This window comes from Micropepsis pineolensis (genome assembly GCF_055392125.1).
In genome coordinates, this window is the sequence record NZ_AP042408.1 from 2,474,813 (window position 1) to 2,531,840 (window position 57,028).

A 57,028-nucleotide genomic window follows, 5' to 3' on the forward strand; every position below is an offset into this window, starting at 1 on the left:
TGGAATGCAAGTCCCTCCAATCCGCTCGGAATTATTCCGAAATTGCTGAGATGCTCTCGGAGTACCAAGGCCAAACAACAACCCACGGGAAGCGCGATAAACTGAAACGCCATCTGGATCGTGTAAACTTGCTTTTGCAAAACCAAACCGAGCTTGCGCGCTACATCAAGAAGGATGACGTCGAAATTGTTTCATGCTTGTGCTGCAACGGAACTGTGCCGATGCAGTACTCCAAGATCAAAGCTTTAGAAATGACTTGGGTCGGCTCAGTCGAAGAGTTGATCAAAAACGGCAACAGTTGACCAATGTTAGGGTCTGGTCTCATAACCAGAAGCAGACGGTAGTCACGAGCTGAACGGCAGCGAGGAAGTTTCTGGCCAGCTTGCAGTATCTGGTGGCAATGCGGCGAAAGTCCTTAGGCCTGCAAAACGTACGTTCTATGGCGTTTCTGTCGCGATAGAGCAGCGGAGAGAAGCGGGGCTCTCATCGCCGGCCCGCTTTGGCGGAATGTTCCGAAAATGCTTTATGTGGACACGGCCTTCCGCAAAGGACCACAAGCAGCCGCACAAAAGCCCGGCCATTTCTGACCGGGCTTTGTGTTTGTGGAGGCGAGGATCTGACAGTTACCGCTGCATCTCGCAGGTGATGCGGCGGACGGCATTGGCGAACCAGCGTTCCTCAATCTCAATGCCGATGAACATACGGCCGGCACGTAGCGCGGCCACGCCGGTGGTGCCACTGCCCATGTAGGGATCAAGGATCACCTGCCCCGGCTTGCTGGCATACTCGATCAGCTGACGCATGACCTCGACCGGCTTCTGGGTCGGATGACAGTGCGGATCCTTGCTTTCCGGCCCACGCAGTGAGCCACTCCACAGATAGCGGATCATGCGGGCCGGCTTTGCCAGGGATGACCAGGCGAGCTCACAGTCGCTGAAGTTCATCGGCCGCATACCAGGGCGCTTATCCCAGACCAGCCAGCCCCGGCTGTCCGGTAATTTACTGGCAAAGTTATTCGCACCGAACAGAACGGTGGGCACTTTTGCCTCCAGCATATGCTGCGGATCGAAAGGCTTGTCGTCGCCGACGATGCCCTTCACATCCCGCCACAGACTGCTGTTGGTACTGGCTGGCTTGTAATTGATTCCATAGGGCGGATCCGAAACGATCACATCGAAGCGGCCCTGCAGTCCCTTCATCACCTTCTGCGTATCACCCAAAATCAGCAGAGTATCGCCGATTTTCTTCACCCGGCGTGCGCCGGCAATGGTTACTCTTGCACTCATACAGCCTCTTGCGTACCCCTGCGCCGCCCGTGCGCGGGTGGCGGGCCGGCATCACCGACCGGGGGTGTTTTCGGGGCGAGGTCGCACTCGCCGGGTTCGGGCGTTACAGCGCCCAATCCCCCGCCATTGACGCATGGCGGGCAGCGTTTCAGGTGGTGACGGGCTTTGGTGTTGCTTCCTCCTGCCCTGTCAGATCCGGCATTGGTCCTGGCTCACTCACGTGCTGGCGGGTGCTGCCCGCTGTACGGCGAGCGCAGCATAGGCGGCACGGAAGTCGCGTGGCGGGCTGCTGCGCTGGCCCTGACGGTCCGGAGCCGGAACAGGTGGCAGAGCCGGGCTCTGCAGCTGTGTCGCGGGTGCCTGTGGCCCGTTGAGCGACAGCTTAGCCCGACGCAGACGGCAGGTGTCCGTCTCCCGCAGCCGGTCGCAGATCGCCAGCAGCTCCGCGATGGTCGGAAAGAACTTCGCCGTGCGCCGGTGCTCAGACACCGCCTCGGACAGATGGCTGACCGAAAAGCCCTTCAGATCAAACTCCGCCTGCAGGAAGAACTGATCCCAGCTGTCCGCACCGGCCCGCGTGCCACGCTGCACCGGCATGTGGCTTAAAACCCGCAGCAGCGCCGTGCAGACACCCCGTGGCGCCGGGGTAAGCCGGGCTTCCAGATTGCCTACCACGGCCGTCAGATCCGCCCGCTCGGCCTCCGTCGGCGGCACAAATACCCGCCGTGAGGTGTTGGTCGCCCGGTCATGCTCATACCGGAAACTCGACCTCCCCTCCGCCGTACATCCGGGCAATGAGGCGACGTGCGGCGATATCCGCCGGATGTTGGTTTGCGGATCCGTCAGGGGTACCACGGTTGTCATATTTGCCCTCCATCAGTTGCGTGAATGCGCCTTGCTGCAGAAAAAAATCGAGATCGGGTGTCCAGCTGGCGTGCGCCTTGTCACGGCCGGTATCGCCCCGCAGGAAGGGCGAGGCCCGGGCCCGGTCCATCGCCTGCTGCCAGCCCGACAGGCCACCGGCATCGCGCAATCTGGCCTTCAGCATGACCCGGCGCCGGGGTGTCATGAGCTGCGCCACCGGCCAGCCCACCGCGGTGGCAACAGCGTTGTAGGCATTCACAGCCTCGTCCAGATCGCTGACAGGCGTGATCGAAGCCTGGGCTCTGTCCGGGACCATGGCTTTGGCCTGGACCAGGGCTGCATCTGGCTGTGACGGAACCTGGCTGGCTCCTGGCGGTGTTGTTGGTGACGGGTATGGTTCGGGCTCTGATGCGGGAAAATGCTCAGAAAAATCTCCGGGGGATAGTGCGGGTGCGACGTCCGCCTGTGGCGGCGCGCACACATCCGAACGAAGTGAGGATGTATCTTCTATAAATTCATCTTCAACTTCATCTTTACCTTCACCTTCATCTTGTAACTTCATCTTAAAGGGCATTTTGCCTGTGACATCCTGTGACGTCACAGTGACATCGGGGTTTGTCACCGTGACATCCGCCTTTGTCACCGTGACATCGGGCATTGTCACCGTGACAGGCCCCTGCCCGCCAGATCCCGGGCCAACTTCATCGCGTAAGCTCCGGGCCAGATAGGGCTCGATATCCGTCAGATAGGGAACAACGGCCGGATCCTCCTGCGACAGCCAGCCGACGAAGCTTAAGGGCGGAGGCGCAGGCTTCTTTTCTGTCTCGGCACGGTGGCGGGCCTGCCGGTTGCGGGACTCTTCCCGGCCGAACTTGTAGCCGATACGCCGGGCCAGAGCCTCCAGCGCCTTCTCGGCTACAGTGGGATGGTAGAGCCGCCCGTCTGCGCACAGCACCCAGCCATGCAGGACTTCCGCCCGGACATCCTCCCAGTCACGCGGATGGCAGCCTGCGGCATCGGCCAGCACATCATCGTCATTCTCGATCGAAGCGGCCGGGCGCTCATGGAAGGCCCGCATCCAGAGGTTCAGCATGTAGAAGCCGAGTTCGGGGCGGCGCTTGGCCTTCAGCCAGGCTTTCGACTTACGCAAGCGTTCGATATCCAGCATCATGCCCGGCAGATCGGACAGATCGAGGCTGGCCGGCACCAGGGGCCGGGGTAGCGCATCATTCATAGGATCTGGCATAGGATCTGGCCTTTTGTCATACCGCAGACGGTGCCGGCTGCCAGCCGGGCGGACGCCAGCCGGGACGCCGGCGCAGATACCAGCACATCCTCAGACATGGGTACCTGCCGGCACGCTGTCCCGGCAGGACGGAGGCAATGCGGGGTACTGGCATCATCGGACAAATGTCCGGGAGGAACGGATTGTATACGTGACATGGGTCACAGCCTTTCCGGCAGCCGACAGTCAGAGGCTGTCACTGGATCAGGGGAAGAAACACAAACGGCAAAAGGTTCCGGGGCAACTGGCACCTGCGGTGCGGGACCAGCCGGAGCCCTCGGTACAGGCCACGGCACAGGAGGCGACCGGGACGGATGCCATGGCCTATCCGGCCATCTGTGCGACAGCGCCTGCGGCGCGCGCAGATCCGAACGCAGGGAGGATGTGGCTACCCCGCCTGCAGCATCCGTCAGCGGAGGCATTCCCCCACTGGTGGGTAAGGGGTTCTCCACCGGTTCCCCACCAGTTCGGTACGGGCTCACCACCGGGACGGAACGCACCATGCCTGAACCGGTGATACTTCCGTACCAGACCGGAAACAGACCGTGGCAGGTCATCATCTCCGGTCGCGGACACTTGCGGTAATCCCGGATGACAGCAAACACCCTGGCAGAATGTCCGTGTAACAACAGATGATCCGCGCGTGACACGGGGTGATTTGCGTGTGACAGAGCCGGTTTTACCTGTGACACTGGCACAAACGCCTGAGACACAGCCCGGTTTTGCTGTGACATGCCGGAATGTTCGTGTGACATCGGCAGGCATTGCTGTGACACAGACCTTTGCGGGTGTGACACTGGCCCTTTGAGCTGTGATAGCTGCGGCCCCAGCCCAGGCGACAACGCCGCGGAGGCAGATGCGTCACCAGATGCGCCAGCAGGTATGCCGGCGGACGCTGCGGAGCCTGTCAGATCAGCTGATTGGCCGCTTCCAGCGCCTGCGCCAGCAGGTCCTCTACCGCCCACAGGGTGTTCTCCATATCCCGTGGCGGTAACAGATAGCGATGGGCGGTGTCGTCGTAAGTCGACCGGATGGCCGAGACCGTGCCTGAGATCTGCGACAGACGCGCCATCAGCTGGTCGATCGGCTGCACAGCAATGGGCTGTGGTGCCGGAACAGATGCGGACATGGGCTTCTCCGGTAAATTCGCTAAAACAGGGCACCGGCGGGTTACAGGCGCTGCAGATATCCCGGCGCATGGTGCATCACCCGGCTTTCTGCGCAGCGGCACGCGGAATATGCCGCCAAGCCTCGCCCCAGATACAGCTGAGCCTCTGGCTGCGACACAGCGTGCCAGCGCCACAGGACCAAACCGGATATGAACGGATCCCCTCATCAGACATTACGCCCTGCCCGGCGCCACAAGGCGCCTCAGCATCAGGTCAGGCAGTGGGCTGCAAAGATTACGAGGTACCCGCAACGCCAGCACAAGGCGCAGATGCCGCTGACGGGCCAGTTCGCGGGCCGTTGTCCATGCAGGGGCCCACGCCGGGCCGGACGGGAGACCAGTCACTGGCACAAAGCCATGCATCAGGCCGCGGCGCATCGGTGCCGGGGTGCGGAGCTTATCTGCCATGACGGCCTCCTGCGGTGATGGTGCCACCCTGCGCCCGCAGGCGGTTGCGCAAAGAGGTAACATCCCGGTGCAGATCATCGACCACCGGCAGTAAGGCGGTCTGCTCGGCCTCATCAATCCGGCCATCTTCCAGTGCCGCCATCAGCAGCTCAACCAGATGCGTCACATCCCGGTTGGCAATAACCGTGTATTCGCTGATCGACTTATCCGCAGCACCCGCAGCCGGCACAAACGAACCGCCCGCCAGTGTGGCCAGATCCTCGGCAAAGGCTGTCACACGCTGGTACTGCGTCATCCGACGCGCCTGATCCAGGGACAGGTCACTGCGCTCGACCAGCGGATCGGTATAGCCATAGACCACCGATAAGGATCGCTGCAGGAAGTCTGCCACGGCCTTGGCACCACCGCCCTGCCCGACCGCCGCGGCAACCACCGTCTTGGTGTCGCCATACACACGCGGCTTCATCGGCTCAAACGCCATAACCGAACCGGATGGTTCCGGCTGAAACCGCCGCGAAGGGCGGCTAGCTTTACTTCCGGACATCACAAGGGCCTCCATACGATAAGCTAAAACAACAAAAGGATGCCTCCGGCGGTACGGCGTGCGGGCCATACCGCCGGAGGGTCTGGCTCACAGCGTGAGGGGGAACGCGTGAGCCAAAGGCAAACTTAAGAAACAGGGATCAGACCCGGTCATGCGGACAGACCTCCACAGGCTGGACCGACAGCGAGAAACTGCTGATCCGCAAAGCCGCCAGCCCACGGTGCCAGTGCGCTGCAGCAAGGTGGCAGCGTTGAGCACAGCGCAGGCAGGCAAAAGCCCAGCGGCAAAACAGATGGGTGCGGGGGAAAATGCGCCGGTGGATACCAAAACACAGCGTAGCGGCAGCGATACAGATGCCCTTACCAACAGAGGCAGACCACGCCCGCAGGCGGAGGCTCTGCCGCATCTGCCAGACGATCAGGCAGCGTAGCGGCTCAGTCCGCACCGACACCTCACGCACGAGCATCATCGCCCACGGGCCATACGCCTCGTCAGATAACTGCACCCCTGCCCGATCCTCACGGCTCATGCGGGGGCTCCTGACTGGTCTGAGGATTGGGAGTTAGAAGTTGCTAATGGTGCCGCAAGCGACATCCAAACATGCCATGGCTTTCCAGAAATCATCTCAAGCCTTTTTGCGATAGCCATCGTTACATGTCTGCGACCAGAACAAAGGTCTGAAGCATGCCCCTTGGAGCAATTAAGACGGATTGCAAACTCACCAACCTTCAATCCAAGGCTTGAGCGGAGCTTCGCGATTTCGTTTGGGGCGTTGTTATTACTCATAGCCAAACAGTTCGCACAGTGCGAACACTTGTGCAAGGGAAAAGTTCGCTATGTGCGTAACGACCATTAACAGCGCATCGCTTATTGTTCGCAACATGCGAAACGACACAAACACTCAGCAAATTCCTCGTCGCAATTGGTTTGCGAAGGAATGGATTGCGCATAAGGGATTAAAACAGTCAGATATCGTTGCCAGAACGCCATTTAATAAGGGGCAAGTTAGTGAGTATGTGAATGGAAAACGGCGATGGAACCAAGACGTACTAGAAGAATTTTCTAAAGCTATCGGCGTTGATTGGGACGCACTTTTAAGACATCCATCAAATTCAAATAATGAAATATTAGAAATACTATCTAAATTGACTGACAACCAAAAGAAGCAAGCGATTATTATTATAAAAACACTTTCAAACGAAAACGGAAAATAGATTATACATTAAAAATGACACATAATGATACACAATATATTTAATTACGTACATTTTGAGATTCATTACTTATACTTATTTTGTATGCACTACAAAATCACAGGTTTATCACTAGAAGAAAACCACAAGATAGAACTCCACTAGCAATTGTTTGATTCTGCTTAGCAGACTTACAGTTCTGCAATGGTTCGCATAATGCGAATATATTTGACACGAATGTTCGCACTATGCGAACATAATTCTCATGAACTGTTCAATTTACAGGTAATGGGAAATCAAAATGGTCCATACCGCCACCTATCACACCCCAACGCTGACAGGGGAATACGCAAGGCAGACTGCGGCCCCTCACGATGTCTCCCACCTCAGTCATGAGGTGGCAGCATGAAGCCCGTCAAATTCACACGAGATCCCGTTACAGCCGAACTGATCCGCAAATGCGTAGCGCGTGCGGTACGCCTTTATAAGGCCGGGGGCAGAACCTGCGATAAACTCTCCCTTGAGATGGATCTGTCTGCCGCCAACGCAAATGGCTGCCCGATCGATTTCGGCAAACTGCTGGCATTCGATGATTTCAGCTTCCTGCATGACATCACAGGTATTCAGCACCATGTCAGCCGTATTTCGGGCCGCATAACCGGCTGCTTTGTGCCGCGTTCAGCCCGGAGCGCACGGGCATGACAGGTATTACCGCACGCGATGTGATGGACGCTTTAGGGCTTCTGGTTCTGTTTGTTTCCGCATGGTTCATGGCGGAGGCACTGGAGATACTTGCCGCGGCGGTGACAAAATGAACGCACCGATCACCCTGCATGTTGAAGCCAGCGATAACCACTTCTCCGCATATCTTGAATGCGCCGGGAATACACGTGTCCTGACCGAGGAAGATTTTCAAATCCTCACCGACCGGCTGGCCGACACCGCATTGCCACCAAGACCCATTCTGCAAAGTTTTATGGCACCAAACAAAGCGGGAGCGCACACATGAGACGATACCGCCCCACACTGCTCACACCATTAGGCCGCGCAGTGATAGCCACAGCATTGAGCGCAGCAGTTACGCTCTACGCCACTGGCATAATTATCACGCGCATAGCGATGCCACCGCACGACACCACACAAACCGTTATCAGCGAGGCGGACCATGACTAACCGCGTTGCACGATTTACCAAAACAGATATTCGCAGAGCCATGGCAGCCATACAGGATGCGAAAGGAACGTGGGCGATCGAAATTGATCTCGATGGCAAAATCCGCCTTGTACCATCAATGCCTATAATGCCGGAAAGCGTGCAGTCCGTTCCGCCTATTTCATCACGCAGGATCATGCTCTAGTTATGGATATGCCCCGCCCGCGCCCTATTCACCTGCACCGCTATATCACCAGACACGGCAAAACAGTTTGGTATGTTCGTTCCAGCCAGCCTCCGCGCAAGAAGATCCGCATCTGGAACGCATACGGCACACCGGAATTCGAACAGGAATATCTGGCTGCACTGGCAGGTGAGAAAACACCGAAAAATAAAGCGCGATACAAATCGACAGGCAGCTTAGAATGGCTTTACGACCGATATCGCGAAACGACATCATGGCTGGATCTGGCACCAGCTACGCGGCGGCAGCGGGAAAACATCCTCGGCAACATTATGAAAGCCGCGGGGCACGAGCCATTTGCCCAAATCACGAAACTGGACATTGAAGATGGCAAGAACCGGCGCCGGGAAACACCATCACAGGCACGCAACTTTCTTGATGCAATGCGAGGCATGTTCATCTGGGCAGTATCCGCAGGCATAACAGATAAAGATCCAACAGCAGGCGTTACCTACCCCACACGCAAGAAGACCGAAGGGTTTAAGGCGTGGACACGGGAAGACGTCGCCCAATATGAAGCCTACTGGCCGGAAGGCACCCGACAGCGTGTCTGGCTACACGTACTGCTCTACACGGGCGTCCGAAGAGGCGACGCGGTAACGCTGGGGCGTCAGCACATTCGGGATGGCATGCTGGTGTTTATCACCGAAAAGGGACGCGACAAGCGCCGTATAGAATGCGCGCGGCCGATCGAGCCTGAACTGGCAGAGACCCTGCAAAAAGGACCGATCAGCGACCTTGCGTTTATTTGTGGCGAGCGCGGAGAACCGCTGGTCAAGGAAAGCTTCGGCAACATGTTCAAGGCTGCTTGCGTCGCCGCAGGCATCAAAGACAAATCAGCCCATGGCCTGCGCAAGCTGTCGGCCTCGATCTGGGCTGAACGCGGCGCGACGGTCAACGAACTCATGGCACTATTCGGCTGGCTGACGCCGCAGATGGCTGCACTTTATACAGAGAAGGCAAATCGCAAGCGTCTTGCAGCGGGTGCAGCTGCGCGTCTCACAGGAACAGATGCGCGATACTCTATGGCCCCACCCGTTCAAAACGTGGGGCCAGAACGAAAATAAATTCAATATTTTCAAGGGTTTATTTTTAGTTTGGTGCGGTCGAGAAGATTCGAACTTCCACGAGTTGCCCCACTAGCACCTCAAGCTAGCGCGTCTACCATTCCGCCACGACCGCAAATCTGCATGGGGTGGCGCGATGTAGCACATGCTCTACGCCTTTGTGAAGGCAGGAAAACGATCTTGGTGTCAGATATTTTCAAAAAAATGCCGCAGCGAGGGCTTAGCCCTTCATTTTACAAGCACTTGTTATTGATAGGTTTTCAACAATTCACTGATTGAGACCGATATTTTCTCGCCCTGAAGCACGATTTCTCCGGTCGCAACCGGTTTATCGTTGGCCAAAATCAGCACCGGATCGTCCTGATGGGAATCAAGTTCGATCACCGCACCGCGGCCCATGCGCAACAACTGATGCATGGGAATGACGGATTTGCCCAGCACCACCGAGATTTCAACTTTGACATTGGTAAGATTGGTTGCCATGCCGCATACTTCTTTCGTGGTAGAATGATCCTTATGCCAGACATGCTTTATGGCGCGTTAACACCGGACACGACAATGCTTAAAACCCACGAAACAGCACCGGAATGGAAAATCAGCCTCGGTGCAACTGATTACCCGCAGGCTGTAGCCACGATGGAGGCCCGCGTGGCGGCCATCCGCGCACAAACGGCACCGGAGCTGGTCTGGCTGGTCGAGCATCCACCGATCTACACCGCCGGCACCAGCGCCAAGCCAGGCGATCTGATCGATTCTCGTTTTCCGGTCTATCAAACCGGTCGGGGCGGACAATATACCTATCACGGCCCGGGGCAGCGCGTGGCCTACGTTATGCTTGATCTGCACCGGCGCGGTGGTGGCCGGCCGGATGTCCGCGCCTTTGTCCATGATCTGGAGGAGTGGTTGATTCGCGCACTGGCTCTGCTGGACGTGGTTGGCGAGCGCCGCGAAGGGCGGGTCGGCATCTGGGTTGCCCACGATGGGCGCGAAGACAAGATTGCCGCCATTGGTGTGCGCATCCGCCACTGGGTCAGCTTTCACGGCGTCAGCCTCAACGTCGCCCCGCATCTGGAGGATTTTTCCGGCATTGTCCCCTGTGGCATTGCCGATCATGGCGTCACCAGTCTGGCGGCACTGGGTCGGCCGACAAGCCTTGCCGATGCCGATGAAGCGCTGGCCGAAGCTTTTGCCACGGTGTTCGGTCCGGTCGATTTCGCACCGATCAGTATGTCGGACGGCGCGTAAACCCCGGGCTTTGCGGCGGGCTGGCGCGGCGCAGATTGAGATGGTCAACACGCGCAGGTGCCGGGGCTTCATGCACACATGTATAAACAAACGTGTCCACCCTGGTGGTGGGGCCGTAAACCAGAATCTCGACCGAACCATCGAACCGGTTGCAAACCCAGCCATTCAACTCCATACGCTGGGCCAGATCGGCGACGAAGGCCCGGAAACCGACACCCTGAACCCGCCCCTCTAGCTTCAATTGAACGCAGTCCATCTTTTCGGCATTTACAGGCTCTTCATTGTCCATAACGTATCTCCGGATATGGTTACCGTCCCTACGCATCGAAGCCCGCTATCTTATATAGTATCACATGAACACTGAAACTGCCGCCAGGATCGCCCTGCCCGCCCGCTTAAGCAGGGCCTTGTTTCGGACCCATATCGAGACCGGCATTTGGGTCGGCTTATCCATGGCCTTCGTCGGCCTCAGCGTCGGCATTGTGTTCGGCCGGTTTCCTGCAGTGCTGGCCTGTTCCGGGGCTTTAAGTGCCAGTGTGGTTGATCACCCCGGCCCGCTCAAGACCAAGTCGATCCTTTTCTTCATGGTCATTGTCAGTTCCAGCCTGCTCAACGCGCTGACGCTTTTGACCGCCCACACCCCTTTTGTCATGGCGGCGGTAATTGCGGTCATCAGCTTTGTCATCGGGCTGATCTCGGCCTATGGCCGGCGCGGCATTGCGCTGGGCGTCGGCCTGGTGCTGGCACTTTTGTGCGGCATGATGGTGCCGTTAAAAGGCCCCTTGTGGCAGCACATGCTGACCTTTGCCGGTGGCGGCGTTGCCTATGCCTGCTTTTCCCTTGCCGTCGGGGCCTGGCTGGAAGACCGCAACCGCCGCATGCTGCTGGCCGAGGCATTGCGCTCCTTTGCGGGCTACCTTACCGCCAAGGCCAGCATCTATCACCCCAACGTTCCGATCTATCCGGCGCTGCAAAAGCTGCTGGAGGCCCATTCCAGCCTGATCGAGCAATTGCAGACGACCCGCGACATGGTCTTTGTCGGCGCCCGCAGCAAACGGCGCATGCGCTGGATGGCGGCGATGATCACGCTGCTGGATGCCTTTCACACGGTTTTATCAAGCGACGCCGATATCGAAACCTTACGTCAGTCGATCAAACCGGCGATCATGCACCGCCTGAGGATTCTGGCCACCGGCATGGCCGATGATTGCCAAAAACTGGCCCTTGCGCTGGTGATGCCCGGCGCCGCGATTACTTTTTCAGGCCATGAAGCCGAATTTCAATTGCTCTATGAAGAAATCGGCCTTTTGGAAAACGCTGTGACCGTCGGGGAAGAACCCGCAGCCACCTCGGCTGTACGTTCCACCGTGCACAAACTGGAACGGGCGGTTTCCTATATGAAGCGGCTGACACTGGCCATTACAGCGCAAGCCGATGCCGAAACCCTTCTGCCCAAGGTCGATCTCAGCACCTTCATCTCCAAAGACACCATCAGCCCGCGTCGGTTGCTGGCGCAGTTCACCTTCTCGTCACCGGTGATGCGCTATGCCATCCGCTTCACGCTGGCCATGACCTGTGCATACGGCGCCACACTGTGGGTTTCCACCGTGGCCCATGCGGGCTGGGTGCTGCTGACCACCGCACTGATCCTGCGCGCCAGTTACAGCGTCACTAAAAAACGCCGCAATGACCGCATTATCGGCACGGTGATCGGCTGCGTGGTTGCCGCCATTCTGGTGCGATTACTGCCACCGGCATGGCTGTTTCTGCCCACCTTCGTCACCGTGGGCACGGCCCATGCCTTTGCCCCGGTCTATTTCGTTGCAACCTCAGTCTCGGCTTCAGTCACCGCACTTTTACAACTCTATTTCCTCGCCCCCGAAAACCATTTCGTCTTTTTCGAGCGGATTATCGACACCCTGATCGGCGCCGGTATTGCCTGGCTGTTCAGCTATCTTTTACCCAGCTGGGAATGGAGCAATGTCCCCAAGCTGGTGCGCCGTATGGTCGATGCCGATCGCCGTTTTGTGCTGCAAGCCGTGCGCTTTAAACGCAACGATCAGAATTACCGGCTGGCCCGCAAGCGCGCTCACGATACCTTTGCCAACCTGTCGGCAACGGTCCGCCGTCTGTCGGATGAACCGCAAATGGACCGGCGGGCATTTGTTGCCCTCAACGACCTTCTGATCGCCAACTATATGCTGACCAGTGAAATCGCCTCGATGCGGGTATTGTTCCGTATGCGCAAAGATGAACTGACCGAAACCGCCGAACCGCTGCTGGCCTGGGCGCGCGAGGATGTCGATACCACCTTGAGCACCTTCATCGGCAAAAATGAACCGCACGGCCACTTATCGCGGAAAAATCTCGGGGCGTCATTGGGTGGCACCAACGCCATCATCGCGTTACGCCGCCGCCTGGTTCATCTGGACCGCGCCGCCCAGCGGGTGGCAGCGCGGGCATCGCGGGCTTTAAGCGAAATTCAGAAAAACAAATAACCGCATACCACCAAAGCATAAAAAAGGCCGCCTGCAACAGGCGGCCTTTTAAGACTTTAACAATACAGACTTACTTCTTCGCCTTGGTGGGATGGGCTTTGGCCAGTGTCGCCTCGCGCGCGGCGCGGAATTCACTGGTGGCCCCCCATGTCGGCCAGTCGGTGCTGTTGGCCAGCGCCAGACCGGCGGCATAGACCGCTTCAGCATCCTGCATCGGGGCCGTCATATCCCAGGCCGGATTAAACTCGTCCGTCGGCTTATGATAATGGTTCTGGACATAATCCTCGGCTGCGGCCTTGGCGGCTTCCTTACCACCAACGACGAAGTCCGCTCCGGCCCCAGGGGTTACCGATGGGACGCCGACCTTGGCGAAAGCGAAATGGTCAGCCCGGAAATATCCACCATGCTCCGGCGTCGGATCGGGGCTCAGCGTGCGGCCCTGCGCCTTCAGCGCCGCAATCATATAGGCGTCGAGCGTGTTCTGACCATTGCCCGGCATCACCATGTCATGCGTACCGGCTGACGGCATATCACAATCAAGGTTGAAATCACCGGCGATATTGGCCAGCTGCCACAACGGATGTTTGGCGAAATATTCCGCCCCCATCAGCCCCTGCTCTTCCAGTGTTGGGAACAGGAATGCCACGGTCCGATCTGGCCGGTTGCCATGGGCGATGGCTTCGGCAATATCGAGCACCATCGACACGCCCATCGCGTTATCGAGCGCACCGTTATAGATCTTATCCGGCCCGGCGATATCCGGCTTGATGCCAAGATGGTCCCAATGGGCGCTGAACAGCACCGCCTCACCCGGACGCTTGGCACCGCGCAGGAAGCCAACAACATTGCGGGTGCTGACATATTTGGTGGTGGAATGGGCATCGACCGTCATGGTCTCCCCCTTCAATTCAACCGCCTTGAAGCCGGGCTTATTTGCCGCCGCCTTCAACGCGGCATAATCCAGCCCCGCCTTGGTGAACAGGCTTTGCGCGGTTTCCAGATCGATCCAGCCGCGAATGGCAAGCTGCGATGCGTTTTTGTCTGCCGTCAGCAGCCAGGAAATCGGCCCCGAATTGGAGCTTTGCACCACGCCGAAGCCATAGGCCGCGGGCTTGGTTTCATGCACGATCAGCACGGCGGCTGCACCATGACGGGCCGCTTCCTCAAACTTGTAGGTCCAGCGACCGTAATAGGTCATTTCCCGGCCCTTGAAGAATTTGGCATCGGGACTGGCATCTTCATTACCGGGATCATTGATCAGTACGACAACGGTTTTGCCCTTCACATCAACGCTGGCATAGTCGTCCCAGCCATATTCGGGGGCCACCACGCCATAGCCGACGAAAACCAACTGCGACTTATCGAGCTTGACGTTTTCCTTGGCATAACGCGGCGACCAATAAACAACATGGTCGGGGAATTTCAACGGCAAGGCACCGGTTTCTGTATCGATGCTGAGCGACGATTTGGCCCCGTCAAGGGTGACCACCGCCGTCGGCACGATCTGGAAATAGCTGCCATGATTGCCCGGTGCCACACCGATGCGCTTCAATTCATCGGCAATCCACTGGGCGGCGGCTTCACCACCCACCGCACCGGGACCACGGCCTTCAAAGCTGTCATCCGCCAGCGCTTTGTCACGGGCCGCGATATCCGCCTTGGTGATCTCTGGGCTGGTAACCGGATGTTCAGGATAGGCAAATGCCACCATCCCGATGAACGGCAGAACCGCCGTTGCGAATAAGAAACGTCTAAGACGCATATCTTCCCCCTATAAATTCGGCCCCATGCTACGAGCCGCAAAACCCAAGACAACTCTTATTTTTGTGAAACGACATCCGCAGGCTGTAAGGGCGGACGATCTTCAAGAATTTGCCGCAGACGGAACAATGCTTCGCCCAGATCTTGGGCAAGGTCCGCCTTCCATACGCGCAAAATGGTATAGCCCGCCGCCACCAGAACATGTTCGCGGGCAACATCCGGGGACGGGCGCACATCGCCATCAAAGTGTTCACCAGGGTGGCCCTCGACCAGCTCAATCACCAGCAGAATATCATGCTCGACGAAATCGAGATGAAACGTCTGAAAAATCGCATCGCGGCGAAAATGATAGCCCAGCGGGTTAAGCTGCTTCAGCGCTGCCCATAACCGAATTTCCGCTTCCGTGCGCACGCGCTTCATGACCGCGGCCCCCGGTTTGCAAACAGGGCAGCCAGATGCGCACGGGTTTCAGCCGGTTCAAGCACGGTATCAACCAGCCCATGGTGCAGGCCATAATCTGGCGAGAGCAAATCCCGCGTATACGCATCCAGAAACGCCGCTTTATCCTGTGGTTTGATCAGCCGCGCGGCGGTTTCAGCAGGTACGGCTGCCATTGCGGCAGTGGGCCAGGCCAGTACATCATCCACCAGGGGCCGGGTGGCAAACAGTGCATAGGCCGCGCCATAAGCCGCGCCGGTTATCACTGCAATCTTGTGGCAGCGGGCTTGCGCCATTGCCCGCATCACGTCGCGGGCGCCGATGGCCAGTGCGGCCTGTCCGGCATCGGGTTTGAAACCACTGCCCGTTACCTTCACCAAAAACGGCCAGTCCATTTTATCGCATAGGCGCACCAGCGCCGCGGCCTGCAACAGATCCGCCCCATCGAAGCCGTCCTGCAGCGTCACCATAGCAACGCTTTGCCCCAGAATGCGCGCCAGAGAGCAACGTAAGCCCCCCTTATGCAGAACACTCTCCGTACCGGAATCGATGATCTGCTCAGGGGCCGCGCCCGAAACATCCACCGCCGCATCCGCGCGGGTGAACGCTATCAACGGGCGTAAAGCGGCAAAGCAACTTGCGACATCGGCAAAATGCTGATGATACACGCAGGTATCCGGCGCACGGCTTAAGCGCAGACCGCCATCCGAAACCGTGAACAGGATATCGCAGACTTGCGGAGCCAGCGCATCGCCACCAGCACACGGCCCGGTCAAAACCGCAATGGAGAAACAGCGACTGCGGGCCAGATGGGCCAGCACCCCGGCATAGGCGGCCACGGCCACACCGCCATCCTGAATCCGCGCCCCGCCGCCATGATAAAACCCGATCAACGGAATTTGCCCGACTTCGGCCCGTTCCAGCGCATCAAGCCAGAGCCCGGCGCGGACCGCATCGGTGGAACCGCCGCAGACGGAAAAATCGCTGGCAAAAACCAACACCGCCACACCACCAAGCGTCGCCCACCCCACCGTGCCGGCCGCATCCACCGCGTGGAAGCTGCCGGGATCGGCAAGCCGGATGAGATCAGGTGGCGCAAAGATCATGATGCCATAGCAGCCCTTAAAAAGCGGCCATAGGCGGTTAAATCGGCCAGCAGACCGGCGGCGCGCGCCTCAGCTTCCTCATCCCGGCCCCAGCGCTCGGCCTGATAGTCTTCATCAAGCCGCGACAGGGCAAAGGCCGCAGGAACATCCAGCTTACCCTCGGCCAGTGCCAGCGCCAGCACCAGCGAACCGGTCAGCGCCGCCGCACCATGCAACGCCGTCAGCACGAAAACATTCTGGGCCAGAAGATGAGCGCGGAAAATTGCCAGCGTCTCTGCGGGCTGATCGAACGGCACCACACCAACACCGGTGCGCAAACGGGCACCAAAGCGCTGTTCAACCCATACGATTAACGGGTCCCAATGGGCGCTTTGGCGCGCCACCAGTTCGGACGGATGGTCAGCGCGGTAACAGATCAGATCATTGGCATAGGCCAGAAGCGCCTCGGCCACTTCGGGCTGCTTGACCGCAACCCGGTCGATGGCGGTGTTGGCGCATTTGGTCAGCTGCAGCGCGCTGACATCAAATTCTTCCGGCACAGTGCGCCATTCCTCGGCCAGAATTTCCGCCAGCGACTGACTGGGCAGCGACAAAGGGGCCTTATCCGGGGTTTTGATCGCCCGGCCATCGAGGAAAATACCAAACCCGTCAGCGCCCCCGCTTAAAGGGCCGACACTGACGTCACGATAGAAACGCTTCATGATTTCTTCCGCTTACGGACAAACGGATCGATGGTGTTTTCACTATCGAACCCGAACAACTCCCAACTTTTGAGCATATGGGGCGGCAGCGGGGCAAGCACGTTCAAACGTCCGCCGTCCGGGCGGGCAATATCAATGCTGCGGGCGTGCAGATGCAACTTATTTTCCAGCTCGCCCTTACCGCGCACCTCGGTCCCGCCATATTTGAAATCGCCCAAAATCGGCGTGCCGATGCTGGCCATATGAACGCGGATCTGATGGGTGCGGCCGGTCAGCGGCTTCACCGCCACCCAGGCGTAATCGCCCGCTTCGCCCATAACGACATATTCGCTGATGGCCGCCTTGGCCCCATCGGTCTTTTCGTTGGTCACCATCATGCGTTCATCACGCCCGCGCGGCCCGTGACCGCCTTCTTTGACCAATGCCGCTTTGATCAGACCGCGTTTCACCTTCGGAATACCGCAGGTCAGCGCCCAATAGATCTTCGAGGCGTCGCGTTCCGCCAGCGACTTCGACAGCCCGGCCGCGGCCGGCACGGTGCGCGCCACCACCAGCACGCCAGAGGTGTCGCGGTCGAGCCGGTGCACCAAACGCGGGCGCTGCTGTTTCTCGAACATGAGCGAATCCAGCATCCCGTCGATATGGCGGGTCAGGCCCGAGCCACCCTGCGTTGCCAGCCCGGACGGCTTGTTCAGCACGATCACCGAGCTGTCGATATAGATGACCAGATCCTGCAAGGATTCGCCGGTCATATCCGGTTCGGCGCTGCGGGGCCGCACGGCCAGTGTGGTATCGCCGAGCTGGGGCGGCAGGCGCACGGCCTGGCCGCTTTGCAGCCGGTCGGCGGCCTTAACCCGGCCACCATCGACCCGCACCTGCCCGGTGCGCAGGATCTTTTCCAATCGCCCATGGGTCAAACCGGGATAATGACGCTTGAACCAGCGATCAACGCGCACGCCATCCTCGTCATGAGCAATGGTCACCACCTGTGCCGTCGTTTTGGGCTTGGTCTCCGGGGGGGCCGGAGTCTGGGGGGGCTGGGGGGCTTTAGGAGCCGGAATGTCTTGGGCTGGCAGATCTTTCACCCGCAGACTTTCGACCGGGGCTTTCTTAGCCGGAAACTTCGGCGCCAAAGCCTTTGGGGCGAGCGTGGCGTTCTTTGGTCCGGGGCTCTTTTGGGCCGGGACTTTTTTGACCGATGCCTTCTTGGTCAAGACCTTCTTGGCCAATGACGTCTTAGCCACCGGCTTTTTGGCTAGCGCTTTGGCCTTACGGGCCGGAGCCTGTTTTTTACCGGTCCGCGCCGTTTTTTTGTGTTCTGTTTCGTCCATTGATTGACGCTCCCGGCGTTTGCCGTTAAGGCTCGGAAATGATGGGGATGGGGTCCCCCGATAACCGCTCTTAAGGCTGATGACTCCTGCCGTATGAACAGGATCGCGGCGGTTTGCAAGCGCCGCCGCGCGCTTTAAGGATCCGTTACCATGCCATTTCAGCTTTATCTCGTCGTCGCCCTTGGTGGGGCGCTTGGCACTATCGCCCGTTTTGGCCTTTCCGGGCTGATTGCCGCCGGGTTTGGTGAAACATTTCCCTGGGGCACCCTGATCGTCAATATCAGCGGTTGTTTCATTATCGGTTTTTTCGCCACCCTGACCGCCCCGGATGGGCGACTATTCGTCAGCGGCACCACCCGCCAGATGGTCATGACCGGCTTTTGCGGCGGTTATACCACCTTTTCTTCGTTCAGCCTGCAAACCCTGAACCTGATCCGTGATGGCCAGATCCTGCAAGCCGGAGGGAATATCGCCGGATCGGTGACCGCCTGCATGATCGCGGTGTGGCTGGGTTCGGTGGCAGCCGCGCTGCTGAACCAGGTCAAAGGGGCTTAAAAACACACGAACCGCGCGAGCTGGCCATAGTACGCATTTTACTGGTTTTCGGCACCATGCCCTGGGCATGGCAAGCGCGAAGTGTTGACGCACCAGCAAAACCATACTTTAGCCACGCTTCACGTTTAGATAAAATCACCGGACGGAACGCGCATAGCGCGCCAGCGCAGACATGCGCCCCGTCTGGAAAGGATAAAATGCATATTTTCTCACCGGCTCAACTTCTGGGCTATGTTGCGTTTGTACTTGGCGTTGCTTCCTTCCTGCAGAAAAGCGACAAAAAGCTGATTATTTTTAACGCCAGCGAATGCGTTATCTATACGCTGCATTTTTTCCTGCTCGGCAATCTGACCGCATCCGGCAGCGCACTGGTGTCCGCCGTCCGTTCACTGATTTCCCTGCGCTGGCGCGCCCCGATCATGGCGGCGTTATTCATCCTGTTTAATCTCATCGTCGGCATGACCGCCGCCAGACACTGGACCGGCTGGTTTCCGGTGGTGGGCAGTTGCGTCGCCACATTCGGATTATTTTTCATGCGCGGCGTTGGCCTGCGGCTGATGTTCCTGACATCAACCGCCTTCTGGATTGCCAACAACATCCTGTCCGGTTCGATCGGCGGTACCGCGCTGGAACTGACCATTTTCGCGACCAACGGCACCAACATCACACGCATGCTGCTGCGCGAACGCCGGGTCAAGCGTCAGCGCGCCGAAAGCCTGGCCGAACGGCACGCGCGCACGGCCGTCGCCAGCCAATAGCAGGATCAGGCGTTCACCAGACTGGCGGCGCGTTTTTCAAAAGCGTGTGAGATTTTCTTGACCGATTGGGCAAAAACCGCGCCCATGGCCGCCTCGAATAGCGGATTACGAAATTCAAAGGTGATCGAGAAATCCACCTCGGTCCCGCCCGCCTGCGGTATAAAATGCCACAAAGTATCTAACTGGCGGAATGGGCCGCTCTGCTGCGTTACCGCAATGCGATGCGCCTTGGGGGTCAGCACCACGCGGCTGATATAGCTTAGGCGTAGCGGACCGGAGCCCGCCGTCATCTCGGCCCGCAGGATTTCTTCCTCGCCAACCATCTCGCGCGATAACAGCTTCAGCCCCTGACACCCGGGCAAAAATTCCGGATAGCGCTCGACATCGGCCACCACGTCGTAGAGCAAATCCACCGCATACGGAACAAAGCGGGTTTCGCGATGAACCGCCATTAAACCGCCGTCCGCCCGGCCCGTGCCACTTTCAGGGCCGCAAAATCCTCGTCAGCATGATAGGATGACCGCGTCAACGGCGTAGCCGAAACCACCAGAAAACCTTTGGAACGGGCCACATCGGCCAGCCCGGCGAATTCTTCCGGCGACCAGAATTTGGCCACGGCAGCATGTTTCCGGGTCGGCTGCAGATACTGACCGATGGTGAGGAAATCGACATTGGCACTGCGCAAATCGTCCATCACCTGCATGATTTCCTCGCGGGTTTCCCCGAGGCCCACCATCAGACCCGATTTGGTGAAACCTTCGGGGTACAGCGTCTTGGCCCGATCGAGCAGCCGCAGCGAATTGTAATAGCGCGCACCGGGCCGGATCGGCAGATACAGCCGTGGCACGGTTTCCAGATTGTGGTTGAACACATCGGGGCGGGCCGCCATCACGGTTTCGATGCAGCCATCCTTGCGCAGGAAGTCCGGCGTCAACACCTCGACCGTGGTCGCGGGGCTTGCCGCGCGAATGGCTGTGATGGTGGCGGCGAAATGCCCGGCGCCGCCATCGGCCAGATCGTCACGATCCACGCTGGTGACCACGACATGGCGCAGGGCCAGCCGGGCCACCGCCGCGCCAACGCGCGTCGGTTCTTCGCTATCGACCGGACCGGGCATACCAGTGCGCACATTGCAGAAGGCACAGGCCCGCGTGCAGGTATCGCCCAGAATCATCATGGTGGCGTGCTTGTGATTCCAGCACTCGCCAATATTGGGGCAGCCAGCTTCTTCGCAGACGGTATTCAGCCCGCCTTCGCGCACAATGGCATTGGTTTCAGCATACCCCGCCCCGCCCGGCGCTTTGACGCGGATCCAAGCGGGTTTGGGCGACACCGCGCTATCAGGGCGGTTCGCCTTTTCGGGATGGCGAAGGCGGCGGCGGTCTTGGGCCGCCTGATCGAATACGACAGTCATGCTCTGGCATATACCGCGTTGCAGGTTGTCAATCCATGACATTTAGAGCCTATTCGCTATGTGGATATAGCATCTGGCCAAAAACCGACGGCTGGTTTAAGTACACGTTCCAGCCTGACCTGACGAAGCGCCCCGGACCTTACCGGTTAGAAACAGCTCAACCGGTATCATGACAAGAACAAGGCGGATTACCGCCACCGCCTACGGTAAGGAGGATTCCTTGGCAGCCACCGCCATTGCCAGCACCGGCGAAGAACTTTTACCGACCCATTTCCAGCGGGCGCAAAAACCTGTTTTCCAGGCACTGATTGACGCGCGCAACCTGTATGGCGGCGCCCGCCCCGCCGTGGTGGACGGTGATGAACGCATCGCCAGCTACGACGACATCATCCGGGCGGCGCTGGCATTGGGCAATTCCCTGCGCAAGGGTACGGCCACCAGCGAAGCCGTCGGTGTTATGCTGCCCACCAGTCTGGTCGCCGTGGTGTCGTTTTTTGCCCTTTCGGCCTTTGGTCGGGTGCCGACGATGCTGAACTTCACCACCGGTGCGGCCTCGCTCAAAAGTGCGCTGCGCACCGCCGAAGTCAAACGCATCATCACCGCACGCAAATTCATCGAAGTGGCCAAGCTGGAAGCGCTGATTGAGGCGCTGTCGCCGCAGGCCGAGATCCTCTATCTGGAAGATGTGCGCGAAGGACTTTCGGTTTTTGACAAGGCGGTGGCGGCGATCGGCCAATATGCCCCCGCCATGATGACACAGGGACCAGCCCCGGCGCTGGTATCGAATCTGGTGTCGCGGGTGACATCGCCCGGTTTTGTCGCCAATCTGGTCGGCAAACGGCCGGTTTATGACCAACCCGCCGTCATTCTGTTCACCTCGGGCACCGAGGGCGAGCCCAAGGGCGTGGCGCTGTCGCACCACAATCTGCTGGTCAACATCGAACAGATCCGCAGCCATCTGGCGCTCTATCCGACCGACATCATCTTTTCACCGCTGCCAATATTTCACTGTTTCGGCCTGACGGTCGGCGCGCTGCTGCCGCTGTTGCTCGGCATGAAAACCGTGCTGCACCCCACCCCGCTCAAGCCGCACGAGATCGTCACCCGGATCAAGGAAGCCAGTGCAACCATTCTTCTGGCGACGGATACCTTCATCTCGCAATACGCCCGTGCCGGCGAGCCGGGCGACCTAAGTTCGCTGCGTCTGGCGATTTGCGGGGCCGAACGGGTGCGCGACGAGACCCGTCAGTTGCTCCGCCGCAAAAATTCTATTGAAATTCTTGAAGGCTATGGCGTCACCGAAACCGCACCGGTGGCGGGCGTCAATCAGCCGGGTGCCAACCGCCCGGGCACCGTCGGCCATCTGCTGCCCGGCATGCAGGCACGGCTCGAGCCGGTGCCCGGGATTTCCAATGCGGGCCGCCTGTACCTCAAAGGTCCCAATGTCATGCTGGGCTATATCCGCCCGGAACGGCCCGGCATGATCGAGCCGCCCGAAGATGGCTGGCATGACACCGGCGACGTTGTTCACATCGACGAGGAAGGCTTTGTCGCCATTCGTGGCCGCTTGAAGCGCTTTGCCAAAATCGGTGGCGAGGCGGTGTCGCTGGCCGTGGTTGAAAACTGCGCTTCGGCGCTGTGGCCGGACTTTGCCCATGCCGCCGTTTCTCTGCCGGAAGGGCGCAAAGGCGAGCAAATCGTATTGCTGACCACCAATCAGGATGCCACACGGGTTGCCCTGCTCGGCTGGGCGCAGAATCACGGTGTGCCGGAAATTGCCATGCCGCGCCGAATTATTCCGGTCGAAACCATTCCCGTGCTTAGCACAGGCAAGACCGATTATGTTAAGGTCGAACAGATGGCGCTGACCGAAAAACCAGCGAACTGAGTATTTTCAAAAGCTTAGCGTAACAAAACAGGAGAAAACCGCCCCAGGTCGCTTTATGTGGAACTTAGTTGTAACTCCACTATAGGCCACTCTTGCATATTGTGAAGTTCATGCTAGATTGAACTTCGCAATAGTGTGGAGGGCGGAAGAGAGGCGTGTGCAGTGAGTGAAGAATCCCAATACACGCGCAAATTCCGTAAGGAACTAATGGCCGGGCTGTCGTCGCTCGTCCTTCTGGCTGTGCTCGCCCGGGCCGGTCGGGAGATGTATGGATACGAAATCGCCAAAGCCGTAAAAGCCGAAGGCGAAGGTGGGCTGATCTTTAAGCAGGGCGCGATCTACCCTGTGCTGCGGTCGCTGGATGCGCTGGGGCTGCTATCCAGCCGGGTCGAAGCCTCGGCCTTTGGGCCACCGCGGCGCTATTACAACATCACCGACGACGGGCGCAAAGCCTTGTCCGAATGGCAATTTGCCTGGCGCGATATGCGCGAATTTGTCGACGATGCCTTGAAAGTGGGGGCAGCAGAAGCTGATGCATTCAGACCAAGCGCTTAAATCCGCGCCAGAAACGGTTCGGGCCTATCTGACCCAGTTGCGCCACGCCCTTAAAGGGGCGCCGCGTGGGCTGATTGCCGACGCACTGGCCGATTGTGAAGAGCATCTGAATAACGAAATCGCCCAGAATCCGGATATGACGGAAAAGGCGGTACTGGCTTCGGTGATTGAAACCTACGGCAGTCCGCAGGAAATCGCCGATGAATATCGCAGCATGGAAGCCACGCTGTCGACGCCGTTTCCCAAGGCGGAAAAGCCCGTCGACGCCCCGCACCACAAGGGCGGTTTTTTTGGCATTATCGCCGATCCGCAAAGCTATGGGGCGCTGCTCTATATGATGATGGCGCTGATCACCGGTGTCTTCTATTTCACCTGGTCCGTCATCGGCATCGCGATCACCACCGGCTGCGCCATGCTGATTTTCGGCATCCCCTTTGCCCTGTTGTTCATTGGTTCAGTCCGGCTGATCAGCCATGTCGAGGGACGTCTGGTCGAAGGACTCCTGGGGGTTCGTATGCCGCGACGGATGCCTGCCGCCTTGTCACGCGATGAAACGCTGTGGGCGCGGATCAAAGATGCGCTGACCGATGTGCGCACCTGGACCTCGCTGTTCTATCTTCTGGCCATGCTGCCGCTGGGCATTTTGTATTTTGTGCTGACAATTGTTGGCCTAAGCCTGTCGCTGGGCGTCACCGGCACGGCGATCTATTCGCTGGCCACCAACGAAAGCCACATCCAGTTTGATCTGATCCCATGGGTCGATCATCTCCTGCACACCGCGCCGGGCCTTGTTGTGTTGGCGCTGATGGGCATGCTGCTGTTCTTCTTCGTGCTGCACATGGTCCGCGGGTTGGGCTGGCTGCATGGCCGCATCGCCGAAGGGCTGCTGGTCAGACTTTAAAGTTTCGCGGTATTGTCGGGATCGATGCCCTTTGCCAGCGCCGCAAAACGGCTGGCAAAGGCATCAAGCCCGACTTCGGAAAACATCTGCCGCATCATATTCTGCCCGGCTTCGGCCAGCGCCAGACGCTTAGCCTCATCCCCGCGTAAATCTTCATAGACTGCCGCCAGATTGGCAAAATCCCAATCCACCGCGCGATAGGTTTCGCCATCGCGGTACCGGTCGGGCCACACCCGCATATGGCCCATATCGCACATCATCACCGCTGCACCGGTCAGCCAGGCTTCATGCTCGCGAAAGCAGATCTCGCCATTGCCAAAGCAGCTCAGCACGATTTTCGAGTCACAGAGCCGGGCGACGAACTCGCGCCGCGGCACCTTGCCAGCGAAGACAGCTCCCGGCAGCCCCCGCACCTTCTCCAGCGCCAGCTTACGCTGAAACGCCACCGTGTCACGGCCATAGCGGCCAGTGCTGAACATCACCGCCATATCGGTGTGGCGCGCCCGGTGGGGGCTGATGGCATGGCCCACCGGCGGTGGTGGCGGCACATCGGCGGCGAGCCACAGCGCTTTGTGCACCGCCTTGTCCAGCCGCCCAAGCAGCCCCAGCCGCGGATCGCGATAATCGTAAGCCACATCCCAGCCCACCACCACGCGCGGGGCCAGCGTCAGATCAAGGGGGGTAAAGCCCTCCTCCTGATTGTCCATCCTGGCATTGACGTGATCCTCAATACCGTAGTGGCGATGGTAGTAATCTGAGAAGATTCTTCCGCCATAAAGTGGCTGATTGTATAATTTCATGTCCTTTAACAGACATTGCCGGACATAAAGCGAAACGTAGGGCAGCACTTCGAACTGTGGTGTGCCGGTGGAATCGCGTAAATCAAACCAGATCAGCCTGCCGGTCTTTGCCGCAATCGCCGCCACCGATGCGGCACGGGCCACCGGGTCGGTCATGGTGCCGAACAGCTCGTCGTGGCGGCGTGAGGTCAACATTAAAACATCGCAATCGAGCACATCCGGACCAATCCGGTCATACATTCGTACGCTGATGCCCATGTCGGCAAGCCGTCCCCGGGTGAGACTGGCCGGATACCAATGATTTTTGCGCCGTTTACCATCGACAATGTGAACCCGCATACCCGACCCTCTGACACTGCCTTTACCCCGCCCCGGCCTAAATGGCTGGCAAGCACGAAGCAAAAAAAGCGTTAAATCCCTGTAAATGGTTGACGTCGCATTATGGTATCTGGCTATATGTGTTGCCGTTTAGCAAGCGTCGAAAAATATTTTCGGCGCATCTTCCCTGCCACAGGTATCTTCCCGGGGAGGGCGTGCCCTGATTTGGGCCTTGTAAAGTTTAAGGAGCAACCGTGGACCGCCGCAACGACCCGATGTCTCTTTTTATGGCTGAATCTGAACAAGCGTGGTCGGCCCCCGCTGCTGATGCTGCCGCTTCGACATCTTCGCTTAATGCGCGCTGGGCCTTTGTTACCACCTCGTTGGCAGCACTTATTGTCGGTTCCATGGCGTTTCTGGCGATGCAGACCACCATGCCGACCAATGCGCGCGGCTTTGAACGGCCCCGCGAAGGCTTCATCCCTTATCATCTGTTCCAAAATCTGACCCAGTCGGGCAGCGCGCTGATGGCCTCGCTCGGCCATCGCGATCAAATCAACAAACAGGCGGTGCCGGTCGGTCTGGCCCCCTTGCCGGCCCACAGCGATACCACACCGGGCGTCGAAAACCGCTCGCTGACGCTCGATTCCGGCGACACGCTGGCTGGCATGCTGGAATCTGTCGGCGTCAACGCCAACGAAGCCAACACCGCCATCGAGGCGATGCGTAAGGTCTATGACCCGCGCAACCTGCGCGCCGGGCTTTTATTCGACCTTACACTGACCCAGGCCAAGGGCGATAACGGCGACATGGTCACCCAGCTGACCAACCTGAAATTCTCGCCGTCGATCGAGCATGATATTACGGTAACGCGCGCTGCCGATGGCAGCTTCAGCGCCAACGACGCCGAAAAGAAGCTGGTTGTCCAGCAGCATCACGCCGCCATCACTATCGATTCCAGCCTCTATCTGTCGGCCATGCGGGCCGGTATTCCGGCCGATGTCGTAGTCGAAATGATCCACATGTTCTCGTACAAGGTGGACTTCCAGCGTGACATTCACCCCGGTGACAGCTTCGAGGTGTTCTACGATTATTATTACACCCCGCAGGGCCAAGCCGCCCGCGTCGGCAATATCTCGTTTGCCCGCATGAAACTGGCCGGGCGCGAGGTCAGCCTCTACCGCTTCCAGTCCGACCCCAATTCACCGCCGGATTATTTCGATGCCAAGGGCCAGAGCGCCAAGGGCATGCTGATGAAAACCCCGGTTGATGGTGCCCGTATCACGTCTGGGTTTGGTATGCGCTTCCACCCAGTGCTGGGTTTCACCCGCATGCATAAGGGCGTCGATTTCGGCGTGCCAATCGGCACCCCTGTGATGGCTGCCGGTGGCGGCACCGTCGCCTTTGCTGGCTGGATGAACGGCTATGGCAACTTTGTGCTGGTCAATCACGGCAATGGCTGGTCGACCGGGTATGGTCACCTGTCACGCATTGGCACCGGTATTCATATCGGCAGCCATGTCCGTCAGGCACAGGTCATCGCCGCCAGCGGCATGACCGGCATCGCCACCGGACCGCATTTGCATTACGAAATCCGTCTTAATAATCAGCAGGTTAACCCGCTGACGGTGAAGATGGCCGATGGTCGTAAGCTGACGGGGCACGATATGCGTCTGTTCGAAGAACTGCGCGACCGCGTCAATGCCATGATGGCCAAAACCAAACTGGAAACCAAAATTGCCAGCACGTCAGACAACGCCAAACCGGCTGCAAAGTAAGTCCGACGAAGCACCCGATAAATAAAAAAGCCCGCCTCACGCGGGCTTTTTTAGCACCGTAAGAAAATCTCAGCAGCGGGGCAATTCTTCGGTCGGCAGATAGATTGCCTGACCGGTTTCATCGAAACGCCCCACCGAGACCGTAACATCGGATGATGTGCCGCCATGACCGATCTGCTGCAACAGCAACCGATAGGCATCGGTCAGCAGTGCCATCATGCGGCCATCGCCACTCTGCCCGGTATCGCTGTGATCCGGATCAGGCCGGGCCAGACCGATCAGTCGGCGGTAGGTGTCACGCACATCCTGAGCCGTCACCAGTGGCCCCAAACCGAACAACAGCCGAGCCTGTTCCAGAGCTTCGGGCTCGACCACCGAAATCTCCACAGTGGCGAAGCTATAGGGCAATGACGGACCGGTACGGGTGAATTGCAGGCGGTCACCATAGGCGGCCTGCAGAGCCTCCAGACAGTCTTCCAGCACTGCAATTTCATCCATCCGCACTAGCAGAGCCATTTGCAGCACGACGGCATCGGTTTCCATCGTGCGTAGGATGCTATCTGTGGCGGCGGCTTTCAGCGCCCCACCAACCGCCTGCGCCAGCGCACTGCGATGGCGTTCCAAGGCCTCCTTGACCAGCCGCCCCAGCGCCGCGCGCCAGACATCGTCACGCAAGGCCATTGCCGAGCGTTCTTTCAGCCGGGCAATCGCCGGTTCGGTGGCGACTTCGGCATAGACCAACTCCAGATCCCATTTGACGGTGATCTCAAACTGCACGCAGTTTTTCAGGCGACCGAAGGCATCGGCAAAGGCCCGCCGCCCACGCGACAGGCTGGCGCGCACCGAGCTTTTATCGGGCAGAGAGGTGCCGAATTTCACCGGTAAAAGTGGTGCCGAACGCCGGATGCGGTCGATAGTTCCCTGATAGGTAGCAAAAAGGCGGGCCCGGTCGCTCAGTTCAACACAGCTATCGTTCTGACCCGGCAGACTGCACACGGAACCCGATGCCGAAACCACAGCGGCAAAACCACCATCAGCAACCGTATCAAGGCTGCCACAGGACACCTGACAGATCGTTTTGGCACAATCGGATTCGGCCGGAACGATGGCATAGACGGTCACCGGACCGTCCTGCGGCTTAAGTATCCGTTCAGCTTGCATCGCACCTATCCTTAATTTTTGCCCTGAAAATCCGAGCCACCGTTTCAAGCTGTCCCCGCTTCCTCAACCACGTCCGAACGCAACAACAGAGCTGCCGAGTACTGCCGCAGCGCCACCAGCTCGCGGCAAACCCGGCAGTCGAAATCCCCGGTCACATGGACGACACAGGGTATGACAGCGCCAGCATCGTCGACAATTAATTGGGCTAATCGCTGCCGCTCAGACACCGCTGTCGCCGCAGAAAAAGCCCGTAATACGGCCCCATACTGCCCGTCGCACCGACCAAACAGGCCGGGTTTGCACAGCTCCGGAGGTGTCACTGACGGCGTCATCGAACCCCTCGCTTAAAGCCGCACCCAGTAGACTGAAAATCCGTGTGCGGCAGATTACGAGTGATTCTTTGGCTACTATCGATATGGTTTCCATGTCATTTATCAATTCACTCATTTTTCCGCCTAAGGATCAATTAATCCGCCCCCGTCATAAACCATACTCCGTTCGCGCCAATTTGACTTATCGCGGATCATCGCTAGTATTTTTGGCGTTTTGTGACTGCGGTGTCATGAAATACCGCTACAGGATACCAGTCCCCATCAGCCACGGGGGCACGCGGCGAGCGAACCACACTAGACTGCCGAGGGGCTTAAAAAAACTATGCAACAGGGAAAACAGGCCGTCGCTATCGGCTCGATGCTTGCGAGCGCTACCATGACCATCGGCAAGTTCGCCATAGGCATTGCCACCGGTAGCTTAGGTTTGATTTCCGAAGGTTTGCATAGTTTTTTGGATCTGGGCGCCACGATACTGACCTATCTGGCGGTACGCGTCAGCGATAAGCCTGCCGATGCCGAACACCCCTACGGTCACGGTAAAGCCGAAAGTGTCGCCGCGCTGGCTGAAACCATCCTTCTGTTCGTCACCAGCTTCTGGATTGTGACCGAGGCAGTCCACCGACTGATCGTCGGCCACAGCACCGTTACGGCCAATTGGTGGGCGGTTGGGGTTATTGTGGCGTCGATTCTGATTGACCTGACACGGGCACGCGCCCTGACCAAAGTGGCCAAAGCGACCAAAAGTCAGGCGCTGGAAGCCGACGCCCTGCACTTCTCCTCGGACGTTTTGAGCAGCACGGTGGTGCTGATCGGTCTGGGCTTTGTTGCCATTGGCTGGCCGATGGGCGATGCGCTGGCTGCCATTGGCGTGGCCGTTTTTGTCTGCCGCGCGGGCTGGCGGCTCGGGCGCAGCACCATTGCCACGCTGATCGATGCCGCCCCCCAAGGCGTCACCGAGCGGCTCAACAAGATTGTCGCCACGGTCCCCGGCATTGCCGCCATCGAACGTGTCCGCGCCCGGCCGGCCGGCAGCACACTGTTTGCCGACATTGATGTTGCGATCGGCCGCAGCCTGCCGCAAAGCCATGCAGTTGCCATCCGCCAGGCGATCTGCGAGGCGATCAAGGCCGAGATGCCCGAAGCAGAAGTCGCCGTGGCCATGCACCCGCTGGCGCTCGACAGCGAAACCGTCCGCCAACGGGTCCAGACCATCGCGCTGGAGCAGGAAGCCGCTGTACACCACATCACCGCGCTGCAAGCTGGTGGCCGGCTGACGGTCGGCTTTGATCTGGAAGTCGATGAATACCGCCCATTAAGCGAAGCCCATGACATTGCCACCGCCCTTGAAGTTGCCATCCGCGAGGAATTTGGCGCCGATACCGAGGTTGAAACCCATATCGAACCGCTGGAAGACCGCGGCCAGGATGGCGAGGATGTCAGCCCGGACGAGCTTCAGCGCATCGCCCTGCAGCTGGGCAGCCTGATTGGCCATAGCGATATCCTCAGCGAGGCCCATGATTTGCGGGTGCGCCGCACCCCGATCGGCCTGATTGTGCTGTTCCATTGCCGCGCCGACGGAAACCGCACCGTTGCCGACGTGCATGAAGCCGCAGATATCCTGGAACACAAGCTGCGCCAGACCCATCCCGGCATCTGGCGCATAGTCGCCCACACCGAGCCGAAAAAAGGCTGATAGCGGACATGGTGCCAAGCCTTGTTTTTTTGCTACGGCATCGCTTAAATCCAACCTATGGATAAGCCACACTACCGGCCGCGTTTTGGCTATGACATTCGAATTAAACAAGAAACGGCAAAGCCGGTGTCGCGCCCCTGTGCGGTACCCGGCTGTGCCGAAGAAGGCGTATGCAATCTGCCGGTCAGCCCGCATAACCCGGCGCGGCAGTGGTTGTGCCCCTATCACGCCCGCGCGCATAACGAGAGTTGGGACTTTTTCTCCGGCATGAGCGAGGCGGAAATCCTGCGTTTTCAGGAAGAGGCCATTGTTGGCCACCGCCCGACCTGGCCGCTGGGCAAGCGCGCAGCCGGTGTACAGCCCCGCAGCGCCGCAAGAAACGGCTCCTACGTCTTTGAAGACGGCAATATTATTTTCAACACTGGCAACAAAAGACCAAGTCCGCGCCGTCCGCAGCGCATATTGACGCCCTTACAGCGCCAGGCCTTTGAAATACTCGAGCTCGACAGTTCGGTATCCTTGAACGAAATCAAAGCTCGGTATAAGGAATTGGTAAAGCGGTTCCACCCTGACGCCAATGGCGGTGACAGGGCAACGGAGGAGCGCCTGAAGCAGGTCATCAAAGCCTATGGCGTGTTGCGCGCCAGTGGTATGGCATAGCGGGTGTTCTTTGCCGCAGGCGAACGGACAGTTGGATTTCGAACAATGACAGCTATGCCTCAGGGCCTCGATACCGCGTTGGTGCCTGACACCACCGTCGATGTGAAGCAGACGTTTGGTTTTGATGCCGCCATCAAGGTCCCCGCGTTTTCCACCGCGTCGGAATATGTTCCCGACCGTGACGAGACCTATCGCTTTGACCGTGACACCACGCTCGCCATTTTAGCGGGCTTTGCGTATAACCGCCGCGTCATGGTGCAGGGCTATCACGGCACCGGCAAATCCACCCATATCGAGCAGATTGCGGCGCGCCTGAACTGGCCGTGCATCCGCATCAACCTCGACAGCCATATCAGCCGTATCGACCTGATCGGCAAAGACGCCATCGTGCTTAAAGATGGCAAACAGGTCACCGAATTTCGCGAAGGTCTGCTGCCCTGGGCGCTGCAGCGCCCCGTCGCGCTGGTGTTCGACGAATATGACGCCGGTCGTCCCGATGTGATGTTCGTCATTCAGCGCGTGCTGGAAGTGCAAGGCAAGCTGACGCTGCTCGATCAGAACAAGGTCATCAAGCCGCATCCGGCATTCCGCCTGTTCTCGACCACCAACACCATCGGGCTGGGCGATACCACCGGCCTCTATCACGGCACCCAGCAGATCAATCAGGGCCAGATGGATCGCTGGAGCATTGTGGCAACCCTGAACTATCTGTCGCATGCCGATGAAACCAACATCGTGCGGGCCAAACTGCCGGGCTACACCAGCAGCGAAAAGCAGGGCGTGATTGACGCCATGGTGCGCGTTGCCGACATGACGCGTAACGCCTTCATCGCCGGTGACATCTCGACCGTGATGAGCCCGCGTACCGTCATCACCTGGGCCGAAAATGCCGAGATCTTCGGCGATATCGGTTTTGCCTTCCGCCTCACCTTCCTCAACAAATGCGACGAGCTGGAACGCCCGGCGGTCGCCGAATTCTACCAGCGCGCCTTTGGCGAAGACCTGCCCGAAAGCGCGGCCAAGGTTCTGGTCGCCTGAGGATGCCGTTTTGCCCGTGCCGGGGTTGCCATAGCGGCCCCGCGCGGGGTGCCTTTCACGCCCGTCGTGCCATAGGATACGCTTTTCACCATGCCCACCGCCACATCCGCTGATCTGTTCAAGCAGGCCGTGACAACCGCGGTGCGGGCGCTTTCCGGCGAACCGGAGGCGGAGGTCAGCTACACCTCGGAGCAGCCATCCTTAAGCGGCAAGAAGGCCCGCCTACCCCTGCCCTCGCGCAGCCTGCCTGCGGGTGAAGTGGCGCTGGTGCGCGGTGCGGGCGATGCCTGCGCGCTTCGGCTCGCCTATCACGATGCCGCCTTAAACGCCAAACTCTGCCCGTCTGACGCCGATGCCGCCCTGATTTTTGAGGCGGCGGAACAGGCCCGCGTCGAAGCCATTGGTGCCTGCACCATGAAGGGCGTCGCGCAAAATCTGGCGGTCAATCTGGAAGCACGCTGCAGCGCACGCGGGCTGGCCGGGGTGCGCAGTCAGGAAGATACCCCACTGGCCGAAGTCGTCGGCCTGATGGTGCGCGAACGGCTGACCGGCGAGGCCCCGCCGGTATCGGGGCGCAAAGCGGTGTCGCTGTGGCGCGATTTTGTCGAAAGCCGCGCCGGTCGCCAGCTCGATATGCTGGCCGATGTGATGCGCGATCAGACCGGCTTTGCCCGCATCACCCGTGCGGTGCTGAGCAGTCTGGAAGTGGGCGAAGAAACCGAACAATCCTCGCCCGCCAACAATCAGGATAATCCGCCCGACGCGCCGACCGAACAGGAAGGCGGCGACGGCGATGGCGAAGGCGATCAGAGCGACGGCGGCGAAGACAGCGATACCAGCACGGACAGCGCGCCGACATCGGCTGACATGCGCGATGATGAGACCGACAGCGAAGGCACACCCGATCCCTCGGCCGAGATGAAGCGCTGGCTGGCCGAGCAACCGTTCCGCGGCCGCGACTGGGGCTATCGCGCCTATACCACCGAATTCGACGAAGAAGTGCTGGCGGAAAATCTCTGCGACGCCGAAGAAATGAACCGGCTGCGCGCCTTTCTCGACCAGCAACTGACCACGATGCACAGTGTGGTGGCGCGTCTGGCCAACAAGCTGCAACGGCTGCTGCTGGCCCAGCAAAACCGCAACTGGGATTTTGATCTGGAAGAAGGTCTGCTGGATGCCGCACGGCTGACCCGTGTGGTGACCGATCCGCTGCATCCCCTGTCGTTCAAGTGGGAGAAGGATACCGATTTCCGCGACACCGTGGTGACGCTGCTGATCGACAATTCCGGTTCCATGCGGGGCCGCCCCATCATGGTGGCGGCGATGTGTGCCGACATTCTGGCCCGCACGCTGGAACGCTGCGCCGTCAAGACCGAGATTTTGGGCTTCACCACCCGGGCGTGGAAGGGTGGCATGTCACGCGAGAAGTGGGCCGCCGCTGGCAAGCCTGCCACGCCGGGGCGGCTCAACGACTTACGCCACATCATCTACAAGGCGGCGGATGCGCCGTGGCGGCGGGCGCGGCCCAATCTTGGCCTGATGATGCGCGAAGGCCTGCTGAAGGAAAACATCGATGGCGAGGCCCTGATGTGGGCCTATACCCGTCTGGCCGCCCGCCCCGAGCAGCGCAAAATTCTGATGGTGATTTCGGATGGCGCGCCGGTTGACGATTCCACCTTGTCGGTGAACCCGGCCAATTATCTCGATGTCCATCTGCACAAGGTCATCACCGAAATCGAAAGCCGCTGCGGTATTGAACTGGCCGCCATCGGTATCGGCCACGATGTCACCCGCTATTACAGCCGTGCGGTGACCATCGTCGATGCCGAACAACTCGGCGGGGCCATGACACAGCAACTGATTGGTCTGTTTGAAGAAGAAGCGGAACGGGGCAGCGTGCGCCGCCGCACCGCCCGTACATCCTAGGGCTTTTCACGCCGCAGCGCGAAAAGCTCACGGTCTGAAATTCTGTCATGCCACCCCCCCCACAAATTCGGGATGTGGCCCATGTAAGCGTGGCGTTGTGCACGCGCCTTCTGACCATTTACCAACACGGTTACCCCCTTGGGCTGCCGCGCGCCAATGCCAAGGAGCCTGCATGAAAGCAATCAGACGAGGCCATCTGCAAAACCCGATCGGACGCCGGCAGTTCTTGCGGGGCGGTCTGGCAGGGCTTGGCACCATGGCGCTTGCCGTGCCGTCCTGGGCCGCGGATAAACCCTCGCTGATGGCATCACCCAACAATCCGATTGTTCCGGCGGCCAAACTCAACCAGATCGGGTTTGCCCCCCAGGGGCGCAAACGCTTCAGCTTAAGTGAAACCACCGGCCGCCCGGTGACGCGCTTTGCGATTGAAACCACCGACGGCTGGACGCTGTATCGCGACCGGCTGGAACCACGGCTGTATAATTTAAGCGAAACTGCGGGCGAGCATGTCCGTTGCGGTGATTTTACGCCGCTGACCCGCCCCGGCACCTATCGTGTGGTGGCAGATGGCCACCGCTCAGATCCCTTCACCATCACCGCCACGCCTTACGGCGATGTGCTGCATGATGCCGCCCGCGCGTTTTATCTGATCCGCGCCAACGCACCGCTGAATGATCCGCTCACCGGCATCCGCCACCGCGCCAGCCATCAGATCGATCACAATCTGCGGGTCGGCGGCATGCGGCGCGATCTGTCTGGCGGCTGGTACAATGCTGGTGACTATGGCAAATGGACCAACATGGCCGCGATCAGCGCCAGCCATATGATGTGGCTGTACGAGCTGCGGCCGGATACTGTCACGACGCTGGATCTGGATTTGCCCAATCCCTATCCCGGGGTGCCGGACATGCTGGCCGAAGCCCGCTGGGGGCTGGAATGGCTGCACAAGATGCAGAACCCCGATGGCAGCGTGCTGCACAAGGTCGATACCGAGCCGGATTTTGCCTGGGGCTGGATGCCGGAAAACGATCCCTTTTACCGCCATGCCAGTGGCATTGGCAGCCTGAACGCCGGGGTCTTTGTCGGGGTTATGGCGCAGGCGGCACGGGTCTTTGCGCCCTTTGATGCCGATTTTGCCGAACGCTGCGGCCATGCCGCCCAAATCTCGTGGCGCTGGCTGGGGGAATATCCCAACCTGCCCACCAGCGACCCCTATTACAGCGACCGCGATGCCTGGCAGGAAAAGCTCTGGGCCCTGTGCGAAATCGCCCGCCTGACCGGTGACAAGGACCGGCTGCACCGTGCCACGGCGGAACTGGAACATCGCGGCGTCACCGCGGTGTCGTGGACCGCACCGCACATTCTGGGTGCGCTGACCTTGAGCCAGATGCGCGGCACGCGGGGCGCCGATGTCGCCAGAGCCAGCATTTTCGCCGCCGCCGGGGTGATTGGCGGGCGGGTATCAGCCGACGCCTATGGCTTTAGCAGCGTGCGCAGCGATTACGACTGGGGCTCGGCCGAAAACGCCCTGAACGATGCCAATGCCTGTCTGCTGGCGGCCGAGCTGACCGGCGTGCCCGAGTGCCGCGATACCGGCGTGCGGCTTATGGACTATGTTCTGGGCAACAACAGTCTGGGCTTATGCATGCTGACCGGCCACGGCACCCATAACATCAGCCGCCCCTATCACTGGACCTATCGGACCGCTGGCATTGTCATGCCGGGCTGGGCCAGCGGCGGGCCCAACGCCGTATTGTCAGGCGGCGATTTGCTACTGGAAGCTGTCATTAACCGTGGCGTGCCCCCGGCCAAATGTCTGGTCGATGCCTGTGACGATGACGGTTCCTGGGCCAGTAACGAAGGCGAAACCAGCGAAAATGCCGCACTGGTCATGGCGCTGGGGCTTTACGATTTGTAACCGCACGATTTGTAACGGCGGGCCAGTCTGCGATATGACAACCGCCTATCCCGCGAAGGGGCATAAGGGAAGTATCATGAAGATCGTCATCACCATCATTGGCAAGGACCGCGTCGGTATTGTTGCCAAAGTTGCCACCGCACTGGCCGAAACCAAGGTCAACATTCTCGATATCAACCAGAACATCGTCCATGGCTATTTCAACATGGTGATGATCGCCGACATGGCCGCAGCGGAAATTTCGCTGCAGGATCTGCAGCAGCAGTTCAAGGCCTTGGGCGAAAGCATCGGCGTCGAAATCAAGATTCAGCACGAAGATATTTTCAACGTCATGCACCGGATCTGACCGGCGCGTAACGCATGCGCTAAACGCCCAACGTTCATCCAGTAAAGGTTTTTATTATGTTGCTGACCAAGGAAATCATCGAAACCGTCCGCATGATCGACAAGTACAAGCTCGATGTGCGTACCATCACCATGGGCATCAGCCTGCGCGGCTGCTGCGACAGCAACATCAAAACCTTCTGCCAGAACGTCTATGACCGCATCACCACCCAGGCCAAAGCGCTGGTCGAGGTTGGCGAGGATATCGAAGCCGAATTCGGTATTCCCATCGTCAACAAACGCATTTCGGTAACGCCTATCGCCATCGTGGCCGAGAGCTGCCGCACCGACAGCTATGTGCCGGTGGCCGAGGCGCTTGACCGTGCCGCCCACGAACTGGGTGTCAATTTCATCGGCGGGTTTTCGGCACTGGTCGAAAAGAAAGCCACCGAAGGCGATAACATCCTGATAGCCTCGATCCCGGAAGCTTTGGCGCGCACCGAACGGGTGTGTTCCTCGGTCAATATCGGCACCACCAAGGCTGGCATCAACATGGATGCGGTGCGGGAAATGGGCCGCATCGTCAAGCGCACCGCCGAGCTGACCGCCGACCGCGATGCGCTGGGCTGCGCCAAGCTGGTGGTGTTCTGCAATGCGGTCGAAGACAACCCCTTCATGGCGGGCGCGTTCCACGGTGTGGGCGAAGGCTCGTCCACCATCAATGTCGGCGTCTCGGGCCCCGGCGTGGTCAAGCACGCGCTGGAATCGGTCAAAGGCATGCCGTTCGACGACGTGGCCGAGACCATCAAATGCACTGCGTTCAAGATCACCCGCGTCGGCCAGCTGGTGGCGCAGGAAGCCTCCAAGCGCCTCGGCGTCAAGGCGGGCATCATCGATCTTTCGCTTGCCCCGACCCCGGCGGTGGGTGACAGCGTGGCCTATATTCTCGAAGAGATGGGTCTGGAAAGCTGCGGCTGCCCCGGCACCACGGCGGCGCTGGCGCTGCTCAATGATGCGGTCAAGAAAGGCGGCCTGATGGCGGCCCAGGCGGTCGGCGGTTTGTCGGGTGCCTTCATCCCGGTCAGCGAAGATGCCGGGATGATCGCGGCGGCTGAACGCGGCAGCCTGACCATCGAAAAACTCGAAGCAATGACCTGCGTCTGTTCGGTCGGCCTCGATATGATTGCCGTTCCGGGTGACACCACGGCAGAAACCATCTCGGCCATCATCGCCGACGAAGCCGCCATCGGCATGATCAATAACAAGACCACCGCCGTGCGTCTGGTGCCGGTGCCAGGCAAAGCCGTCGGCGACCATGTCGAGTTTGGCGGTCTGCTGGGCCACTGCCCGATCATGCCGGTCAACCGCTTCAAGGCCGATGCCTTCATCGCCCGTGGCGGACGCATTCCGGCCCCGTTACGCAGTTTGACAAACTAATCGCTCACGGCCCGCCCGCGCCTAATGGCGCGGCGGGTGCGGCGTATGCGGCAGATTCGACCGCCACGCCGTAAGTCATGGCTTTATCAATCACCAGTTTTAGTATTGAAAACTCAATCATAACAGCACAGTGCAATTGTTACGATTTACAGTTAAAAATCATTCGCGTTTTATTGTAACGGGTTTGTTCTGTGTCTGAATCCATCGATACGTTAGATCTATCCAGCCTTATCTCTTATGCCCGCATCACACCGCGTACCTATCAGTTGATGCAAGGCTTCTGGCCACAGGTTCGCACCGCGCTGCGCCCGATCCTCGATGATTTCTATGACCATGTCCAAACCGATCCGGTCATGGCCAGGATGGTGGCGGGCAACACCGAGCGCTTAAAAACCGCGCAGGAAAATCACTGGGAACGGCTGTTCACCCACGCTATTGACCGGACCTATCTGCAGGCGGTCTACCGCATCGGCATGGCGCATGTGCGCATCGACCTCAAGCCGCACTGGTACCTGACCGGCTATCAGATTCTGCTCAACCGCCTGATCGGGGTGGCGACGCAGACCTGCCCGCCCGAGGTTTTGACCGAAACCCTGCAGGCGCTGGTGACGATGGTGATGTTCGATATGGATATGGCGATCTGGGCCTATCTCGACGCCATCGAACAGGAAAAGAAGCAGCAGGAAGCCAAATTCGCCGAAGACCGCAGCCTGATCGGCGATGCGCTGGTGGCGCTGGCCGAGGGCGATCTGACCTATCGGCTGGATGATGGTATTGCTGGCGAGCTTGAGCAGATCAAAGAGAATTTCAATTACGTCTCGGCCAGCTTAAGCGATAATATGCGCACGGTGATGCAATCAGCCCGCGCCATCCGCAGCAGCGCCAGCGAAATTTCGGCCTCCTCGGATGATCTGGCCCACCGCACCGAAACCCAGGCCGCCGGTCTGGAAGAAACCGTCGCCGCACTGGTGCAGATCACCAAGAATATCAAGGATACGGCAGAAAGCGCGGCGGAAGCGGCAGACAATGCCGCCAAGGCACAGTCGGTGGCCGAAAATGGCGGTCAGGTGGTCAATCAGGCCATTGCCATCATGGCTGAGATTGAAAAATCCTCGCGCCAGATTGCCGACATCACCGGCGCCATCGACGAGATCGCCTTCATGACCAACCTGCTGGCGCTGAACGCCGGGGTCGAGGCGGCGCGCGCCGGGGAAGCGGGCCGTGGCTTTGCTGTGGTTGCCACCGAAGTGCGTTCGCTGGCCGGTCGTTCGCGCGATGCGGCGCAGAGCATCAAGAAGCTGATCCACGATTCCAGCCAGCAGATCGCGGCGGGCGTCAAATCGGTCGGCGCATCCGGTGCGGCACTGAAAGAGATCATTGAGGAAGTCGGCCAAATCAACGCGCTGGTCAACGACATTGCCCGTAACGCTGGCCAGCAGTCGGTCGGCGTCGACGAAGTGAACATTGCCCTAAACCAGATGGATCAGGTCACCCAGCAGAACGCCGCCATGTCCGAAGAAAGCGCAGCGGCCGCCAAGAATCTGGTGCTGGAAACCACCGCGCTCGACGCAATGGTGCACAATTTCCGCGTCGAACAGAACTGATATTATCCGCCCAGTGGTGCGCCGGGATAAAAGCGGCGCACCTGACTGGCCAGCCGCCAGGCCAGCCCCCGCGCCAGATATTTCGGATGCGGCAGATACCAGCGGCGCACATCGCGCTGCCACACCGCCACCACACCATCTTCGGGATCAATGCGCGAGCCCAGACGGATAAAACCGTTCTTGGCCAGCACCCATTGCGAAACCAGATTGTCGACGCGGGTTTCCGCCGTCAGGGTGCGTAAGGTCGGATTGGTCCGCGCCCGGGCAAGCAGTGCCGCCACCATGGCCTGACCATAGCCCAGACCACGGCGGCTGGCGGCAATGCCATAGCCGAACAGGGCCTGACCATCGCCATCGGGGGCGTGCAGCAAACTGGCCAAACCCACAACTTCAGGCCCCGCCACCACCAACCACGAGGCGCGGCAACCGCGCCGCCGGAGTGATGCCGCAAGATCCCGCAGCATGCGCAGCGTCTCGACCGTCTCGACCCCGCCGGGGGGCAGCACAAGACCTTTTGGCCCCGGCACCTCGCCCAGCATCCAGGCGAAATGGCGGTCGGTGGCGACGATCAGCTTGGGCTTCATGGTTCGCCCTTTTCACGAATCTGTTGGCAGATGCCATGCTCCTGCCAAACCGCCGCGAAATCCATATGCAAACGCCGGCCTTAAAAGACCGGCGTTCAACAAAGATACAATCACGGACGCGCGAACGATCAGCTGCGATAGGAGCCGTTGATGTCGATATAGGCGTGGGTGAAATCACAGGTCCACACCGTGGCCTTGCCCTCGCCCAGACCGATATCGGCCCCGATTTCGACTTCCAGACCAGACACCGCCTTGGTCGCGGCCGCCTCGTCATAATTCTTGGCGCGTGCCCCGTGTTTGGCGACCCAGATCTTGCCGAAGCGGATGGAAAGCTTGTCACGGTCGGCCATTTCGCCCGACTTGCCAACCGCCATAACCACGCGGCCCCAGTTGGCATCGTTACCGGCCACCGCCGTTTTGACCAGCGGGGAATTGGCAATCGAAAACGCGATTTTCTTGGCGGCAGCGTCGCTTTCGGCCCCGGTCACGTCGATGCGGATGAATTTGCCCGCGCCTTCGCCGTCCTTGACCACCTGCAGCGCCAGATCAAGCAGCACGCCATGCAGTTTTGCCCGGAAATCGGCCAGCTTCTTGTCGCTGGCCCGCGCCACCGGGTCATGCGCCGCGCCCTTGCCGGTGGCAAACAGCAGCAGCGTATCGCTGGTCGAGGTATCGCTGTCGACAGTGATCGAATTGAAGGTGTCTTTGACGCCTTCCGACAACAGCTCCTGCAGCACGGTCGCCGGCAGGGTGGCATCGGTGACCACGAAAGACAGCATCGTCGCCATGTCCGGGGCAATCATGCCCGCGCCCTTGGCCATGCCGTTAATCGTCACCGTCTTATCACCGATCTGCGCCGTGGCGGTCGCCATTTTGGGAAAGGTGTCGGTGGTCATGATCGCTTCGGCCGCAGCACGCCAGGAATCCGGCGCCGCCTCAGCCGCCAGCGTGTCGAGGATGGCGGTAATGCGCTCGGCCGGCAGCGGCTCGCCAATCACACCGGTCGAGGCCATAAAGACCTCGGACGCCTTGCACCCCACCGTGGCTGCCGCCGAACGGGCAACATCGCGCGCCCCTTCGAATCCGGCCTTACCGGTAAAGGCGTTCGCGTTCCCGCTGTTGACCACCAGCGTACGCGCCACACCACCGGCAAGCGATGTCTTGCACCAGTCAACCGGCGCGGATGGCGCCTTGGATTTGGTGAATACGCCCGCCACCTGTGTGCCGGGGGCAAACACCGCCATCATGACGTCGGTTCGCCCCTTGTAGTGGACCCCCGCCGCCCCGCTGGCCAGGCGCACACCGGCAATCGGCGGCAGCCTGGTAAAAACCTTGGGGGCATTGGGGGAAACCGGCGGTTTTACCGCAGCGGATGCCTTAACTGCCGAGACCGCCTCGTCAGCCGTATTTTTGACAGAAATCTTACGGTCCTGCGTCATAATGCTTTCGTCCCTGAACCGAAGTCGGGGTTTGGCCGGAATCGCACGATTTGACAAGGGGGGATGTCGTTCTTATCTGTCGGTAGATGGATTTTTGGGCTATGGCGTATTCGCCATATACCCGGCGTGCAACTATGGCGGCGATGGCCCCCGGATAGGGGGCATGGCCCCTATTGTTGTGCGACGGTAAAAATACGGGCGCAACACTTTACGGCATCTGGATTCGAGCAGAGGGTTTCATGGTGAATTTCGGCACACTGGCGCAGCGGCTATTTGGTTCGGCCAACGAGCGCAAGATTAAAAAATTCTGGGACAAGGTGGCCGAAATCAATGCCTTGGAGCCACGCTATCTGGCGATGACCGATGAAGAGCTGACCGCACAAACGGCAGTCTTCAAAGAACGTATCGCCGCGGGGGAGCCCCTGGAAGACCTTCTGGCCGAAGCGTTCGCCGTGGTCCGTGAAGCGGCCAAGCGCACCTTAGGTCAGCGCCATTTCGACGTTCAGCTGGTGGGCGGCATGGTGCTGCACTACGGCAATATCGCCGAAATGAAAACCGGTGAAGGCAAGACCCTGGTCGCCACTTTGGCGGTTTACCTCAATGCTCTGGCTGGTGAAGGCGTTCACGTCGTCACCGTCAACGACTATCTGGCCAAGCGCGATTCGGAATGGATGGGTCAGGTCTATCGTTTCCTTGGCCTGACCACGGACTGCATTGTCCATGGCCTGACCGACGAAGAACGCCATGCCGCCTATGCCGCCGATGTCACCTATGGCACCAACAACGAATTCGGCTTCGATTATCTGCGCGATAATATGAAGTACTCGCTGGACACCATGGTCCAGCGTGGTCACGCCTATGCCATCGTCGACGAAGTCGACTCGATCCTGATCGACGAAGCCCGCACCCCGCTGATCATTTCCGGCCCGACCGAAGATCAGACCGAAATGTATCGCAAGGTCGATGCGCTGATCCCGTCGCTGATCCCCGGCAAGACCAAAGCCGAAGGCAAGGATAATGGCGAGGATGAAGAAACCAACAAGGGTGACTTCGAACTCGACGAGAAACAGCGTCAGGTCACGCTGACCGAAGCCGGTAACGAGCATATCGTCCAGCTTTTACGCGATGCCGAACTGTTGGAACGCGGCGATCTCTACGACATCGAAAACATTTCGCTGGTCCACCACGTCAATCAGGCCCTGAAGGCGCATCATCTGTTCCAGAAGGACCGCGACTACATCGTCAAGAATGGCGACGTCATTATTATTGACGAATTCACCGGCCGCATGATGGAAGGCCGCCGCTATTCCGAAGGCCTGCATCAGGCCCTGGAAGCCAAGGAACATGTCACGGTTCAGCCGGAAAACGTCACGCTGACCTCGATCACCTTCCAGAACTATTTCCGCCTTTACGACAAACTGGCCGGTATGACCGGTACGGCGCTGACCGAAGCGGCCGAATTCATGGACATCTATGAACTCGATGTCATGGAAATTCCGACCAACAAGCCGGTGCAGCGTATCGATTCGGATGACGAGGTCTATCGCAGCGTCGATGAAAAGAACGAAGCCATCATCGAGCTGATCAAGGAATGCCATGCCAAGGGCCAGCCGGTGCTGGTCGGTACGGTGTCGATTGAAAAGTCGGAGCAGCTGGCCGAGCTGCTGAAAAAACGTAAAATCACCCATAATGTGCTGAATGCCCGCTATCACGAGCAGGAAGCCGCCATTGTGTCTCAGGCTGGTAAGCCCGGCGCGGTGACCATTGCCACCAACATGGCCGGTCGTGGTACCGACATTCAGCTCGGCGGTAATGCCGAAATGCGCATCAAGGTCGAACTGGGCGGCATCACCGATCCGGAAGAACTGACCCGCCGCGCTGCGGAAATCCGCGCCGAAGTCGCCGCCGACAAGGAAAAGGTGCTGGCCGCCGGTGGCCTTTACATTATCGGCACTGAACGGCATGAAAGCCGCCGTATCGACAATCAGCTGCGTGGCCGTTCCGGCCGTCAGGGTGATCCCGGTGCCTCCAAGTTCTTCCTGAGCCTGCAGGATGATCTGATGCGCATCTTCGGTTCGGAGCGCATGGATGCGGTGCTGACACGCCTTGGCCTGCAGCCGGGCGAAGCCATCACCCACCCCTGGGTCAACCGGGCTCTGGAAAAGGCGCAGCAGAAGGTCGAAGCGCGCAACTTCGAAATCCGCAAAAGTATCCTCAAATACGACAATGTGCTCAACGATCAGCGCAAGGTGATCTTCGAGCAGCGCAAACAGATCATGTCGACCGATGATGTCAGCGGTGAAATCAAGGAATACCGTCTGGAAGTCGTCGCCGAGCTGGTTGAACGCCATATTCCGCCCAAGGCCTATGCCGAGGCGTGGGATGTTGATGGTCTGCACGAAGAAGTGCTGAACACCTTCGACCTCGATTTGCCGATCAAGGCATGGGCGCAGGAAGAAGGCATCGCCGACGAAGAAGTGCGCGAACGTCTGGTTAAGGCAGTCGAGACCAAGGTGGCCGAGCGCACCGCCAACTTCACCCCCGAGCTGATGCGCTATGCCGAAAAGGCCGTGCTGCTGCAGACGCTGGACCATAACTGGCGCGAGCACATCATCAACCTCGACATGCTGCGCCAGTATGTCGGCCTGCGTGGCTATGGCCAGCGCGACCCGTTGAACGAATATAAGGGCGAAGCCTTCGAGCTGTTTGAAAATCTGCTCTCCAAGCTGCGGATCGATGTCATCAATCAGCTGATGCATTTGCGGGTTGAGACCGGCGCGCCGGAGATGCCGCAGGACCAGCCGATTCAGATGCAGGAAAGCCGCCACAATCCCTATGCGGACGATGACAGCGACGAGCTGCCAGCGCTGCCCGGCGGTCAGGCGACGCATTACAATCGCCCGCGCGATATGGCGGTCGATCCCAACGATCCTGCGACCTGGGGCAAAGTTCCGCGTAACGCCCCCTGCCCCTGCGGTTCAGGCCGCAAGTTCAAGCATTGTCATGGGGCGCTGGGGTAAAGAAACGGGAAATACCGGTTACGATAAAAGGGGGCCTTATGGTCCCCTTTTTAGTGCCAGCATCACTCGATGCGGCGAAAACCGCCCGCCGCCAGATAGAGCAGCCCGGCAATGGCGCTTAAATCCAGCGCATACAGATAGCGGTAATCGCAGGCGATCGAGATGGCGAAGAAGCTGGCGCTAAAGACCAGCGAGCCAGCCAGATAGCCCGCCATAGCCAGATCCGCCGGGCGGCGACGCATCAGACAGAAGCACAGGCACAGCACAACAATCAGGCCATAGAGCGGGTGCCAGAAGACCGGGGTGTGGCTGAGCCAGGCCCCCAGCGCAAATAAGGTCCAGTCACGGCCATCCATCCGCTCCTGCAGGCCAAGCTGGCGTAACGCATCCGCAGGGCCCCGCGCGCCAACATAATAGGGATGACATTCGTCGACATGCTGCGGCGAGAACAGCCAGGAGAACACCTCGGTCCGCTGCCGGGTCCAGGCAATGGGATGCTCGGTCACCAGCAGGCGCCACTGCCGCGCCATCACATCATAAGGCGTGTCCTCCAGCGCGGCGCTGTAAGCGGCATCGGCCACCAGCGTATCGTTGCGGGCAGGATTATAGAGCTTCACCCCAACGCGGATGGCGTTTTCCATCGCCGGATTTTGCGCCTTCAGCACATCCAGCGGATATTCGGGATGGTGCGCGATCATCCCGGTAATGTCGTAAGCCTGCAAAATCCGAAACTGCGTGGCGGTGGCGGGCGTACCATCGTGATGTCTGGCAAAAGCATTGTTGGCCAGCCGCGCCCCGGCGGCGAACAGCACAAAAAAGCATAAGCCTGTCGCGATTGCGGCCCGGCGTGACGCACCATACTGCACCGCAATTCCGCCCAGCGCCGCCGCGGCAAAGAACAGGTACAGCACGCCATTCTGGCGGGCCAGAATCGTCAGAACCATGAACGCGCCGCTGATCAGCAGCAACGGCCAGCGCCAGCCGCTGCGCCAGCGCGCCGCCGCCAGCCCGAGCGCCGCGAACCCCGCCAGCGCCGCATTGGCGAACAGCACATCCTTCAGCACATAGCCCTGATAGAGCAGCAGCTGCGGTAACAGACAGACCAGCCCCGCCACCACCACCGCCCACCAGGACGGCCGCCGTGGCAGCCACACCAGCGCGATCAGCGCACCAAAGCCGACCAGTGTCTGCACCAGAATAAACAATGCTGCGCCGGTCAGGACATGATCGGCCAGACCGAGCAGCCACGACATCACCGGCGGGTGCCAGAAGCTGTAGACCCCGGCACGGCCTTCCATCAGTTGCAGATAGGAATCGTAGACATAGGTGCCGGGCCATTCGGCGATCAAGGATGCCAAACACCCGATCGCCAGCAGGAAGGTGGCAATCAAACGCGGTACAGATCGCCCCCTCAAGCCTTCACCTCATCGGATCAAATCACGGCCAATCGCCAGGAACTTATTGCGCCGCTGAGTACGCAGCTCGTCCGGTGGCAACACCGACAACTGCTGCAAGGTTTCGGCAATGGTATCACCCACCGCGGCAATGGTTTCCGCTGGGGCGCGATGGGCGCCGCCCATCGGCTCGGGGATAATCGCGTCGATAATGCCGAGGCTGAGCAGATCTTTGGCGGTGATGCGCAAGGCGGCGGCGGCATCCTGCGCCTTGTCGCCACGGCGCCACAGGATCGAGGCGCAGCCCTCCGGCGAGATCACCGAATAGACCGAATTTTCCAGCATGAAGACTTTGTTGGCGGTGGCCAGCGCCACAGCGCCACCCGAGCCACCCTCGCCGATCACCACCGACACAAAGGGGACGCGTAAGCCCAGACAGGCTTCCGTGGTGCTGGCAATGGCTTCAGCCTGACCACGTTCTTCGGCGGCGACACCGGCATAGGCGCCCGAGGTATCGACCAGCGAAATCACCGGCATATTAAACCGCTCGGCCAGCTCGAATATGCGCTGCACCTTGCGATAGCCTTCAGGGCTGGCCATACCGAATTTATGCTTAAGGCGGCTTTGGGTATCGGAACCCTTTTCCTGACCGACCACCGCAACCGAGCGACCGTGGAAACGGCCAAAGCCCGAAATGATCGCAGCATCTTCGCCGTAAAGCCGGTCACCCGCCAGCGGGGTGAAATCTTCAAACAGGCTGACGTAATCGACAAAATGCGGCCGTTCGGCATGACGGGCGACCTGCACGCGCTGCCACGGGGTCAGGCGCGCATAAAGGTCTTTCAGCATCTGATCGGCACGCTGCTGCAGGCGCACCACCTCGGCATCGATCTGCACCGTGGGATCGGTCTGCGCCAGTGTGCGCAGTTCAACGATCTTGCCTTCCAATTCGGCTACCGGGCGTTCGAAATCGAGATATTGCATAGTGTGTTCCGTTTTTATCCTACAGCCCCTGCCTTATGCGGCTTTATCATATTTTGCCGCTGGCAGAGTGTAAACTTGTTGCGCGGAAAGTGGCAATTTCCTTACGCTAAGTCAACTAGCGCGACACCCCTGCCATTCACTAATCCGGGCATCACACGACGTAACAACCTGAAAGGGCGTACTATCTGCCGCGATCCGGTAATGCCGCGATATCGTCCAGACTGCGCCCCGCCGGTTCGGGTAACCTGATCAAGGCCACCAACGCAATGGGCAAAAGCACCATCACCGACAGAATGGCCGGACCATGACCACCGAAACGGTCATAAAGCAAGCCTTCCAGCGCCATGCTGACCGCGCCGGACAGAATGCCGACGAAATAACGCAGGCCCGAAACCGTGGCACGATAGGCGGTGGGAAACAGCTCGGCCGACAGACCGGCAAACAAAGCGTCGGCGCACAAAAAGCCGAAGAAGCCCGGCGCCCACATCAGCGCGGCATAGCGCCAGCCCGTGCCGCTATAGAAGATGCCATAGCAGATCACCGAGATCAGCGCCGACGCCACCGCCACTTTGCGGCGACCCAGTTTATCGCTGACCCGCCCGGCCAGAATGTTAAACACCGCCGCGATCACCCCGCCGACCACGGTCAGCAGTGTGGTTTGCAGCGGCGTGAAATGCAGCGTGGTCTGTAAATATTTCGGCCCCATACCGACGGCGGGCCACAGGGCAAAACCAAACGCCCCCACCCCGATCAGCAAAGTGATCAGGCGCCTGGGATGCTCGGACAGAATTTTGCGGATCATATCAAAAGCTGCCGCCCGTTTATCGGCGAACCCAGCATCGCGCTGGCAGGTCTCGAAGGCCTGGGTCTCGGGCAGAAAGCGGCGCAGAAACGCCACCAGAAAAATGGGCAGCGAGCCAATAATATAAAGTGAGCGCCAGCCATACGGAATATAGGTGATGGCGGCAAAGATCAGCGCGGCAATCCCGGCCCCGGCATAATCCATCGTCGCCAAGGTACCGGCCGCCCAGCCACGGGCCCTGGCCGATACTTCCTCGGCCACCATGACAAAGCACAGCATTTCCTCGGCGTAACCGAAGATGCGGGTGACAAACTGGAAGAACAAAAACTGCTCGTAATTCTGGACGAACCCCGTGGCGAGCGTCGCCACCGCCTGACCGAAAATAGTCACCAGCAGCAAGCGCCGACGCCCCATCAGATCGGCCGTCCATACCAGCGGCAAAGCCACCAGCGCGGCCAGACGGAACATCGAAACCGTAATACCGATGCGGTTTTCCGGAATGTGCAGACTGTCCTGAATTTGCGGCAGCGCCAGACCGAAGACATTCATATCGTAGCCAGCAAACAACGCGGCGATCCCCACCAGCAGGAACACCTGTTCCTGCGCCTTGGTCATGGTGCAGGGCGGGCGCAGGCCCGGTGGCAACCAGGAAAAACGCGCCGTATTTTGCATGGCGGGATCAGATGCGGCCATCAGCGTTACAGTACCTTCGGTCAAAATTTAAACGACACTTTATATAGAGGCGCGGCACAGATCGGCCCAGTGGCCGCCGACCAGATCACACAAAGCCTGTGGTGCCATACAAACCGCCGCGTTGGTGGCCCCGGCCGCGGGATAGACCGTGTCATAGCCCTGTAGCGTCTGATCAAGGTAAATAGGAAAATCCTCTTTCAGCCCGAAGGGACAGACGCCGCCAACCGGATGACCGGTCACCGCTTCGACCTCGTCCAGCCCCAGCATCTGCACCTTACCAGTAAAGAAGTGTCGGCACTTCTTATTATCAAGGCGGGCATCCCCCGCCGCCACCACAATGGCGACACGGCCATCGGCAAGACGCAGCGCCAGCGTTTTGGCAATACGGCCCGGGGCAACATTAAAGGCCGCCGCCGCATCCGCCACTGTGGCGGTGGAACGCTCCAGCACCATCACCTGCACATCGCTGCCCCGTTCGGTCAGAAATTGCCGGACCTGTTCAACACCCATTACGCATCAACACCCTTGTTACGCCAGCCGCAGCCGATCCAGTGCCCCTTGCAAGATATAGGCAGCAGCCATCTTATCGACGACTTCGCCACGACGCTTGCGCGAGGTATCAGCCTCGATCAGCGTTTTCAGCACGGCTGCGGTTGACAGCCTTTCATCGCAAAAGGCAATGGGAATATCAGAACGTGCGGCAAAATTGCGGCAAAAGGCCCGGGCCGACTGCGCCGATGGCCCCTCGGACCCGTTCATGTTGAGCGGCAGACCAATCACCAATCCGCCTACGCCCATTTCCGCGATGATCTTGTCGAGAACCGCCGCATCGGCAGAAAATTTGCCGCGTTTCAGGGTCTGCATCGGGGTGGCAACCGTCAGTGTGGTGTCCGACAGCGCCAGACCAATGGTCTTTTCGCCCAGATCAAGGCCAAGCAGACGCACGCCCACAGGCAAGGCCGCTTTTAATTCGCTAAGAAGAATAAGGCTCATAAGGCGCACTCATAGCAGAATGCATCACGAACACACGATTTTTTTGCCCGCAGGCAGCGCCATGGCAGGATAACCTGCAATATGTTTAACGGCAGATCAGGGCTCTGTGGCGTAGAGCATCTCATGCTTATAAGAGATAAAAATGCGAAACCGGCTGAGTTCGTCAGACCCCAGTATCATATCCGACAGCCCACCCGCTTCATTGACGCCGTGGATCATATATCCCGTCTCGTGGTAGCTTTTGATCTGGCTTTTCGCCTGATCCTGAAAAATGAGCACCGGTACCGGGCCGACCTGTAACGCATCCAGCGTCAGACTTTGAAACACATGCTGGAAAACATGCCGCTGACCGGCCATGATCACATTGGCCGCAGGCGTCTCTTCCCCCCCGATTTCGAGCCCGAAAACATCCTGCGCCACATCGACATCAAGCAATGTCCGGTTGGTGCCAGTGTCCAGCAAGGCACTGACCTTCTTGCCGTCGAGCATCATCGGCATATAGATGTACCCCGCGGCACGGATATGCAGCGCGATGCCCGGCACGGACGTGGGCCAGGGCACGACCGCATTTGAACACTGTGGCGGCGCATAAAAATCAACATATCCGGCCTTGAAATTGATCTCCAGATCTGTCCGGGCCAGGAAATCCGCTCCCAGCAGACCATCAAACCGTCCTTGCGGATCAAGTGGGCCAGGCGAAACCAGCATATGCACACCCAGGCTCTGCCACGATCCGATCGCAAATGTTTTGACGCTTGTCTCGGTCTTAATATACCGCCCCTGAATATTGAGGAACCGTCGCAGCAAAGCGGGGCGTAGCGCCAGATGCAGCCGTGCCGCCGCCGCTGGCGTCAGCACAGACACCGGCGAGCCTGTATCGAGCAAAAAAAACAGCCGGTTGCCGTCCACCTCTACAGGGATCAGTATCCGCCCCCCTGCATCTGGCAGCATATCCAGCTTTGCCAGCGGGATTAACGGACATGCCCCGACACTTTGACGTTCATTGTCAGCAGCCCCCGCAGACAGTGCTATGCCCATGGCCAAAAATATGGCCGCACACCCAAAACGCATAATGCTCCCCCAATGCACGCCCAATACCGGGGTGAGGCAGATACATTCATGGGTGCACATTGCCGCACACACGCAAGGGGATAACCACCGCCTGCACGCCCGAAAGCTTCGACGGCAAATTTCGCCTTACGATCCGTGGAGATAACGATCAGACAGCCCAGGATGCTACACGTCGCCACATCTACCAAAAATTGCGCCCCTTTCAGCGCTGCATCTCGTTTGAACAATCCGTGCAGGGAGTTGCGGCTTGCCTGATCGCCCCCCGCTTGGTAGCAAGGAAGCGCATATATTAAAGGTCGGGGAAAATGGCCGTCGATCAGAATACCGTCCGGCGTATCGCCAAGCTGTCCAAGCTGGCGCTGCCGGAAAATCGTGTCGAACCCATGGTCAAGGAGCTTAACGGCATCCTGGACTGGGTTGAGCAACTCAAAGAAGTCAATGTCGAAGGGGTGCCGCCGCTGACCTCGGTGGTCGAGCAGCGCCTGAAAATGCGTGAGGACGTCGTCACTGATGGCGGCCATGCCGATGCACTTATGATTAACGCACCGGGTGGCGAAGATCATTTCTTCGTCGTGCCCAAGGTGGTGGAGTAACAGATGGCCTTACCGTCCGATCTGACCGAACTGACATTGGCCGGGGCGCGCGATGCGCTCAAAGCCAAACAGATATCCTCGCGCGAGCTGACCCAGGCGTTTTTAAAGCGTATGGAAGAAGCCCGTTCTTTAAACGCCTATGTGGTGGAAACGCCGGACAAAGCGCTGGCCATGGCCGACGCGTCCGATGCGCGCATTGCCAAAGGTGAGGCCCGCGCGCTGGAAGGCCTGCCGCTGGCAATCAAGGATCTGTTCTGCACCAAGGATGTGCGCACCACGGCGTGCAGCAAGATCCTGTCCAATTTTGTGCCGCCCTATGAATCAACCGTCACCCAGAATTTGTGGAACGATGGCGCGGTCATGCTGGGCAAGACCAACATGGACGAGTTTGCCATGGGCTCCTCGACCGAGACCAGTTACTGGGGTCCGGTGATCAGTCCGTGGCGGGCCGATGGCTCGGATGCCAAGATCGTTCCCGGCGGTTCGTCGGGCGGTTCGGCGGCCGCGATTGCCGCCCATCTTTGTCTGGCCGCAACCGGCACCGATACCGGCGGTTCAATCCGCCAGCCTGCCGCCATCACCGGCACCGTCGGCCTGAAGCCGACCTATGGCCGCTGCTCGCGCTGGGGCATTGTCGCCTTTGCCTCGTCGCTCGATCAGGCCGGGCCGATGACGCGCGATGTGCGTGACGCCGCCATCTTCCTCAAATCGATGGCGTCGGTGGATGAAAAAGATTCGACCTCGGTCAATCTGCCGGTCCCCGATTACGAGGCCCTGCTCGAAGGCGGGGTCAAGGGCCTGCGCATCGGCATCCCCAAGGAATATCGTGTTGATGGCGCCCCGCCGGAGATCGATGCCCTTTGGAACCAGGGCGCGGAATGGCTGAAAGCCCAGGGTGCCGAGATCGTCGAGGTCTCGCTGCCCCACACCAAATACGCCCTGCCGACCTATTATATCGTGGCACCGGCGGAAGCCTCCTCCAACCTCGCCCGCTATGACGGCGTGCGCTATGGCGTGCGGGCCGAAGATGTCCACGACATTGCCGAGCTCTATGAAAAGAGCCGCGCCGAAGGCTTTGGTAAAGAAGTCAAACGCCGCATCATGATCGGCACCTATGTGCTCTCCTCGGGCTACTACGATGCCTATTACCTGCGCGCCCAGAAGCTGCGTTCGCTGATCGCGCGCGACTTCGCCAAGGCATTCGAGAAGTGCGACGTGCTGCTGACCCCGGCAACCCCGGGCCCGGCCTTCCCCTTTGGTGCCAATGCCGATGATCCGGTGGCGATGTATCTCAACGACGTCTTTACCGTGACGGTCAATCTGGCTGGCCTGCCCGGCCTGTCGGTTCCGGCCGGTCTGGCATCGAACGGGCTGCCGCTTGGTTTGCAGTTCATCGGTAAGGCCTTTGACGAGGCGACCTTGTTGCGCGCAGGCCGCGCGCTGGAAGTGGCGGCGAACTTTAGCGCCAGACCCAAAGATTGGTGGAGGGCGGCATAATGAGCGCCAGCACGAAATATATGCAGGGCTCAACCGGCCCGTGGGAAATCGTCATCGGCCTTGAGGTCCATGCTCAGGTTCTGTCGCAGGCCAAGCTGTTCTCCGGCGCGGCCACCGCGTTCGGTGCCGATCAGAACAGTCAGGTCAGCTTCGTCGATGCGGCGATGCCGGGCATGTTGCCGGTCATCAACAAGTTCTGTGTCGAGCAGGCGGTGCGCACGGGCCTCGGCCTTAAGGCACAGATCAACCTGTTCAGCGTCTTCGACCGCAAGAACTATTTCTACCCTGACCTGCCACAGGGCTATCAGATCTCGCAGTTCAAGCAGCCGATTGTTGGCGAGGGTGAGGTCTTCATCAATCTGGCCGATGGTTCGACCGCCCGCGTTGGTATCGAACGGCTGCATCTGGAACAGGATGCCGGTAAGAGCATTCACGATCAGAGCCCCGATTACAGCTTCGTCGATCTCAATCGTTCCGGCGTTGCGTTGATGGAAATCGTTTCAAAGCCGGACATGCGTTCGGCGGAAGAAGCGGCGGCCTATGTTAAAAAGCTGCGGGCCATCGTGCGCTATCTCGGCACCTGCGACGGCAATATGGACGAAGGCTCGTTACGTGCCGACGTCAATGTTTCGGTGCGCCGCCCCGGTGATGAACTGGGTACGCGTTGCGAAATCAAGAACGTCAACTCGGTCCGCTTCATCTCGCAGGCCATCGAATATGAGGCCCGCCGCCAGATCGATATCATCGAGGCCGGTGGCGTTATCAAGCAGGAAACCCGGCTGTTCGACTCTCATGCCGGTGAAACCCGCTCGATGCGGTCCAAGGAAGAAGCGCACGATTATCGTTACTTCCCTGACCCCGATTTGTTGCCGCTGGTGATTGAACAGGATTGGGTCGATGGCATTGCCGCCACCCTGCCCGAGCTGCCCGATGCCAAACGTGAACGGCTGATTGGTCTGGGGCTGTCAGCCTATGATGCCACCGTGCTGGTCGGTGAAAAGGAAGTTGCCGATTATTTCGACGACATGCTGAAGACCGGTATCGATGCCAAGGCCGCGGCCAACTGGCTCGCCAATGAATATCTTGGCCGCCTTAACAAGGCCGGGCTTGCCATCACCGATGGTCCGGTACCGGCCGCCAGCAATGCCGCCATCGTTAAGATGGTTGCCGACAGCGTCATCAACGGCAAGACCGCGAAGGACGTTCTCGACATCATCTGGGCCGAAGGTGGTGATCCGCAAAGTGTCGTCGAGGCACGCGGCTTAAAGCAGGTGACCGACACCGGGGCAATCGAGAAGGCGGTGGAAGCCGTCATCGCGGCGAACCCCGATAAGGTTGCCGCCGCACAGGCGAAGCCTCAGCTGGTCGGCTGGTTCGTCGGACAGGTGATGAAGACGACCGGCGGCAAGGCCAATCCGGCTGCCGTCAACGCCATCCTGAAGACCCGTTTAAACCTGCCCTAAGCGGGTGATTCGGAGCTTGGCAAGCCGCCGGACCAAAAAAAAGCCGGCGGCTCGCCCCATCATCCGTAGACTGACGACCACCTTTTAATTCAATAAAAATCGCATTTTTGTGAATTTTGACTAGACCTATTTTGCCCCTTTTCAAGACGGTATTGCAAAATTAACCCCAACCCACTCATATTACTGGCGTTTTGGGGGCGAAGTTCGCCGACCCTGACAACTGCTAAAGGAGTCGTAGCTCATGCCAAAAGTTGCCACGAAGAAAGCCGTCAAGAAGGTTGCCAAGAAGAAGGTAGCCAAGAAGGTCGTCGCTAAGAAGGCCGTCAAGAAGGTTGCCAAGAAGGTCGTCAAGAAGCGGGCCGTCAAGAAGGTTGCCAAAAAGGCCGTCGCCAAGAAGGCCGTGAAGAAGGTCGCCAAGAAGGCCGTTGCCAAGAAGGCCGTCAAAAAGGTTGCCAAGAAGGCCGTGAAGAAGGTCGTCAAGAAGCGGGCTTCCAAGAAGGCCCCCAAGGCTGCCGAGTAAGCGTATCGGTACCGCCCGCCCTTTGGGGCCGGGCGATTTCACGGTACTCCCGCCTAGGCGAAGGAGTGGCCGATGACTAAGGCAAAGGCCGCAGCACCCTGGTGATACAATCCGTATCCGATGGGGTCTGCGGCCGGCCTATATCTGGACCGCAAGACAGATCCGGGCGGCAAAAGACCGTCCTACATTGAATTTGATCAATGTCAGCCCCGCCAGAAACGCTATCCTGCCTGCCACAAAACGACAGCACCATCACCCATCCGCGGGCGGACATATGGCACGGCAGACACAGATTGCCCGGCAAAACGGCCAACAAGACGAGACGCCACCACACGCCGCACAGGATGCGCTGTCGCTTGGGCTGGCCGCATTCGGTATCACCACGTTGCTGGCCAGCCTGATCAATGCCGGGCTGCTGCCGCCATCCGGTGAGACCGCCGTGCTGCCACTGGCCATGACGCTGGGTGGCACCACACAGCTGATTGCCGGGGCACTGGCCGCCCGACACCGCGATCATTTCGCCACCACCGCCTTCATCGCCTATGGTGCCTTCTGGTGGTGGTACGCCATTTTGTCGATCTGGTTCCGCACCGGCTTTGCCGACATGAACGACGCCCGCCCCACCATCGGGGCCACCTTACTGTTGTGGGGCGTGCTCGCCCTTTGCCTGTGGGTGGGCAGCTTTAAACGGACGCGACTGACAATTGCCATCTTCCTCTTGATTGCCATCACCTTCTTTGTGCTGGCCGCAGGGCTTCTGCTGGTGGCACCATGGCTGACCTGTATCGGCGGCTATTGCGGCATGATCTGTGGCGCGCTGGCGCTCTATGGCAGCTTTGCCGCCATTACCAACGATAGCTATGGCCACCGGGTTCTGCCACTGGGATAAAAAAAGAGATGCACGGCGCGCCGCACATCTCTTTTTGACGAAGATCAATTTTAAGTGCTGACGGTTAGTTCAGCGTACGCCCGATCTGATCGAAGGTCATGTCATCCAGCACGGGGAACTCGCGCCCGGCAATAATCAGCCCAAGCTTGCTGGCACTGACCTTGACCGTTGAACCATCCAGAACCTGACCGGCCAGCAGAAGTGTCGCAAGCGGATCCTGCAGACGGCGCTGGATCACCCGCTTCAACGGGCGGGCACCATAGACCGGATCGAAGCCCGCTTCAGCCAGCCAGTCACGCGCGGCATCGTCAAGCTCGAGTTCGATCTTGCGCTCGGCCAGCAGCTGACGCAGCCGCCCAAGCTGGATATCGACAATGCGGTTCATGTCGCCGCGCGCCAGACGATGGAACAGAATGATCTCGTCGAGGCGGTTGATGAACTCGGGCCGGAAATGGCTGCGCACCGCCGCCATCACCGCAATCCGCGCGGCCGCCGTCTCGCCTTCCGAGAGCATCTCGGTGCCAAGGTTCGAGGTCAGGATGATGACCGTATTCTTGAAATCGACCGTGCGGCCCTGACCATCGGTCAGCCGGCCATCATCAAGCACCTGTAACAGCACATTGAAGACATCGGCATGGGCCTTTTCGACCTCGTCGAACAGAATGACCTGATAGGGCCGACGGCGTACCGCTTCGGTCAGCACCCCGCCCTCCTCATAACCGACATAGCCCGGCGGGGCACCGATCAAGCGGGCGACCGAATGCTTCTCCATAAACTCGCTCATATCGATACGCACCATGGCGCTGTCATCATCAAACAGGAATTCCGCCAGCGCCTTGGTCAGTTCGGTCTTGCCCACACCGGTTGGCCCCAGGAACAGGAACGAACCAATCGGTCGATTGGGGTCCTGCAAACCGGCACGGGCCCGGCGCACCGCATTGGCCACGGCGGTCAGCGCTTCGCCTTGTCCGACCACGCGTTTTCCCAGCACGTCTTCCATATGGATCAGCTTGTCGCGTTCACCGGCCAGCATCTTCTCGACCGGAATACCGGTCCAGCGCGAAACGATGCCGGCGATATGTTCGGGCGTCACCGCCAGATTGACCAGACCGGCGTGCTTCTTTTCCTCAAGCGCCTTCATCTCCTGCTCAAGGGTGGGAATAACACCATGCTTGAGCTCGCCCGCCTTGGCGTAATCGCCACGACGTTCGGCAATCTCCAATTCCTGCCGGGCGGTGTCGATACGCTCTTTAATGGTGTGGGCCTGTTGCAGCGATTGCTTCTCGGCCTGCCAGCGGCTGGTCTCGACCGCCGACTTTTCCTCCAGTTCGGCCAGTTCCCCTTCCAGAATTTTGAGCCGATCCTTGGAAGCCTCGTCGGTTTCTTTCTTGAGCGCCTCACGCTCGATCTTGAGCTGGATGATGCGGCGATCCAGCTCGTCGAGCGTTTCCGGCTTGGAGTCGACCTGCATGCGCAGACGGCTGGCGGCCTCGTCCATCAGGTCGATGGCTTTGTCGGGCAGGAAGCGGTCCGAGATGTAGCGGTTGGACAGTTGCGCGGCGGCAACCAGCGCGGCATCGGCGATGCGCACACCATGATGCAGCTCGTACTTCTCCTTGATGCCACGCAGGATCGAGATGGTATCTTCCACCGTCGGTTCGGACACAAAGACCGGCTGGAAGCGGCGGGCCAGCGCGGCGTCCTTCTCGATATATTTGCGGTACTCGTTCAGCGT

Annotated in this window: 54 protein-coding genes, 1 tRNA gene, 1 pseudogene and 1 riboswitch (2 of these 57 cut by a window edge); of the genes and pseudogenes, 27 read left to right on the forward strand and 29 right to left on the reverse strand. The window is 59.4% G+C overall.

The window, feature by feature from the left end:
• Positions 1-302: the 3' portion of an anti-phage protein Upx gene (locus ACZ5RI_RS10950; protein WP_464512952.1), read on the forward strand. The gene continues 3,541 nt to the left of window position 1, outside the view; only the last 302 of its 3,843 coding nucleotides appear in the window; the start codon falls outside the window, past its left edge; its stop codon occupies positions 300-302.
• Positions 303-321: 19 nt separating this feature from the next.
• Here the strand turns inward: ACZ5RI_RS10950 and ACZ5RI_RS10955 are convergent.
• The 8 genes and pseudogenes from ACZ5RI_RS10955 to ACZ5RI_RS10990 all read right to left on the reverse strand — a co-directional run.
• Positions 322-474: pseudogene (locus tag ACZ5RI_RS10955) on the reverse strand (transposase); the annotation flags it as partial.
• 149 nt (positions 475-623) lie between these two features.
• Positions 624-1,286, reverse strand: a complete 663-nt coding sequence (locus ACZ5RI_RS10960) for a DNA-methyltransferase (RefSeq protein WP_464512954.1) — start codon at positions 1,284-1,286, stop codon at positions 624-626.
• Between the two features lie 216 nt (positions 1,287-1,502).
• A complete protein-coding gene (locus ACZ5RI_RS10965; RefSeq protein ID WP_464512956.1) occupies positions 1,503-2,000 on the reverse strand; it encodes a hypothetical protein in 498 nt (165 codons plus the stop codon).
• 37 nt (positions 2,001-2,037) lie between these two features.
• The gene (locus ACZ5RI_RS10970; RefSeq protein WP_464512959.1) at positions 2,038-3,396 is read right to left on the reverse strand and encodes a DUF1376 domain-containing protein; all 1,359 of its coding nucleotides are present in this window, start codon (positions 3,394-3,396) and stop codon (positions 2,038-2,040) included.
• Positions 3,397-4,342: 946 nt separating this feature from the next.
• Positions 4,343-4,564 (reverse strand): hypothetical protein, encoded by a 222-nt coding sequence (locus ACZ5RI_RS10975; RefSeq protein WP_464512963.1) that lies wholly within the window; start codon positions 4,562-4,564, stop codon positions 4,343-4,345.
• A gap of 213 nt (positions 4,565-4,777) precedes the next feature.
• Positions 4,778-5,011, reverse strand: a complete 234-nt coding sequence (locus ACZ5RI_RS10980; protein WP_464512967.1) for a hypothetical protein — start codon at positions 5,009-5,011, stop codon at positions 4,778-4,780.
• Positions 5,001-5,555 (reverse strand): phage regulatory CII family protein, encoded by a 555-nt coding sequence (locus ACZ5RI_RS10985; RefSeq protein ID WP_464512971.1) that lies wholly within the window; start codon positions 5,553-5,555, stop codon positions 5,001-5,003. The genes ACZ5RI_RS10980 and ACZ5RI_RS10985 overlap by 11 nt, the downstream gene beginning before the upstream one ends.
• 139 nt (positions 5,556-5,694) lie before the next feature.
• On the reverse strand, positions 5,695-6,084 hold the full coding sequence (locus ACZ5RI_RS10990) for a hypothetical protein (protein WP_464512976.1): 390 nt from the start codon (positions 6,082-6,084) through the stop codon (positions 5,695-5,697).
• A 307-nt stretch (positions 6,085-6,391) separates the two neighbouring features.
• Between ACZ5RI_RS10990 and ACZ5RI_RS10995 the strand changes: the two genes are divergently transcribed.
• From ACZ5RI_RS10995 to ACZ5RI_RS11010, 4 genes are all read left to right on the forward strand, one after another.
• Entirely contained in the window at positions 6,392-6,769 is a 378-nt protein-coding gene (locus ACZ5RI_RS10995) for a helix-turn-helix domain-containing protein (RefSeq protein ID WP_464512980.1), read from the forward strand.
• A gap of 384 nt (positions 6,770-7,153) precedes the next feature.
• Entirely contained in the window at positions 7,154-7,450 is a 297-nt protein-coding gene (locus ACZ5RI_RS11000) for a DUF6874 family protein (protein ID WP_464512984.1), read from the forward strand.
• Between the two features lie 109 nt (positions 7,451-7,559).
• Complete coding sequence (locus tag ACZ5RI_RS11005) at positions 7,560-7,757, forward strand: hypothetical protein (protein WP_464512988.1); 198 nt, start codon at positions 7,560-7,562, stop codon at positions 7,755-7,757.
• Between the two features lie 350 nt (positions 7,758-8,107).
• Positions 8,108-9,211 (forward strand): tyrosine-type recombinase/integrase, encoded by a 1,104-nt coding sequence (locus ACZ5RI_RS11010; protein WP_464512992.1) that lies wholly within the window; start codon positions 8,108-8,110, stop codon positions 9,209-9,211.
• Between the two features lie 31 nt (positions 9,212-9,242).
• Here ACZ5RI_RS11010 and ACZ5RI_RS11015 read toward each other — a convergent pair.
• Both ACZ5RI_RS11015 and ACZ5RI_RS11020 read right to left on the reverse strand, forming a co-directional pair.
• Positions 9,243-9,326: transfer RNA gene (locus ACZ5RI_RS11015), tRNA-Leu, on the reverse strand.
• A 131-nt stretch (positions 9,327-9,457) separates the two neighbouring features.
• Entirely contained in the window at positions 9,458-9,694 is a 237-nt protein-coding gene (locus ACZ5RI_RS11020; protein ID WP_464512995.1) for a FliM/FliN family flagellar motor switch protein, read from the reverse strand.
• Between the two features lie 42 nt (positions 9,695-9,736).
• Between ACZ5RI_RS11020 and lipB the strand changes: the two genes are divergently transcribed.
• A complete protein-coding gene (gene lipB / locus ACZ5RI_RS11025; RefSeq protein WP_464515590.1) occupies positions 9,737-10,456 on the forward strand; it encodes a lipoyl(octanoyl) transferase LipB in 720 nt (239 codons plus the stop codon).
• Here the strand turns inward: lipB and ACZ5RI_RS11030 are convergent.
• Entirely contained in the window at positions 10,434-10,745 is a 312-nt protein-coding gene (locus ACZ5RI_RS11030) for an acylphosphatase (protein WP_464512999.1), read from the reverse strand. The two genes, lipB and ACZ5RI_RS11030, sit on opposite strands and share 23 nt — an antisense overlap.
• 64 nt (positions 10,746-10,809) lie before the next feature.
• Between ACZ5RI_RS11030 and ACZ5RI_RS11035 the strand changes: the two genes are divergently transcribed.
• Entirely contained in the window at positions 10,810-12,954 is a 2,145-nt protein-coding gene (locus ACZ5RI_RS11035; protein WP_464513003.1) for an FUSC family protein, read from the forward strand.
• A 70-nt stretch (positions 12,955-13,024) separates the two neighbouring features.
• Here the strand turns inward: ACZ5RI_RS11035 and ACZ5RI_RS11040 are convergent, their stop codons facing one another.
• From ACZ5RI_RS11040 to ACZ5RI_RS11060, 5 genes are read right to left on the reverse strand one after another with little or no spacing between them, the layout of a single operon-like run.
• Entirely contained in the window at positions 13,025-14,716 is a 1,692-nt protein-coding gene (locus ACZ5RI_RS11040) for a M28 family metallopeptidase (RefSeq protein ID WP_464513007.1), read from the reverse strand.
• Positions 14,717-14,772: 56 nt separating this feature from the next.
• On the reverse strand, positions 14,773-15,135 hold the full coding sequence (locus tag ACZ5RI_RS11045; protein WP_464513011.1) for an endonuclease domain-containing protein: 363 nt from the start codon (positions 15,133-15,135) through the stop codon (positions 14,773-14,775).
• Entirely contained in the window at positions 15,132-16,259 is a 1,128-nt protein-coding gene (locus tag ACZ5RI_RS11050; RefSeq protein ID WP_464513014.1) for a carboxyl transferase domain-containing protein, read from the reverse strand. Before ACZ5RI_RS11050 ends, ACZ5RI_RS11045 begins: the two co-directional genes overlap by 4 nt.
• Positions 16,256-16,960 carry an ATP12 family chaperone protein gene (locus tag ACZ5RI_RS11055; protein WP_464513017.1) on the reverse strand — a complete coding sequence of 235 codons (705 nt, stop codon included), beginning with the start codon at positions 16,958-16,960 and terminating at the stop codon, positions 16,256-16,258. Before ACZ5RI_RS11055 ends, ACZ5RI_RS11050 begins: the two co-directional genes overlap by 4 nt.
• Positions 16,957-18,291: an RluA family pseudouridine synthase gene (locus tag ACZ5RI_RS11060; protein ID WP_464513020.1), complete on the reverse strand. Its 1,335-nt coding sequence runs from the start codon at positions 18,289-18,291 to the stop codon at positions 16,957-16,959. The genes ACZ5RI_RS11055 and ACZ5RI_RS11060 overlap by 4 nt, the downstream gene beginning before the upstream one ends.
• A gap of 34 nt (positions 18,292-18,325) precedes the next feature.
• Positions 18,326-18,387, forward strand: a riboswitch (Fluoride riboswitch).
• Positions 18,388-18,441: 54 nt separating this feature from the next.
• Here ACZ5RI_RS11060 and crcB point away from each other — a divergent pair.
• Together crcB and ACZ5RI_RS11070 are read left to right on the forward strand one after the other, a co-directional pair.
• Positions 18,442-18,846, forward strand: coding sequence for a fluoride efflux transporter CrcB (gene crcB, locus ACZ5RI_RS11065; RefSeq protein WP_464513023.1), 405 nt, complete (start codon positions 18,442-18,444; stop codon positions 18,844-18,846).
• Between the two features lie 197 nt (positions 18,847-19,043).
• The gene (locus tag ACZ5RI_RS11070; RefSeq protein ID WP_464513026.1) at positions 19,044-19,604 is read left to right on the forward strand and encodes a YgjV family protein; all 561 of its coding nucleotides are present in this window, start codon (positions 19,044-19,046) and stop codon (positions 19,602-19,604) included.
• A 5-nt stretch (positions 19,605-19,609) separates the two neighbouring features.
• On the opposite strand, the gene ACZ5RI_RS11075 is transcribed toward ACZ5RI_RS11070, so the two are convergent.
• Both ACZ5RI_RS11075 and lipA read right to left on the reverse strand, forming a co-directional pair.
• Positions 19,610-20,056, reverse strand: a complete 447-nt coding sequence (locus tag ACZ5RI_RS11075; protein WP_464513029.1) for a type II toxin-antitoxin system RatA family toxin — start codon at positions 20,054-20,056, stop codon at positions 19,610-19,612.
• Positions 20,056-21,018 (reverse strand): lipoyl synthase, encoded by a 963-nt coding sequence (gene lipA, locus ACZ5RI_RS11080; protein ID WP_464513032.1) that lies wholly within the window; start codon positions 21,016-21,018, stop codon positions 20,056-20,058. Before lipA ends, ACZ5RI_RS11075 begins: the two co-directional genes overlap by 1 nt.
• A 169-nt stretch (positions 21,019-21,187) precedes the next feature.
• Here lipA and ACZ5RI_RS11085 point away from each other — a divergent pair, with 169 nt between their 5' ends.
• The 3 genes from ACZ5RI_RS11085 to ACZ5RI_RS11095 all read left to right on the forward strand — a co-directional run bounded on the left by ACZ5RI_RS11085 (position 21,188) and on the right by ACZ5RI_RS11095 (position 24,362).
• Positions 21,188-22,906 carry an AMP-binding protein gene (locus ACZ5RI_RS11085; RefSeq protein WP_464513035.1) on the forward strand — a complete coding sequence of 573 codons (1,719 nt, stop codon included), beginning with the start codon at positions 21,188-21,190 and terminating at the stop codon, positions 22,904-22,906.
• 162 nt (positions 22,907-23,068) lie between these two features.
• Entirely contained in the window at positions 23,069-23,461 is a 393-nt protein-coding gene (locus tag ACZ5RI_RS11090) for a PadR family transcriptional regulator (protein WP_464513038.1), read from the forward strand.
• Positions 23,439-24,362 (forward strand): sensor domain-containing protein, encoded by a 924-nt coding sequence (locus tag ACZ5RI_RS11095; RefSeq protein WP_464513040.1) that lies wholly within the window; start codon positions 23,439-23,441, stop codon positions 24,360-24,362. Before ACZ5RI_RS11090 ends, ACZ5RI_RS11095 begins: the two co-directional genes overlap by 23 nt.
• On the opposite strand, the gene ACZ5RI_RS11100 is transcribed toward ACZ5RI_RS11095, so the two are convergent.
• On the reverse strand, positions 24,359-25,501 hold the full coding sequence (locus ACZ5RI_RS11100; RefSeq protein ID WP_464513043.1) for a hypothetical protein: 1,143 nt from the start codon (positions 25,499-25,501) through the stop codon (positions 24,359-24,361). The genes ACZ5RI_RS11095 and ACZ5RI_RS11100 overlap by 4 nt on opposite strands.
• Before the next feature lie 266 nt (positions 25,502-25,767).
• Between ACZ5RI_RS11100 and ACZ5RI_RS11105 the strand changes: the two genes are divergently transcribed.
• Positions 25,768-27,258, forward strand: coding sequence for a peptidoglycan DD-metalloendopeptidase family protein (locus tag ACZ5RI_RS11105; protein ID WP_464513046.1), 1,491 nt, complete (start codon positions 25,768-25,770; stop codon positions 27,256-27,258).
• A gap of 69 nt (positions 27,259-27,327) precedes the next feature.
• Here the strand turns inward: ACZ5RI_RS11105 and ACZ5RI_RS11110 are convergent, their stop codons facing one another.
• Positions 27,328-28,419 carry a GvpL/GvpF family gas vesicle protein gene (locus ACZ5RI_RS11110; RefSeq protein ID WP_464513049.1) on the reverse strand — a complete coding sequence of 364 codons (1,092 nt, stop codon included), beginning with the start codon at positions 28,417-28,419 and terminating at the stop codon, positions 27,328-27,330.
• 654 nt (positions 28,420-29,073) lie between these two features.
• Between ACZ5RI_RS11110 and ACZ5RI_RS11115 the strand changes: the two genes are divergently transcribed.
• The 8 genes from ACZ5RI_RS11115 (at position 29,074) to ACZ5RI_RS11150 (ending at position 39,351) form a co-directional block, all read left to right on the forward strand.
• Complete coding sequence (locus ACZ5RI_RS11115; protein WP_464513052.1) at positions 29,074-30,444, forward strand: cation diffusion facilitator family transporter; 1,371 nt, start codon at positions 29,074-29,076, stop codon at positions 30,442-30,444.
• 57 nt (positions 30,445-30,501) lie between these two features.
• Positions 30,502-31,104 carry a J domain-containing protein gene (locus tag ACZ5RI_RS11120; RefSeq protein ID WP_464513055.1) on the forward strand — a complete coding sequence of 201 codons (603 nt, stop codon included), beginning with the start codon at positions 30,502-30,504 and terminating at the stop codon, positions 31,102-31,104.
• A 54-nt stretch (positions 31,105-31,158) separates the two neighbouring features.
• Positions 31,159-32,142, forward strand: a complete 984-nt coding sequence (gene cobS, locus ACZ5RI_RS11125) for a cobaltochelatase subunit CobS (RefSeq protein ID WP_464515591.1) — start codon at positions 31,159-31,161, stop codon at positions 32,140-32,142.
• Positions 32,143-32,232: 90 nt separating this feature from the next.
• The gene (gene cobT, locus ACZ5RI_RS11130) at positions 32,233-34,068 is read left to right on the forward strand and encodes a cobaltochelatase subunit CobT (protein WP_464513060.1); all 1,836 of its coding nucleotides are present in this window, start codon (positions 32,233-32,235) and stop codon (positions 34,066-34,068) included.
• Between the two features lie 172 nt (positions 34,069-34,240).
• Positions 34,241-35,986, forward strand: coding sequence for a glycoside hydrolase family 9 protein (locus tag ACZ5RI_RS11135; protein ID WP_464513064.1), 1,746 nt, complete (start codon positions 34,241-34,243; stop codon positions 35,984-35,986).
• A gap of 76 nt (positions 35,987-36,062) precedes the next feature.
• Complete coding sequence (locus ACZ5RI_RS11140; RefSeq protein WP_464513070.1) at positions 36,063-36,332, forward strand: ACT domain-containing protein; 270 nt, start codon at positions 36,063-36,065, stop codon at positions 36,330-36,332.
• 56 nt (positions 36,333-36,388) lie between these two features.
• On the forward strand, positions 36,389-37,747 hold the full coding sequence (locus tag ACZ5RI_RS11145) for a DUF711 family protein (RefSeq protein ID WP_464513074.1): 1,359 nt from the start codon (positions 36,389-36,391) through the stop codon (positions 37,745-37,747).
• A 191-nt stretch (positions 37,748-37,938) separates the two neighbouring features.
• Entirely contained in the window at positions 37,939-39,351 is a 1,413-nt protein-coding gene (locus tag ACZ5RI_RS11150; RefSeq protein WP_464513077.1) for a methyl-accepting chemotaxis protein, read from the forward strand.
• Between the two features lie 2 nt (positions 39,352-39,353).
• Here ACZ5RI_RS11150 and ACZ5RI_RS11155 read toward each other — a convergent pair whose 3' ends face one another.
• Both ACZ5RI_RS11155 and argJ read right to left on the reverse strand, forming a co-directional pair.
• The gene (locus ACZ5RI_RS11155) at positions 39,354-39,935 is read right to left on the reverse strand and encodes a GNAT family N-acetyltransferase (protein ID WP_464513080.1); all 582 of its coding nucleotides are present in this window, start codon (positions 39,933-39,935) and stop codon (positions 39,354-39,356) included.
• 128 nt (positions 39,936-40,063) lie between these two features.
• A complete protein-coding gene (gene argJ / locus ACZ5RI_RS11160) occupies positions 40,064-41,374 on the reverse strand; it encodes a bifunctional glutamate N-acetyltransferase/amino-acid acetyltransferase ArgJ (RefSeq protein ID WP_464513083.1) in 1,311 nt (436 codons plus the stop codon).
• A gap of 239 nt (positions 41,375-41,613) precedes the next feature.
• Between argJ and secA the strand changes: the two genes are divergently transcribed.
• Complete coding sequence (gene secA, locus ACZ5RI_RS11165; protein ID WP_464513085.1) at positions 41,614-44,394, forward strand: preprotein translocase subunit SecA; 2,781 nt, start codon at positions 41,614-41,616, stop codon at positions 44,392-44,394.
• Between the two features lie 62 nt (positions 44,395-44,456).
• Here secA and ACZ5RI_RS11170 read toward each other — a convergent pair whose 3' ends face one another.
• The 6 genes from ACZ5RI_RS11170 to ACZ5RI_RS11195 form a co-directional block, all read right to left on the reverse strand.
• Positions 44,457-45,809: a hypothetical protein gene (locus ACZ5RI_RS11170; RefSeq protein ID WP_464513088.1), complete on the reverse strand. Its 1,353-nt coding sequence runs from the start codon at positions 45,807-45,809 to the stop codon at positions 44,457-44,459.
• Positions 45,810-45,818: 9 nt separating this feature from the next.
• Positions 45,819-46,772 (reverse strand): acetyl-CoA carboxylase carboxyltransferase subunit alpha, encoded by a 954-nt coding sequence (locus ACZ5RI_RS11175; RefSeq protein WP_464513090.1) that lies wholly within the window; start codon positions 46,770-46,772, stop codon positions 45,819-45,821.
• A gap of 181 nt (positions 46,773-46,953) precedes the next feature.
• Positions 46,954-48,291: an MFS transporter gene (locus ACZ5RI_RS11180; protein WP_464513093.1), complete on the reverse strand. Its 1,338-nt coding sequence runs from the start codon at positions 48,289-48,291 to the stop codon at positions 46,954-46,956.
• A gap of 15 nt (positions 48,292-48,306) precedes the next feature.
• Complete coding sequence (locus tag ACZ5RI_RS11185) at positions 48,307-48,777, reverse strand: YbaK/EbsC family protein (protein ID WP_464513097.1); 471 nt, start codon at positions 48,775-48,777, stop codon at positions 48,307-48,309.
• A gap of 18 nt (positions 48,778-48,795) precedes the next feature.
• Complete coding sequence (gene ruvX / locus ACZ5RI_RS11190; protein ID WP_464513101.1) at positions 48,796-49,260, reverse strand: Holliday junction resolvase RuvX; 465 nt, start codon at positions 49,258-49,260, stop codon at positions 48,796-48,798.
• A gap of 96 nt (positions 49,261-49,356) precedes the next feature.
• Entirely contained in the window at positions 49,357-50,331 is a 975-nt protein-coding gene (locus tag ACZ5RI_RS11195) for an aspartyl protease family protein (protein WP_464513105.1), read from the reverse strand.
• A 305-nt stretch (positions 50,332-50,636) separates the two neighbouring features.
• Between ACZ5RI_RS11195 and gatC the strand changes: the two genes are divergently transcribed.
• From gatC to ACZ5RI_RS11220, 5 genes are all read left to right on the forward strand, one after another.
• Positions 50,637-50,924 carry an Asp-tRNA(Asn)/Glu-tRNA(Gln) amidotransferase subunit GatC gene (gatC, locus tag ACZ5RI_RS11200; RefSeq protein WP_464513109.1) on the forward strand — a complete coding sequence of 96 codons (288 nt, stop codon included), beginning with the start codon at positions 50,637-50,639 and terminating at the stop codon, positions 50,922-50,924.
• Between the two features lie 3 nt (positions 50,925-50,927).
• Entirely contained in the window at positions 50,928-52,421 is a 1,494-nt protein-coding gene (gatA, locus tag ACZ5RI_RS11205) for an Asp-tRNA(Asn)/Glu-tRNA(Gln) amidotransferase subunit GatA (protein WP_464513112.1), read from the forward strand.
• Positions 52,421-53,884 carry an Asp-tRNA(Asn)/Glu-tRNA(Gln) amidotransferase subunit GatB gene (gene gatB, locus ACZ5RI_RS11210; RefSeq protein WP_464513115.1) on the forward strand — a complete coding sequence of 488 codons (1,464 nt, stop codon included), beginning with the start codon at positions 52,421-52,423 and terminating at the stop codon, positions 53,882-53,884. The genes gatA and gatB overlap by 1 nt, the downstream gene beginning before the upstream one ends.
• Before the next feature lie 241 nt (positions 53,885-54,125).
• Positions 54,126-54,404, forward strand: coding sequence for a hypothetical protein (locus ACZ5RI_RS11215; RefSeq protein ID WP_464513118.1), 279 nt, complete (start codon positions 54,126-54,128; stop codon positions 54,402-54,404).
• Between the two features lie 274 nt (positions 54,405-54,678).
• Positions 54,679-55,293, forward strand: coding sequence for an acetate uptake transporter (locus tag ACZ5RI_RS11220; protein ID WP_464513121.1), 615 nt, complete (start codon positions 54,679-54,681; stop codon positions 55,291-55,293).
• 64 nt (positions 55,294-55,357) lie between these two features.
• Here ACZ5RI_RS11220 and clpB read toward each other — a convergent pair whose 3' ends face one another.
• Positions 55,358-57,028 carry the 3' portion of an ATP-dependent chaperone ClpB gene (gene clpB, locus ACZ5RI_RS11225; protein WP_464513124.1) on the reverse strand. The gene runs 942 nt beyond the window's last position, so only the last 1,671 of its 2,613 coding nucleotides appear in the window; its start codon lies off the right edge, out of view — the gene reads right to left on this strand; the stop codon is at positions 55,358-55,360.

Coding starts and splice junctions, on each gene's coding strand:
- lipA (WP_464513032.1), bottom strand. CDS start 21,018: ATGACTGTCGTATTCGATCAGGCGGCCCAAGACCGCCGCCGCCTTCGC.
- ACZ5RI_RS11105 (WP_464513046.1), top strand. CDS start 25,768: ATGGCTGAATCTGAACAAGCGTGGTCGGCCCCCGCTGCTGATGCTGCC.
- ACZ5RI_RS11185 (WP_464513097.1), bottom strand. CDS start 48,777: ATGGGTGTTGAACAGGTCCGGCAATTTCTGACCGAACGGGGCAGCGAT.
- ACZ5RI_RS11035 (WP_464513003.1), top strand. CDS start 10,810: ATGAACACTGAAACTGCCGCCAGGATCGCCCTGCCCGCCCGCTTAAGC.
- ACZ5RI_RS11195 (WP_464513105.1), bottom strand. CDS start 50,331: ATGCGTTTTGGGTGTGCGGCCATATTTTTGGCCATGGGCATAGCACTG.
- ACZ5RI_RS10990 (WP_464512976.1), bottom strand. CDS start 6,084: ATGAGCCGTGAGGATCGGGCAGGGGTGCAGTTATCTGACGAGGCGTAT.
- ACZ5RI_RS11030 (WP_464512999.1), bottom strand. CDS start 10,745: ATGGACAATGAAGAGCCTGTAAATGCCGAAAAGATGGACTGCGTTCAA.
- ACZ5RI_RS11175 (WP_464513090.1), bottom strand. CDS start 46,772: ATGCAATATCTCGATTTCGAACGCCCGGTAGCCGAATTGGAAGGCAAG.
- ACZ5RI_RS11075 (WP_464513029.1), bottom strand. CDS start 20,056: ATGGCGGTTCATCGCGAAACCCGCTTTGTTCCGTATGCGGTGGATTTG.
- ACZ5RI_RS11155 (WP_464513080.1), bottom strand. CDS start 39,935: ATGAAGCCCAAGCTGATCGTCGCCACCGACCGCCATTTCGCCTGGATG.
- ACZ5RI_RS11135 (WP_464513064.1), top strand. CDS start 34,241: ATGAAAGCAATCAGACGAGGCCATCTGCAAAACCCGATCGGACGCCGG.
- ACZ5RI_RS10995 (WP_464512980.1), top strand. CDS start 6,392: ATGTGCGTAACGACCATTAACAGCGCATCGCTTATTGTTCGCAACATG.
- ruvX (WP_464513101.1), bottom strand. CDS start 49,260: ATGAGCCTTATTCTTCTTAGCGAATTAAAAGCGGCCTTGCCTGTGGGC.
- ACZ5RI_RS11115 (WP_464513052.1), top strand. CDS start 29,074: ATGCAACAGGGAAAACAGGCCGTCGCTATCGGCTCGATGCTTGCGAGC.
- ACZ5RI_RS11005 (WP_464512988.1), top strand. CDS start 7,560: ATGAACGCACCGATCACCCTGCATGTTGAAGCCAGCGATAACCACTTC.
- ACZ5RI_RS11060 (WP_464513020.1), bottom strand. CDS start 18,291: ATGGACGAAACAGAACACAAAAAAACGGCGCGGACCGGTAAAAAACAG.
- ACZ5RI_RS11110 (WP_464513049.1), bottom strand. CDS start 28,419: ATGCAAGCTGAACGGATACTTAAGCCGCAGGACGGTCCGGTGACCGTC.
- ACZ5RI_RS11215 (WP_464513118.1), top strand. CDS start 54,126: ATGCCAAAAGTTGCCACGAAGAAAGCCGTCAAGAAGGTTGCCAAGAAG.
- ACZ5RI_RS11050 (WP_464513014.1), bottom strand. CDS start 16,259: ATGATCTTTGCGCCACCTGATCTCATCCGGCTTGCCGATCCCGGCAGC.
- ACZ5RI_RS11120 (WP_464513055.1), top strand. CDS start 30,502: ATGGATAAGCCACACTACCGGCCGCGTTTTGGCTATGACATTCGAATT.
- ACZ5RI_RS10970 (WP_464512959.1), bottom strand. CDS start 3,396: ATGCCAGATCCTATGAATGATGCGCTACCCCGGCCCCTGGTGCCGGCC.
- ACZ5RI_RS11095 (WP_464513040.1), top strand. CDS start 23,439: ATGCATTCAGACCAAGCGCTTAAATCCGCGCCAGAAACGGTTCGGGCC.
- ACZ5RI_RS10960 (WP_464512954.1), bottom strand. CDS start 1,286: ATGAGTGCAAGAGTAACCATTGCCGGCGCACGCCGGGTGAAGAAAATC.
- ACZ5RI_RS10980 (WP_464512967.1), bottom strand. CDS start 5,011: ATGGCAGATAAGCTCCGCACCCCGGCACCGATGCGCCGCGGCCTGATG.
- argJ (WP_464513083.1), bottom strand. CDS start 41,374: ATGACGCAGGACCGTAAGATTTCTGTCAAAAATACGGCTGACGAGGCG.
- gatB (WP_464513115.1), top strand. CDS start 52,421: ATGAGCGCCAGCACGAAATATATGCAGGGCTCAACCGGCCCGTGGGAA.
- ACZ5RI_RS11085 (WP_464513035.1), top strand. CDS start 21,188: ATGACAAGAACAAGGCGGATTACCGCCACCGCCTACGGTAAGGAGGAT.
- ACZ5RI_RS11040 (WP_464513007.1), bottom strand. CDS start 14,716: ATGCGTCTTAGACGTTTCTTATTCGCAACGGCGGTTCTGCCGTTCATC.
- ACZ5RI_RS11070 (WP_464513026.1), top strand. CDS start 19,044: ATGCATATTTTCTCACCGGCTCAACTTCTGGGCTATGTTGCGTTTGTA.
- ACZ5RI_RS11100 (WP_464513043.1), bottom strand. CDS start 25,501: ATGCGGGTTCACATTGTCGATGGTAAACGGCGCAAAAATCATTGGTAT.
- ACZ5RI_RS11220 (WP_464513121.1), top strand. CDS start 54,679: ATGGCACGGCAGACACAGATTGCCCGGCAAAACGGCCAACAAGACGAG.
- ACZ5RI_RS11020 (WP_464512995.1), bottom strand. CDS start 9,694: ATGGCAACCAATCTTACCAATGTCAAAGTTGAAATCTCGGTGGTGCTG.
- ACZ5RI_RS11145 (WP_464513074.1), top strand. CDS start 36,389: ATGTTGCTGACCAAGGAAATCATCGAAACCGTCCGCATGATCGACAAG.
- ACZ5RI_RS10985 (WP_464512971.1), bottom strand. CDS start 5,555: ATGTCCGGAAGTAAAGCTAGCCGCCCTTCGCGGCGGTTTCAGCCGGAA.
- ACZ5RI_RS11000 (WP_464512984.1), top strand. CDS start 7,154: ATGAAGCCCGTCAAATTCACACGAGATCCCGTTACAGCCGAACTGATC.
- cobT (WP_464513060.1), top strand. CDS start 32,233: ATGCCCACCGCCACATCCGCTGATCTGTTCAAGCAGGCCGTGACAACC.
- ACZ5RI_RS11010 (WP_464512992.1), top strand. CDS start 8,108: ATGGATATGCCCCGCCCGCGCCCTATTCACCTGCACCGCTATATCACC.
- ACZ5RI_RS11140 (WP_464513070.1), top strand. CDS start 36,063: ATGAAGATCGTCATCACCATCATTGGCAAGGACCGCGTCGGTATTGTT.
- secA (WP_464513085.1), top strand. CDS start 41,614: ATGGTGAATTTCGGCACACTGGCGCAGCGGCTATTTGGTTCGGCCAAC.
- cobS (WP_464515591.1), top strand. CDS start 31,159: ATGCCTCAGGGCCTCGATACCGCGTTGGTGCCTGACACCACCGTCGAT.
- gatA (WP_464513112.1), top strand. CDS start 50,928: ATGGCCTTACCGTCCGATCTGACCGAACTGACATTGGCCGGGGCGCGC.
- ACZ5RI_RS10975 (WP_464512963.1), bottom strand. CDS start 4,564: ATGTCCGCATCTGTTCCGGCACCACAGCCCATTGCTGTGCAGCCGATC.
- crcB (WP_464513023.1), top strand. CDS start 18,442: ATGCCATTTCAGCTTTATCTCGTCGTCGCCCTTGGTGGGGCGCTTGGC.
- lipB (WP_464515590.1), top strand. CDS start 9,737: ATGCTTTATGGCGCGTTAACACCGGACACGACAATGCTTAAAACCCAC.
- ACZ5RI_RS11045 (WP_464513011.1), bottom strand. CDS start 15,135: ATGAAGCGCGTGCGCACGGAAGCGGAAATTCGGTTATGGGCAGCGCTG.
- ACZ5RI_RS11055 (WP_464513017.1), bottom strand. CDS start 16,960: ATGAAGCGTTTCTATCGTGACGTCAGTGTCGGCCCTTTAAGCGGGGGC.
- gatC (WP_464513109.1), top strand. CDS start 50,637: ATGGCCGTCGATCAGAATACCGTCCGGCGTATCGCCAAGCTGTCCAAG.